Here is a 55604-nt window from a genome sequence, read left to right on the forward strand (position 1 = left end):
GTCACCGCCAAACCTAGTAAAATCCACAAAACTCTCAAGACGATAACAAAAAAAATACCCCTCAAAAGCCCCGGCTCAAAAAAGGGGAAAACACCAAAACAGACAAATCTGTCGCGGTGAAAAAGATCAAAACCGTGCGACACCGGAACATGATCTCATGGCTTAAATAAGCCCATAAGGGCAAAAGCCCAAAAAAGCGTCGCGGGATGGAGCAGCCAGGTAGCTCGTCAGGCTCATAACCTGAAGGTCGTAGGTTCAAATCCTACTCCCGCAACCAATAATAGCATAATATATCATGTTGTTGATGTTAAAGATGCCAAACCGGCCGCATCGGGGGCTGTTTGCGTTTTAGCGCTAATCTCTTATTGCATAGGTTCAAGTTTGGAAAGCCCCGCTTCAACACGAGGACCACTTCAAAGCCTGCGACGAGGGGGAAGACCTGTAGCGTGTAAGCGTCGCATATGGGGCAAAAATAGCACGACATCCCGTCGAGCATTAAAACCTCAATGATACTGAATAGTTGTATATTGATGATCAAAACATAACCTATCCAAGACACAGGCTGTCATTTGGCACTAAGCGATTTCAAACGATCCCAAATATGAGCCGCCACATCATTGCGGGTGCCCGACCGCAGGCGGACGGCATGAATTTGTGAGATAACTTGATAAAGCTCAGAGGCAACAGGGATGAGTTTTCCGGCGCTCACCCAGTGTTCGGCATAGTGGTTTGGAATAAGGCCCACATGCGTGCCAGCAAGCGTCAGGTAAGCTGTCGATTCGACGTTGCCTTGTGAAACTTCTGCGTTTTCCTCCAGAAGATGGATTTCGAGATGTTCGTCGATAGGGTTATTCAAGAAGCTATGGGCTGAAATTTTGCTGTCTTTCAGCCGGGCCTCTTGCGTCTTGGTGTCCATGGATTGACCGCATGGATGCTCTGGTGAGCAATATAACCCGCTTTTCTCGTCATAGAGGTGCAAGGTCTCCAAATCCCCGGGCGCCTGCGCTTCCCAGCTGGTACCCACTACAATGATATCAAGTCGCCCTGCACGAAGTTCCGTCAAATTATCGAGGTAGTCGTAGACGCCAACGCGTATACGCAACTGGTTAAAGGCTGCGTTGGCTTTCTCGATCGCCTTGCTCACCGGGTTGGAAACGTCGGTTGCCATACAATCGACCACCCCAATCCGAACAAGCTGCGTTGCCCGCCCGCCGATTTCATTCAGTTTAGACGCATAAGAATCGAGATGGCTCAGAAGCTTGTTGGTTTCGGTCAAAACTTCATGCCCAGCTGGCGTCAATGAAAACCCCTGTCGACCACGATTACAAAGCCGCACATTCAGCCGTTGTTCAAGATTGGCGATATGAGCACTGATCGCAGGTTGACTGATTCCAAGCTGGCCTTGCGCTTTTACAAAGCCTCCCATTTCGGCGACGGCTTTGAAAACGCGTAACAAACGTAAGTCGATATCGGATAAACGCACCTTGCTCCTCCGATCAGAAGTGATTGAAAATTAAGCCGAATTCGGCAAGCATGTGGTATGGATTATGCATACATCACCTGATTGATATGGTTTTCAACTATGCATGCAGCTTAGCTTTGATGAAACGTAAAAATTACCAAGGCAGGCTGTCTTCTCGCTCGCCAACTAAACACAGGGGGTTCAATTCATGCAACCGGTCAAAACACTTGCTGTAACGGTAGGCTTGGTAGCGGCCTTGGCGACCAGCACAACTGCGGAGGAAATCACCGTAAGCTCTTGGGGTGGTTTTTTTGAAGAGACCCTGAAAACCGCGATTTATCCGGGATTTACCGAAGAAACCGGGATTGAGGTGCGCTCCATTGCGCAACCCGCTGATCAAGCTTGGTTGACCCAACTCACAAACGCTGCGCGCGCAAAAAAGGCCCCCGCCGATCTTTCACTTGTCGCTGACGAAGTGTTCATTCGTGGACAATCAATTGGTCTTTGGGCCAACCTGAATGCGGAGGATATCCCGAACACCGCAACCCTGATGGATGGCTTCACCAAGCAAAACGAAAGTGGCGATCTGAATGCCGTTGGCGCACTGACCTGGTTCACCACCTTTGTCACAAATACAGACGCGTCGCCTGATGCGCCGACCTCTTGGTCAGACCTCTGGACCCGTGATTGGAGCGGCAAACTCGGGCTGACCTCAAACTCGAACAGCGGCCTGATCGAAGCTACGGCGCTTACGTTCTTTGATGGATATGAAACCATGGAGACCCGCGAAGGTCTTGAAAAGATCATCGCCAAAATCGCGGAACTGAAGCCTCAGGTGCAGCTCTGGTATCGTGACGAAGGCCAATTCCAGCAAAGCCTGGAAGCAGGAGAACTGGCTGGCGGCCTGTATTATCACGATGTGACCATACTCTCGGCAGCCGATGGACGCCCAGTCGCGTCCACATTTCCACAGGAGGGCGGCATCCTTGGCGATGCATATTGGATCGTGCCGCGCGATTCCAAGAACGTGGACGCGGCTGAAAAGTTTATCAACTATATGATCCGACCTGACATACAGGCGAAACTTGCGCGTAACCTTGGCGTGGCGCCTGTTGCGAAACGCGATACAATGGATCTGTCAGATGAAGAATTTGCAGCCGTCAGCACAACTGGTACAGCAATTCGGACTCAAACAGAAATTCACCTGCGCGAAGGCGATTGGCTGTCGGACAAGTACCTCGAGATGATTTCACGCTAAGGCGGAGAGAAACAAGCCTAATTTTGGTTTTACCGGCTTCCAGATCTTGGTGCGGAAGCCGGTGTAGTCGTCAGAAAGAAATACGCATGGCCTCCCTATCGCTCTCCAATATCCAAAAAACATTTGGCACTTTCAAAGCGCTGCAAGATGTGAACCTTGAAATTGAATCCGGTGAATTCATTTGCTTGCTTGGGGGATCTGGCTGCGGCAAGACGACCCTTTTACGAATAATTGCAGGACTGGAAACCAAGACATCTGGTAACCTGATGTTGGACAGTTCAAACCTATCAGAGGTTGATTGCCACAAACGCAACGTCGGAATGGTTTTCCAGAGTCTTGCTTTGTTCCCTCATCTGAATGTGGGAGACAATATTGCATATGGTCTGGAAGTACGTGGCGTGGAAAAGTCCAAACGTGCTGCCAAAGCCGTAGAATTGCTCGAAGTGGTTGGTCTTGGTGGGTTATATGAACGCAAGGTGTCGGCCCTGTCAGGCGGGCAAAGACAGCGTGTCGCTATCGCCCGGGCGCTCGCTATCGAGCCAAAGCTCTTTTTGATGGACGAGCCATTCAGCGCGCTGGATGCTGGCCTGCGCGAGCATTTGCAGATCGAAGTCAAGAAGCTGCAACGCAAACTTGGTGTGACCACGATTTTTGTAACCCATGATCAGCATGAAGCGATGTCGATCGCGGATCGCATCGTCATTTTGAACGAAGGGCGCATTGAACAGGCTGGCACCCCCACCGAGGTGTACGCCAAACCGCAGACCCGATTTGTCGCCGACTTCATGGGAACGAACAACATTTTCAGTCCGGTTTTTTCGGCCGGCCAGGATGCGATGCTGGAAAACGCCAACCTAGGCATGCCAACCGGCGATCTGGCGAATGTCAACGGCAAATACACAATTGCTGTCCGCCCAGAATATCTGCGTTTGAAACCTGCTTCAGAATACAGCAAAGGCCTTGTGGGTACTGTTGATTTTGTCCGTTTGCTTGGCGCATCAATTGAAACAGAGCTTAGTGTAGGGGATCGCAGTTTCATCCATACTATGGTCTCTGATCGCGCACCTGAATTTGCGGTTGGAGATCGTGCAGAAATCGATTTCGATTTTGACCATGCTTGGGTGATCCCGTCATGAAGAACAGAGCCATTCCCCATATGATCGGGCTGTTCCCTCTTGGAATGATGAGCCTGTTTTTCCTAGCTCCACTCGCCTTTATGATGATCGTAAGCTTTTATGAGCGCGACCCGCTGGGTTTCTATAATGTCGCCTTTGTCTGGGACAACTACAGTAAGTTTTTCTCAAGCTTCTACTATTTGATCTCGCTGAGGTCTCTTTGGTCGGCTTCACTTGGCGCGGTGATTGTTGTGCTGCTGGCCTTCCCAGCGATGTACATCATCGTTGACATGTCCCGCCGCTGGCAGCTGTTCTGGGTCATTCTACTATTGTCACTGATGTGCCTGAGCGAAGTGATCATCGGTTTTGCTTGGTTGATCCTGTTCTCTGAAAACTCGGGCATTCCAAAATTTCTGGGCTGGACAGGTCTCTGGCGTGATCCACGTTCGTTGTCGCCAAGTTTCGGGGCGATGATGGTGGGCTATGTCACGCTTGGGTTTTCACTGGTTGCTTTGATGTTCCTACCGCAGCTAGCGCGCCGGGACCGCAGCATCGAAGAGGCAGCGCTGACACTGGGCACCCCTCCGATACGGGTTTTTGCCAAGGTTATCCTGCCAAACTTTAAGGCGGGGTTGATCTCGGCTCTGGTTACAATGTTCGTCTATTTTCTAGGCGTCTTTGTGATGCCGACAATGCTTGGCCGCCCGCAAGACTGGAATATGACTGTGATCATCACCGACAAAGCTGTTGGTGACGCGAACATGCCGCTTGGCGCCGCGCTTTCCGTCATCATGTTGATCTTTACGCTGATGATTATTGGTACGTTGGCTTACGCCTCGCGCAGCAAGGATCAAGGAGCGCAACCATGACCCTGTTCCTGAAACGCGTGTTCGTTTGCTCTATCGGAGCGGGATTAATCCTGCCCTTCTTGATTGTTGCAGGAGTATCGGTCAATTCCGCGAGCAATATTTCCTTCCCCCCGCAAGAGTTGTCACTGCAATGGTACACACAGCTATTGACCGAGCCCGACTGGTTACGGCCTATCCGTAACTCACTGGTTATCGCATTCTTTGCGGGTTTGATCGCCGTTTCGATCGCACTGGCCGCGAACTATGTACTTTGGCGGTTGAAGTCTGGTTTTGGTAAACTGGTATTCGGCCTTGGCCTTGGCCCGTTCATGCTGCCACCGATCATTATTGCCATGGGCGCGAGCGTGTTCTGGGCCGAAATGGGCTGGTACGGGCGCGCTGAAGCAACCGTGATCTCGCATGGCGTCTTTTTTGTGACCTTGCCGTTGGTGATTATCGCACGCGGCTTTGCAGCCTTGTCTGATGATGTAATCGAAGCGTCTCGCACCATGGGAGCGACGCCTTGGCAAACCTTCGCCAAAGTGATCTTTCCTTTGGTTCTGCCCTATGCGATCACGGGCTACGCTCTGGTCGCCATTATCTCGGTGAACGAATATCTGATTTCCTACATGGTTTCAGGTTTTGCGGTGGAAACCCTCCCGATTCGCATCTTCAATAATGTGCGCTATGGCTACACGCCTGTCGTTGCCTCCGCCGCAATGGGGTTCGCGCTACTGACGATCGGCACACTGCTCGTACTGTCGATGTTCACGGACCTTTTGAAACTTCTTGGCGCGTCTCGCGACTGATCCCCATACATTCTAGGAATGAAACAATGAAACAACTGTCTCGGCAGAATCTGGAAGATATTCTTATTGGTGCAACCATCCTAGGTACAGGAGGTGGCGGTGAAATGTCACTGGGTCTAGAGATGATCGATGACGCGTTGGCGCAGGGCAAAAGCTTTAACATGGTTAGTTTGGATGAAGCGCCCGAGGACGCACTTGTCTGTACACCGTATATGTTAGGGGCGATCTCACCTCTGCCAGCCGAGGAAGAAAAGAAATACGAGCGCCTTCCGAGGATTTCAGAACCTGCAATCTTGGCCGCTTTCAAACGATTTGAAGATTACCTCGGGCGTAAATTCTATGGCACAATTTCTTGCGAATTGGGTGGCTCCAACACGGCGACTGCGTTTTATGCCGCGGCCATGGCAGATGCTTATATCATCGACGCCGACCCAGCTGGGCGTGCGGTGCCTGAAATCACCCATTCAACCTACTATATCAACGGTCTTCCTGCTGCGCCGATTGTGACTGCGAATGCTTTTGGCGAAACGGTCATCTGCGAAAACGTGATGGATGATGAGCGCGCCGAACACATCGTGCGGGCGCTGTCAGTGGTGAGCAGAAATGACATCGCAGCGATTGATCATGCGCTTGAAGTGCGCGAGATCCGCCATGCCGTTATACCGGGTGCCATTTCGATGGCCATGCGTATGGGAGAAGTCTGGCGTAAGGCCAAAGATGTTGGTTCCGACGTGCCTGACGCCATTGCGACCGAGGGTCAGGGCGCTGTTGTGTTCCGAGGCACCGTTGATGAAAACAACTGGAAGACCGAAAATGGGTTCACGATCGGTGATATTGCAATCGAAGGAATTGAGGAAAATTCCGGGGATACCTATCATATCTGGCTCAAGAATGAGAACATGATTGGTCGTTTGAACGGTCAGGTTCACGCAACCATTCCGGATCTCATTTGTCTGATCGACACCGAAACAGGCTATGCTGTGACCAATCCCAATTACTATCAGGGCCAAAGGGTTGCGGTGGTGGTTCTGCCGGCGCCCGCGCCGTTCCTTACCCCCAAAGGACTTTCGGCCTTTGGCCCTGCCTACCTTGGGCTGAAGCAGGAATATCGACCTGCGACTTAAAATTTGCGGTTGCTGTGATGAGCTGAACGGTCAATTTTGACCGCAACTTTCGAGCTGTTTCTGGCGAGGGGCGCAGAGGGCAAATGAGGAGGCAGATGCAACGCTTACATTGCCACAAGCATCAAGACTTCCCTGACGAATAGAAGGGTAAGAGTTCACAGTTTTGCGTAGGTCACGGTTTTGAGTTTAATAGGCTGGCTTTAGCTTCCAAACCGGGAAGATAATTCATTTTCATACGCCTCATAGGCTGATGAAAATCCTTCCAATGACCAGTTACGCTCAAAAGAACGCCCATGGCGATCGATAAAACGGAGCTCCAAAACTTCACCTGACAAAAGGGCGGACAAAATCTCGTCAGAGGTTGATGATGTGAAATCACATTCTCCAAATCGAAGGCATCGAAAGTCTGTTAAACGCCAGATAACCTCACCTCCTTGGGTGATCTGAAAGCCATCTCGTACAAAGACTGTGCCTCTCTCGACACCGAACATCACGTCGTGACCGGCGATCGTCCCTTCACCACGCGGTGTGATAAACGTAAATATTCCACCGAATTGTGGGCGAGGCGCATATACATCCACCCAGCGAATATAGCAGCGCTCTTTCAATATGCCATTTTCTTCGCGTTCGTCACAGATAGTGTTCCAGATCCCGTGAAAGCTGTGGTGTGTACCACGCCAGTTTGAGGCAGTATCGCGGCCATCAATGTCTTGGGCAAACGCTCTGGTTACGCCTAAGCAGATGATTGTAAATAAGGGAAAAAGAGTTTGCAAAATATAGCTGCGGGCTGAATTTTGTCTGCTAGGTGACATGGCTGGCTCCGTGCTGTGTTCGCAGAAAAGGGGGGGGGGACCATATGGTCATTCACATGAGTAGAGACAGATTTATGTCTCGCCTGCTTGGAATATCACTATACGATTGAACGATAGAGCAATAGCTGCGTGCGTTCACTTTGGAGCGAGATAACAATCGTCGTACCAGAGCGACACTCTGCTATATTACAAATTATCAAATTTATGCCTATAATGGCAGGGGCACCAGGGCTCGAACCCGGGACCTACGGTTTTGGAGACCGTCGCTCTACCAACTGAGCTATACCCCTACAGTGACGGTGTTCCTAAGCCACATAGTCGGGCGTGGCAAGAGGTATTTCGCCATAACGACTATGCTTTGAACAAGAACTCTGGTCGATGTCGTGGTGTTCATTTATGAGCACCTCAAAAAGGTGTATGTTTTGAGTATTCGTAAGAAAATTGCGGACAGCCCTAGGTTTAATCGTGCGATCGAAGGGCTTTTGGCTGCCTATGTGCGATTCGCGTTTTATACGTCACGGTGGCAGCGTGATGGCTTTGAGGACATGGATGGCTGCGTGCGTCGGGGTGAAGCCGTTATCTTTGTGTTGTGGCATCAGCGGCTAATCATGGCACCCTTTTTGTTTGATACGTCGCTTGGCCGCATTTGTGCGTTGACATCAGGTGCGCGTGCGGGACGGTTGGCCGGACAGATTCTGGTGCGGCTTGGGTTTGAAACCATTCCGATGCATAGCCATACACGCCATGTTGCACTGTCACGTGAAGTGTTGCGACGCACCAAGGAAGGGTGCTCTATTGGGCTTGCGGCTGACGGGCCGCGCGGGCCAGCACGGGTCAGTTCTGAAGTGCCTATCATGTGGGCGCGAACGACAGGCTGCCGGGTGTTTACGGTGTCTTTTGCAGAACGGCGGGTTATCAAACTCCCGACTTGGGATAAGCAGATGTTGCCGGTTCCCTTTTCTCGTGGCGTCCTCATGTGCAAAGAATGGCACTGTGAAGTGCCTCGCAAGCCATCCCCAGAACAGGTTGAGGCATTGCAGAAAAACCTATCAGCCGCCTTGGATGAGATTACCGATGCAGCGGATACCGCGGTCTCGAAACTCTAATACACCTGATTTACTAAGCGTTTGATCAAATTATTCCTACGCCTTGCCCTGCAGCCAGCAGCGGTTAACTGATTTTTGTTGGTTTCTTCTTAGTTCAAGAAGCAAGATAAGCTCATTGTGATTGGTGAGTCTTGCGTGTTGATAACAAGGCGAGGTTTCATGTTTTTTCTAGATACTAATAGCGCTCGTGTATTTTTCCTGTCGGGTTTTTTGCTGTCCACGACTGCAGGTTTTGCGCAGACCGTAAAGCCGGATCACGTGCTTCAGGTTACGGAGACTGTGATTCAAGAGCTGCAGGCACTGAACGAGGAAAACTTTACCCAGGCTTCCTCAGTTGCACGTCCTACTACGCCAGCAATGCCGCGTCATGTTCTTTTTCTCGCGCGTGATCGCTGGCGCAAGGTGCAGCTGTTAAGGTTTATGAATGGTCTGGAAACCCACGGCCTAGATGATGTGGTGGTTCACCAGATTACGCCGGGTGAAGTGAAGGCGCTTGTTGATCAACTTTTGCGCGAGACCCGAGAACTGCGGCCTGCATATGGGCTTGCGAAAAGCGACCTGGACGCTGCGATGACATCTGGCAAGAAGCCGGTGGACGTTTATGGGAGCCTCATCCAGGTTTCCGCTGAATTGCAATCTTTGGGGGTGCCTGCCACCGTTCCCAATGATGTTTATCGCGTTGCATTGACCGTTTCCCATTCCCTCGAGCAGATCGCAGAGAAGCAGGGGGTTAAAGTTGATTTGAGTGGCCTTAAACCTGAGCAGGGGCGCACTCCCGTTGATGCCTATCGCGGTGCTCTGGGTTTGTTACAGGATTTGCAAACATTAACAACTGATCACAACACGTATACAGTGCCGGGCGGTGTCGCTATTCCTGATGAGAAATCTAAAGGCATATCGCCTGATGATGTCATTCTCGTGCTGTCGCGCGCGTTGGCTGATGTGATGGCGATTATGCATGTCACTCAAACGGCGTCAGCGCTAACTTACGCGCCCTATGTCGGCGGTAAAACGCCCTCTGATGTTTATTATGAGATCAAGCGGGCTCAGCACATTATTTCATCTCTGAACGACAAAGCCGCATGAGCGATTTTTGCATTAACTCTTTGAGGGTTAGATATGTCACATGATAATCCAACCAAGCCTCGGCTTGGGATTCAAATCCGTCTGGCGACTCGCATTCTTGCATGGGTTGTTTTCCCAATGTTGATTTTGTCTTGTATTGCCTTGGCGACAATCTGGTTTGCTGATCGGCAATCACAGCAGCTATTACAACAACAAGCCAAATTGGTTAGCAACAATCAGCTTTTAACGCAAAATAGTAATGCGTTGACTCGTGCGTTATCGGAAATCAATCGCACATTGGTTCAGATAGAAAGCGAACGTCGCGCTAACCTGACGGCTGAACGGTTCGATCCGTCATCTGAAGTCGCGTTGCGTTCACAATTCCAAGCGTCAATTCGCTCTTATCTGAAGGGAATGATCGGCTTCTCTTCGGCGATTGAAAAGACACAGTTGCCGCGCGAAGATTTGGAAAAGCATGTTGTGTATCTCACCCGTGCTGCGGGGCAAATTGATCGCCTTGCTTCTCTTTATATGGTTGCCAATAGCCGTACTTTGCGACTGGCCTCAGACGGCGATTTTGTCGGTGCGCGCAATAACTTCCGTTTTGAAGAGCTTTTGCAAACCAAAACCCTGCGTAAAAACATGGATCTGGCAAGCATCCGTTTTTCTGAACTGTCAGAGCTCCTGATGGAGGTTCAAAGTCGTATAACAACAGAACAAATCGTGGCCTCTGAGACCCGCCAAGCGGAACTTAAACAAAGTGCCTACATTGCGCTTGCGGTGATTGTAGTGTTGGTGGCAAGTGCTGCGCTCTTTTCCGTCAGGCGCGGTATCATCCGTCCCATTCGGTCCATTCCAGAACGGGTTAAGAGTATTGGACAGAACGAGCAGGGCAAGGCTGAGGTCGCTGAAACAGCCCGTAAGGATGAGATCGGTGATATCTTGCAAGCGGTTGCCGCCTTTGGGGCCAGGATCGAAGCCGAGCAACGTGCGCAGAAAGAAGAAGCCGATCGCAAATATGCAGAACAAACAAGTGCTGTCACGATGATTGGGGCCGGGCTTGCCCAATTGTCCAAAGGGGACCTTTCAGTCCGCATTTCTCACAATTTGCCCTCAGAGTATGAGAAGCTGAAACATGATTTTAATCATGCGCTGAGCAAGCTGGATGAAACCGTATCACAGGTTGTAACCTCCACACGATCGATTTCCAATGGGGCATCGGAGCTGGATCAAGCGGCGAGTGAATTGTCGCGTCGCACAGAGAGTCAGGCGGCCACATTGGAAGAGACTGCGGCTGCATTGGAACAAATGACGGCAAGCGTCAAATCAACGGCTGGGCGTGCGCGGGATGTTGAAAACAACATGAAGGGCGCGCGTACGGAAGCGGAATCCAGCAGCGTTGTTGTACGCAATGCGGTAGATGCGATGGAGCAACTGGAGCGCGGTTCGGAAAAAATCTCGCAAATTATCGGTGTGATTGATGATATTGCCTTTCAGACCAATTTGCTTGCGCTGAATGCAGGGGTAGAGGCAGCACGGGCTGGGGAAGCTGGGCGCGGGTTTGCTGTGGTTGCCTCCGAGGTGCGATCCTTGGCGCAACGGTCCTCGGATGCTGCGCTTGAGATTAAGTCGCTGATTGGCGAGAGCTCTCAGCAGGTCTCAAACGGGGTGCGTCTTGTGGGGCAGGCAGGAGATGCGATTACTGCGATTTCGTCTCAGGTGAGCGAGATCTCAGATCTCATCTCTGGAATCGCAAGCGGTGCTGCAGAGCAATCGACTGGCCTTGATGAAATCAATGTAGGGGTCACACAGTTGGATGGGGTGACACAGCAAAACGCAGCTATGGTCGAGGAAGCCACTGCTGCGGTTCATATGATGTCCACAGATACATCCAAATTAAACCATTTGATTGCGTTCTTTGATGTGGATCCCCCTAATGATCTGCTTGGACGCAGCGAGGGGCGTACACTGGCTGCAAACATGTAGTTTTTTAGTGGCGCGCGCTGTTTTTGCGCGCCGTTATTTTATCGGTTCAGAAAGACTGGATAGAGCGAACAAACCAAAAGTGCAGCCATAGACCAATTGAAGGCGCGTAATCGTTGCGGATTGGTCAAGATACGGCGCAGTTGTTGCCCTAATACCGTCCAGGTGGTGGTGGAGATACATCCCATCATGACATAGGTGCCTGACACCCAAAGCACGGCCTGTAGATCACGACTGGCTGCATATAACGTAACGGCGCCAAGTGCCATTGCCCAGGCTTTGGGGTTAACCCATTGAAAAGCGCAGGCTTGTAAAAAGGTCAGTGGTTTTCCGTTGGCTTCACCTTGTTTGGGCGCGGCGGCATGAGCAATCTTCCATGCAAGCCATAACATGTAGACAACTGACAAGATTGTTAAGATCCAATTCAGCGCTGGGAACAGATCAAACAGCTGCATCACGCCAAGGCCAACTGGTAGGATCATGAGCGGAAAGCCCAGCCCGACACCCAGAATGTGGGGTAAGGAGCGCTTGAACCCAAAATTTGCACCGGAGGTCATGAGCATTAGGTTGTTTGGCCCAGGTGTAATAACCGTGCCAAAGGCGAATCCTGCAAGAGCGATAAATAGTTCATAAGTCATGACAGTATTTTGGCGCGTTATTACCCAAATGAAATTGTGTTTTAATATGATTTTTGTAATATATCACAATTAATGACGAAATTTGACCGGATAAACCAACATATATTGCAAGAGCTTTCGCGTGATGGGCGGATCTCAAATCTTGAGCTTGCAGAACGCGTTGGTTTGTCGCCTTCAGCCTGTTTGCGCCGGGTTCAGGATCTGGAACGCGCTGGCGTCATCTCTGGATATCGCGCGGTTTTAAACAGGCAAGCACTGGGGCATGGTTTTGTGACGTACATCGGCGTTGGTCTGGGTGAGCATACAAAAGATGCGCAGCAAGCCTTTGAAACTGCGATGCTGGGGGCGCCTGAAGTGGTCGAATGCCATAATATAACCGGTACAATTGAATACTTGTTGCGGGTCGAATGCGCTGATTTGCAAAGTTATAAACGGTTTCACACAGAAATTCTTGGGACATCGCCTTATGTTACGGCGATCACCACCTATGTTGTGATGGATTCGACGAAAGATCTTCGCGGATAATGCGGACCCAAAGCGAAAAAAAGGCGCCCTGTATCCGGCGCCTTTTTACGTGTGTTGGGATGTCTGAAGGCTTAGCTGTTTGCGATCAATTCAGCCTGTGCGACAATGACTTCGGCTTGTTTGATTGAGGCGATATCAACCAGACGCCCTTTATAGACCGTGGCGCCTGCGCCTGAGGCTTTGGCGTCTTCCATAGCTGCAAGGATTTCGCGGGCTTCGGTGACTGCTGCTTCGGATGGGGTGAAGACCTGATTGGCCAAGGCGATTTGCTTGGGGTGGATTGCCCATTTGCCAACCATGCCCAGTGTCGCGGAGCGTTTGGCCTGTGCGATATAGCCTTCATCGTCAGAAAAGTCCCCAAACGGGCCGTCTACGGGCAGAACGCCATGGGTTCGGCAGGCCGCGACGATTTTGGCCTGAGCCCAGTGCCACGGGTCCGACCAATGCTGGACGCCTTCGCGGAGCATATAGTAGTTTTCCTGCGTGCCCCCGATGCCCGTGGTTTGCATTCCCATGGACGCGGCAAAATCTGCAGCGCCCAGTGACATCGCTTGCAGGCGCGGGGAGGCGGCGGCAATTTCTTCGGCATGAGCGATACCCGCCGCAGATTCGATGATCACTTCAAAGGATATGCGCTTTGTACGGCCTTTTGCAGCCTCAATTGCGGTCACCAAGGCATCCACAGCATAGATATCCGCAGCACAGCCGACCTTTGGAATCATAATTTGATCTAACCGCTCACCGGCCTGTTCCAGCACGTCGACGACGTCTTTGTACCAGTAGGGCGTGTCGAGGCCATTGATGCGGACAGAGAGGTATTTATTCCCCCAATCGACTGTGTTGATTGCTTCGATGACATTGGCGCGCGCCATATCTTTGTCGCTTGGTGCGACGGAATCTTCTAGGTCGAGGTTGATGACATCTGCCGCTGATGCCGCCATTTTGGCAAACAGTTTGGTATTTGAGCCGGGGCCAAATAGCTGACAGCGGTTCGGCCGGGCGGGCGCGGCGGGTTGGATGCGAAAGCTCATGTAGCCTCCTTCTTGCGGTAAGAAAGTTTCACTTTTTTCTTATCTATTGGTATTTTATTTCAACACTGTCTGCAATGAGTATTTTGCACATGCAGCATTCCGATCCAGTCACGCTTAAGTCACACTTGCGGTGGAAAATTCTACGGATATTAGATCTTCAATGAAAGATTTTACCGCTTGATGATGTCTTATTCGAAGAAAGTTGCGCTCTAGGTGAAGTGGAGCGTAGATTCAGGGAACCTCTCGCGTTCGGTCTCAATTAAACAGAGTTAAAATTAACTCTTTCAATGGAGCGCTCTGACATGATCGAGACCCCTTATCTGCTGTTTCTGGGCGACGCGCCTGATATGCTTGCTGCGAAAGTTGCAATTGGTATTCGCGACTGGCGTCCTGATAATGCGCTTGGCCAGATTCGTTTGCCCGGGTGTGGCGCGGATCTCGGTTTGACCGAAATGACTCTGGAGCAAGGCCTAGAAGCAGGTGCGAAAACTCTGGTGATCGGTGTGGCAAACCGCGGTGGTGTGATTTCCGATGCCTGGAAAGAGGTTTTGGTTAAAGCACTTGAGCTGGGCTATGATATTGCATCGGGCCTTCACAACCTGTTGCGCGATGAGGGTGAACTGGTTGCCGCTGCACAAATGCACGGTCGCACCCTGCATGATGTGCGCGTACCAACAGTTGCTTATCCGATTGCAACTGGTGTGCCACGTTCGGGCAAGCGCTGTCTGGCCGTGGGGACGGACTGTTCTGTTGGCAAGATGTACACTGCAATGGCGATGGATGCCGAAATGCAGAAGCGCGGCATGAAGTCTACTTTCCGCGCGACGGGCCAGACCGGTATTCTGATCACCGGATCCGGTGTGCCTTTGGACGCCGTTATTGCTGACTTCATGGCGGGTGCGGTTGAATATCTGACACCTGACAATGACGACGATCATTGGGACTTTATCGAAGGTCAAGGATCACTGTTCCACGTATCGTATTCCGGTGTGACGATGGCGCTGGTACACGGTGGTCAGCCTGATGCATTGATCCTGTGTCATGAACCGACACGCGATCACATGCGCGGTTTGCCAGGCTTTAAACTGCCGACTCTGGAAGCGCTGCGCGATGTCGCACTGCAATTGGCCAAAGTGTCGAACCCTGATGTTGTTGTGTCTGGTATCTCGATCAACACACAGCATATGAATGATGAAGACGCGGCCGCATATTGTGCGAAAGTTGAAGAAGAAATGGGCCTGCCCACTGTTGACCCATATCGCCATGGCGCTGAGCGTCTGGTCGACGCGCTGGCTGCGATCTGATCTAAGACAATGGCTGAGAGGCTCTTGCAGTGTTTGCAGAGCCTCTTGTGCTTAAGAGTAGACGCTTTGCTGGTGTTTACTCTCAAAAGAACAGAAAAAAGAGGGCAAAGCGATGCAAATCACCGTAACATGGGACGTCTTTAAACTGGCGCAGGTCTTTACGATTGCGCGGGGCTCTCGGACAGAAGCAAAGGTGCTGACTGTCAAGATCGAGCAGGATGGTTTTACCGGTTGGGGAGAATGTGTGCCCTATGCGAGATATAATGAAACGCTGGAAAGCGTAACGGCCGAGATTGAAGCGCTGCCCGAAACATTTACGCGGGAAGAGCTGCAATCCTTGTTGCCTGCGGGGGCTGCCCGAAATGCAGTGGACTGCGCAATGTGGGATCTGGAAGCGAAAATTGCTGGGAAACCCGTTTGGGAGTTGGCTGGACTGCCAGAGCCAAGCCCAGAAATCACAGCTTACACATTGTCGTTGGCAAGTCCTGAAGAGATGCAAAAGCAGGCTGCTGAAAATGCGCACCGCCCATTGCTGAAAATCAAACTTGGTACGCCGGATGATATGCCTCGCTTGGAAGCAGTGCGTGCTGGTGCGCCTGACGCGCGTATTATTATTGATGCAAATGAAGGCTGGTCGGCTGAAGACTATGCCGCCCTTGCGCCGAATTTGGTGCGTCTGGGCGTAGAATTGGTGGAGCAGCCTTTGCCATCTGGCGAGGATGCGGCCCTTGTTGGCATGGAACGTCCCGTTCCTGTCTGCGCGGATGAGAGCTGTCATGACCGCACAAGCCTCCCCAAACTGAAGGGCAAATACGATGTTGTGAACATCAAATTGGATAAGACGGGTGGCTTGACCGAAGCGCTGAAACTCCGTGAAGCAGCCTTGGCAGAAGGTTATCAAGTGATGGTTGGATGTATGGTGGGGTCCTCTTTGGCGATGGCGCCGGCGACATTGATTGCACAAGGCATGTTGGTCACGGATTTGGATGGACCGCTTTTGCTTGCAGAAGATCGGGATGTTCCTTTGACATTTGACACAGATGGCGTACACCCGCCAAAAGCCGAACTTTGGGGTTAAGGAGACACATATGACCCGTACCGTTTACGTAAATGGCGAATATCTACCGGAAACCGAAGCAAAGGTTTCGATCTTTGACCGTGGGTTCCTGTTTGCCGATGCGGTCTATGAGGTAACCTCGATTCTGGACGGCAAACTGATCGATTTTGAAGGCCACGCGGTGCGTCTGGAGCGGTCGTTGAAGGAACTGGATATGGCCAGCCCTTGCTCAAAAGATGAGTTGTTGGAAATTCACCAGAAGCTGGTTGAGTTGAACGATATCAACGAAGGCCTGATTTACCTGCAAGTTAGCCGGGGGTCTGATGGGGACCGTGATTTTGTATTCCCTTCTGCAGACACCAAGCCGACACTGGTTTTGTTCACGCAGAACAAGCCGGGTCTTGCGGACAGTGATGCGTCTCGAAAGGGTGCCAAGGTTATCTCGATTGAGGATATCCGTTGGGGCCGTCGTGATATTAAGACTGTGCAGCTCTTGTACCCTTCAATGGGTAAGATGATGGCAAAAGCGGCTGGTGCGGATGACGCGTGGATGATCGAAGATGGTCATGTCACCGAAGGCACATCAAACAATGCTTATTTCGTCAAAGATGGCACCATCGTAACGCGCCCTCTGTCCAACGATATTTTGCACGGTATTACCCGCAAAGCAGTGCTACGTATGGCCGAAGAAGCGCAGATGAAAATCGAAGAGCGCCTTTTCACCATTGATGAAGCAAAAGAAGCTGATGAGGCGTTCACAACCTCTGCGTCAGCCTTTGTGATGCCGGTTGTTGAAATTGACGGCCAGCAGCTTGGTGATGGCACTCCAGGGCCAATCGCAAAACGCTTGCGCGAGATCTATCTAGAAGAGAGCCGCGCGGCAGCTATCTAAGAGGATGATCTTAGGTCGGAAATTTAAAGCAGCGGGTCATCCGCTGCTTTTTTGTTTGAGTTTTTCAAAAGGAAGACTCAGGATTTATCTGCAACGTTTTCCTGAAATGCTGTTTCAAAAGCCGTCTGTTGAGATGCGCTTGCATCGGTCTGATAATTGGCTTTCCACTCATCCATTGTCATGCCGTAAAACAGTTCGCGTGCTTCAGATTTTCCCATTTCAATTCCGCGCTCAGCCGCGGCCTCTTGGTACCAGCGGCTCAAACAGTTGCGGCAAAAACCGGCAAGGTTCATCATATCGATGTTTTGCACATCCGTGCGGTCTTGCATGAGATGTTGCTGCAACCGGCGAAAGGCAGCTGCTTGTAGTTCGATTTCTGTTTGTTGGTCCATGTCAGATCCCCCTCTTTCAGTCTGTGGATATGTAGGAGCGATGCGACGCGCTGTCACCTCGACGGCCTTTGCATTTGCTCATAGATCTGCCGCTTTTCGCGCTTTTTTCAACAAAGGTGCAAGTCGCGTAGCCCAGGCCTGCTGTTGTGCAGCGGTTTCTATTAGGTCGTTGCGCAGTTCAATCAGCGTGTTGGGGCGGTTCTGTTTGGTGGCATGCGTGTCGATCGCATCACCCGGAAGATAACCCACGTAGGGTTCGTTTTCTCCCACACAAAGATCGCCCTCCTGTTTGAGGGTGGTCACGAAATGAGGTGAAAAGCGCTCTTGGTCGGGGAAAAGGATACCGATTTCCCAAGGCCGTGGCGGGCGGCCGCGCAGTTGGCGTGTGAATGAATGAACAGAGACGATGATAACATCCGAATCGCGCGCTGCGAGTTCCGCCAGTTTGGCATGGTAGGGTCGATAGCAGGCTGTCAGGCGGTTCTCTAAATCTGCTGTGTCTGCGTGACGATTCGCAGGAATGAGGGTGCCATCATAGAGCTTCATTAAAAGTGTCGGATCATCATCACCCCGATTTGGATCTATGACGAGGCGTGAAAAGTTAGAGGCGATTACAGGTGCATTGAGCAATTCACCTAAAATCCGTGCAGTTCCATAGGCACCGGGATCATAAGCGATGTGGCGTGCCATATCTTCTGCAGGCAGGCCAAGATCGCCATCATTTACAAAAGAAGGGACATGATTGGTCGCGTGGTCACAAGTGATCAACCATTTACCGCGGCGTGTCTCACCATGTGTGAAAAAGGGTGTATATGTCATAGAGCCTGCCATCTTTGTCTGTAGCAGCTTTACGGGAGTTGCCACAAAATTGGAATTAGGCGATAAGCATGCCGAAAACATGTTTGCGGTAACATTTCCGCTCCGACATATGGTCCTATACCCAGAGGAGAGACCTCATGAGACGTCAGCGCAATGTAAAGATCGTGGCGACACTTGGCCCCGCTTCCAGCGACTATGAAACCATTCGCGCGTTGCATGAGGCTGGTGCTGATGTGTTCCGCCTGAATATGTCGCACGGAAGTCACGAAGAGATTGCCGAGCGTCATCGCATCATTCGCAAAGTAGAAACAGATTTGGATAGCGCAATTGCGATTCTGGCGGACTTGCAAGGCCCCAAGCTGCGTGTTGGGACTTTTGCAAATGGATCAGAAGAACTGGTTGAAGGTGCCGCTTTCCGTATGGATCTGGACGAAACTCCCGGGGATGTGAACCGTGTAAACCTACCACATCCTGAGATTTTCCAAGCACTTGAGCCGGGTGCGAGCCTGCTTGTCAACGATGGTAAAATCCGTTTGAAAGTTGAGAGCTGTGGTGTGGATTTTGCAGATTGCTCTGTCGTGATTGGTGGGACAATTTCCAATCGTAAAGGGGTCAACGTTCCTGATGTGATGCTGCCACTCGCCGCGCTGTCTGAAAAAGACCGCAAAGATCTAGAGTTTGTCTGCGAACTTGGCGTGGATTGGCTGGCATTATCCTTTGTGCAGCGCGCAAAAGATGTTTTTGAGGCCAAAGGTCTTGCAGATGGGCGTGCAGCAGTACTGGCGAAAATTGAAAAGCCAAAGGCCGTTGAGTTCTTTGAAGAGATTTTGGATGCCTCAGACGGTATCATGGTCGCACGTGGAGATCTGGGTGTTGAGCTGCCCGTTTCTGCGGTGCCTCCTATCCAAAAGCGCCTGATCCGGAAATGTCGTTCTGCGGCGAAACCGGTGATCGTGGCGACTCAGATGCTGGAAAGCATGATTGAAAGCCCAATGCCAACACGCGCAGAGGTTTCGGATGTTGCCACAGCGATCTATGAAGGATCGGACGCGATCATGTTGAGCGCGGAATCCGCAGCGGGCCAATATCCGATCGAAGCCGTACAAACCATGGATCAGGTCGCAAAAGAAGTGGAGGCAGATGGCACCTATCGTGAGGTGATTAATGCATCTCGTAAGGCGGTTGGAACAACTGTTGCTGATGGTATCGTTGCTGCGGCACGTGAAATCGCTGAGAAAACAGACATCAAGGCAATCGCTTGCTTTACTCAAAGCGGGACAACCGCGCTTTTGACAGCGCGCGAACGTCCATCTGTGCCGATCCTTGCGATGACACCTATTGAAGGAACAGCACGTCGTCTCGCGCTTAGCTGGGGGTGTAACTGCGTGGTGACACCAACCGTGGAACGCTTTAAGGGCGCTGTGGTTGCCGCGGTTCGCGGCGCGCGTGCGGGTGGTTTTGCAAGTGAAGGTGATCAGATCGTTGTAACGGCGGGCGTCCCCTTTAATGTTTCGGGCACAACCAATATTCTGCGGGTTGCGCCCTGTGATGAACGTTTGATTTACAGCACTGACCCAGAGTAACCTGTCCCAAGGTTATCTGGGATGGGAGGGATGAATGGATCCCGATCTGAGTTTGATTGTAGGGCTGGGGCTGGGGGTATTGTCCGTCCCGGCCCTTTTATCTTCTATCAGTGATGCGCGTGCCCCCCGTGGCGGCGGTGTGGCTCTTATGTTGGCAGTTGCTTTGATTGTTTATGCCATGCTGGAGAAGCCGGGCGGGTACACATTGGATGACCTACCCAATGTGCTATCCACGGTGACGAACCGCTATCTATAGATGCAACTTATGCGCTCTATGTGTGTTCAGTGAGCGTGCCAATTTTTGCGCACAGGTTGTCGCGTTTTGGAATGCACGTTCGACAGAGTGATCGTGCCTCTGGTCTCCAAATTCCTGATATTCAATTCGAATGATTTCTACTGTTTCTGCACCAAGGTATTTTGCAACAGTCTGAATATGCGGCACAAGATGATCGTCTGCATGTCGTATCCCGCTTGGTTCAAAACCAAATTCACCACTGGACGTCAGAATAACAAGTGTTTTCCCCGATAGGGTTGGTTCAATGGGCACGTCGCCGCGGGAGAGATCAAAGCTGAATGTTTGCCCTATGCGCACCACCTTATCGAACCAAGCTTTTAACGACGCGGGCATGCCGTAGTTGTAGAGAGGCGTCGCAATCAAGATCAGATCGGCAGCTTTGACCTCTGCAATCAACTGATCGGACTCTGCCAAAACCCTACGATCCTGTTCTGTCCGTTGCTTTTCAGGCGTGAAGGCTGCCGCAATCCAGGCCTCGGTCAGAAAGTCAGGTGGTGTGACGCCGACATCTCGTTTGGCGACTTCACTGTCGGGTGTGCCAGCCAGCAAAGTCTCAAGGAAGTGCGTGGCTAATTTTCGTGTTAACGAGCGTTCTAGGCGTGCGCTTGCATCAATTCGGAGTATGTTCATTTGTATGAGCCTTGTTCATGTGTTCGCACAAATTCACCTGAACAATTCATTTTTACAAAAGCGAAAACTTCATCAAGGATTGAGAAATATTCATGCGACGCGTTTCACTCACTAGTTTGCGGGCATTTGAACGCGTTGCCGCTACGGCGTCGCAGAAAATGGCGGCTGAAGAGCTTGGCGTTACGCAGACCGCGGTGTCTCATGCCATTCGTACATTGGAAGGCCAGCTGGGTACGGATCTGTTTAGTCGAAGAAATGGCGGTTCTACCTTGACGCAGGCGGGCAGGGATCTGGCCTTTGAGCTCACGCCATCTTTCGCGCGCATTGATGCAGCGGTTGCGTCTGTATTTGAACGGTCAACGACACTTACCCTTTCAGTGACCCCCGCGTTCGCAGCCTGTTGGCTTGCCCCCCGCTTGGCTCAAACGGCAGCTGAGGGACATATGATTCCTGTGCAAATTCTTGCGACAACAGAAACAGTATCGCTGTCTGCAAAAGGGGCTGATCTTGCTGTCCGCTATGCTGCACGATCAGAGGGAGAGCTTCTGGCGACAGAAATGTTTCGTGCGGTCACGGGCCGGTCTGTGACGTGTTGCAGCACGGGGCTACCAGATCTTCCGCTGATCGAAACGCGCTGGGCTAGGGGGCGCGGTTTCGCGCCTAACTGGCAGGACTGGTTTGCGCTACAAGGGAAAGCTATGCCCGATGCTGTCCAAGTGCTTCAGCTTCCGGATGAAAATCTAGCTCTACAAGCTGCGTTGTCCGGAGCTGGCGTTGCCTTGGCCAGTGATGTTCTGGCGGCTCCTCTGTTGCAGCAGGGCCTGTTGCGTATAGTGCAATCTGATGTCGCCATTACAGGGCTTTCTTATTGGCTTTTGCAGGATCAGGCCCGTTCTAGATCTCGGGATATTGTTAAACTTTGCAATTGGATTCGCGACGGCTTTTGTGGTGAGTTCTAAGTAAGGGAGACGCGTTTAGCCTGTTTTCGGATTCTACGGGATTTGTTTGGTGTGATTAAAGTGCGTGCCCGCCATTAGGCCTTGCATCTGACGGTGAATTTTCATAAACGGCAGCACTCATCGCGCGTCCGGCCAGTTGGCATGCCGAGTCGCGTGAATAGCGAACCCGCATTGAAGGAGACGGAAATGCCTAAGATGAAGACCAAGTCGAGCGCAAAAAAGCGCTTTAAAATGACCGCCTCTGGCAAGGTCAAAGCAGGTCAGGCTGGCAAACGCCACGGCATGATCAAGCGTACCAACAAATTCCTGCGTGATGCACGCGGAACCACCACCCTGTCCGCGCCGGACGCCAAGATCGTTAAGGGCTTTATGCCCTACGCCCGCTAAGAGGAGATCTGAGATATGTCACGCGTTAAAGGTGGTACCGTCACTCACGCCCGTCACAAGAAGGTTATCAAGGCAGCGAAAGGCTACTACGGTCGTCGCAAGAATACCTTCAAGGTCGCCCGTCAGGCGGTCGATAAAGCAAACCAATATGCAACCCGCGACCGTAAGAACCGCAAGCGGAATTTCCGCGCGCTGTGGATCCAGCGTATCAATGCGGCTGTTCGCAGCCATGACGAGGCACTGACATATTCACGCTTCATCAATGGCCTGAATCTGGCTGGTATCGAAGTGGACCGTAAGGTTCTGGCGGATCTTGCTGTACATGAGCCCGAAGCGTTTGGTGCAATTGTAAAGCAAGCACAATCTGCACTGGCAGCATAAGCTTCGCATATTTAAACAAAAACCCCGCAGTGAAAACTGCGGGGTTTTTGCTTTGATGTCGCCACAGGTGATCAGGTCAAAACAACGCTTATATCAGCACCTTCTAAATCTTGGGGACTCACGCCAAGAAGAATAACAACAGCGTCGTTCAATGTGTTTTCTAAGATTTCTGCTGAAGCACTATCGTGGGCTGTAGGTTCAACAAGCGTTGCAGGACCTTGCGGCGTGTCGATCTCGCTGAGGGTATAACTGAAATCCTGTGACACATCGGGTAAATTCGCATCGGGTGCCACCTCCAGTTCGATCTGAAGCGCGTCCTCTGCCGGAGCAAAGTCTGTGATTGCCACGATCGTTTCGACGACAGCCGCCTCATTCTCTTCGACATGATTTGTTTGAACGACGACAGCATCTTCGCCCTCACCGAGATGTACGATATGTGCTCCGCCAAGCAATGTGACAGAATCATCGCCATCACCGCCTGAGATTAGGCGCAGCGATCCTGTTTCCAAGGCACCGCTCGCAAATATCACGTCATTCCCATCGCCGCCAAATAACGTATCTTGGCTTCCGTCGTCGAAGGTTTCGATCACATCATCATCGCCATCGCCGCCGGAAAGATAATCGCTGCCGTCACCGCCAAAAATTTGGTCGTTTCCGCCCTGACCAAACACCGAGTCATTGCCTTCATCCCCAAATAAAACATCGTCTAATTCGCTGCCAATTAAAGTATCATCACCTTCAAGAGCAAAGACCACGGCGGATGGGGAGAAATCTGGATGAGTTTCAGGATCTGCTTCGGGCAGAACCAAAAGATCATCTCCATCAGTAATAGAGAAGTCTAAGTCGTAGGAGGCTTCTTCGCCAAGGGCAAGGTAAGGATCCAGCGCGACCGGCTCGACGCCCTCTTCTTCGAGCTCCTCAATGAGCTGACCAAGATCCGTAATATCACCCTCTTCAAGGGCAGCGAGGTCTTCTTCATCGGAAGATTGAAAAAAATCTGTAGCCGCCATGGTGCCGGCGGCTACGGTGAGGAGAAGCAATGGCCACATGAAAATCACCAGAACATATAAATTTCAATTCAATTTATGCGTGTTTTTCAATTTTGTAAACTTGCTTTTTGTGAGCCGAACGCGACTAAAGATCTGACTGTTCTACGATTGGGATATCAGGTAGCTCGTAATACCCGCCTTTGGTTGCCGTATGAATTTGCTGTACCAGTTTTAAGCCTTCACTGCTGTCGAGTGTCCCGGAAAAAATAGAGGTTTTTGACCATCTCCGGGTTGCCAGAACAAATTACTGCCGCAAACACCGCAGAATCCGCGACGGGCTGTTTGTGATGATGGATATCAGGTGACTTCACCAGTGATTTCAAGTACGATGTTTCATCGCAGCCTGCCGACTGAATGATCCGCAGATGCGTTTTCGCCTGTTGCTGCAAAAGCTATGCGCGTTGCTGTGATGCTACAGGCCCTCTTGCTTTCGTGGACGCGTGTGATAGCAGGTTCCCAACAGAATTCGGGGAACCGTTATGGACGATCTTAAGGCAAAATATCTGGGTCAGATTGCTGAGGCCGCTGATGAAGCCACGCTGGAAGGCATTCGTGTTTCTGCGGTCGGCAAAAAAGGCGAAGTGGCGCTCAAGATGCGCGAGCTGGGCAAGATGACGCCAGAAGAGCGCCAGATTGCAGGTCCTGCATTGAATGCGCTCAAGGATGAGATCAATTCAGCTCTTGTCGCAAAGAAGGCCGCGTTGGCTGATGCAGCCTTGGATGAACGCCTAAGATCGGAATGGCTGGATGTCACCTTGCCCACGCGCCCACAGCGCCGCACGGGCACGCTGCATCCGATCGGTCAGGTGCAGGAAGAGATCACAGCGATTTTTGCGGAGCTGGGTTTTTCCGTGCAGGAGGGTCCGCGCATTGATACCGATTGGTATAACTTTGACGCGTTGAACATTCCTGGCCACCACCCAGCGCGCGCAGAAATGGACACGTTTTATCTGCACCGCGCAGAAGGGGATGATCGCCCACCGCATGTGCTGCGGACCCACACCAGCCCTGTGCAGATCCGATCTATGGAAAAAATGGGCGCGCCCTTGCGTATTATCTGTCCCGGCGGCGTTTATCGCGCAGATTATGACCAGACCCACACACCGATGTTCCATCAGGTCGAAGGGCTTGCGCTCGACAAAGATATCTCGATGGCGAACCTGAAATGGGTTCTGGAAGAGTTTGTAAAAGCGTTTTTTGAAGTGGACGACGTGGAACTGCGCTTCCGCGCTTCGCACTTCCCCTTCACCGAGCCGTCTGCCGAAGTGGATATTCGCTGTTCTTGGGAAGGTGGCACGCTGAAAGTGGGCGAAGGTGATGACTGGCTAGAGGTTCTGGGATCCGGCATGGTGCACCCCAAGGTAATTGCTGCCGGTGGCATTGATCCCGAGATCTATCAGGGCTTTGCTTTTGGTATTGGCATCGACCGGTTGGCGATGCTGAAATACGGCATCCCCGATCTGCGCGCCTTCTTTGACAGCGACCTGCGCTGGCTGCGTCATTATGGCTTCCAATGTCTGGATACGCCGACGTTGCATGGTGGCCTGTCGCGTTGACTGTAGCCAATTGGATAGTAATCATTGTGCCGATTATTGGTGTGGTCGGTGCAGCTATTCTATATATTGTCCAAAAGCATATTGATCGCGAAACAGAGGTTCGACGAGAACGTCGACAACTTTATCGTAGCGCAGCGGTGGCGTTGGAAAGGTCCTTTCAAGAAATTAAGAAAGACAAGGCCGACGCAGAAATGCTGCAAAGAGCACTTTTTGAGTTTGAGCAAGTGGTGGCTGAAATTCAAGTCTCTGCGCCTGACAGTGTGGCCGAAGCATGGATGAAAATTCCTAGTCTATTACTTCTTCTGAGTTGGGGGAGTGGCAATGATCCAGAAAATTACGATTTTCAGAGCTTTGAAATGCACTTGAAAGCGTTCAACAGCGCTAGAGCAGAAGCACTGAACCAGATGCGCCGTGATACATTCGGAGACACACGAATTACCTTGAACATTATTATGGAGGCGTTCGCGGCACTGGGAAAGGTTCAGCAACATTTGCTCAGGCTTTGAATTCTTGACGGTCGGGCGCAGGTTTGCTTTCGCAAACGGGGAGGGCGCTTTCTCAACCACTCCGGCTTGGAGGCTGCCCTATGTGTGGTACCGAGGAGCTGTTAACATCTGAGGGATCGCTTTGTTCCCACAGATTTGTGACGTGACAGGTGCGTCTTATCCGCTAGGGTCGCCGCCATGATCAAAACACTGACATTTTGCTTTTTCGCCTTTGCGTCTGCCGCTCATGCCATGGGGCCGTGGAACTCGGATTGCCATGGAACCACGCCTTGTGAGATCGGGGAGCGGTCTTATCACGTGTTAGAGCCTGAAGGCTGGGACGGAGAAACGCCTCTGCCGGTGTTGATGCATTTTCATGGGTGGTCCCGCACCGGGAAACATGCGCAAAATAGTGAACGCATTGGGGCCTCAACTGTGCGGCGGGGCGTGTTGCTGGTGACACCAAATGGCGCGAACAAAACATGGGATTTCTGGCAGGCTGATACGGATGATGTGGCCTTTGGGGACGCGGTGCTTGCTGATGTGGCTAAACGCTATCCGGTGGCATCGGATAAGATTTATGTGTCTGGCTATTCCTACGGATCTGCGATGGCATGGCGGTATGTTTGCCACAGCGGCAATGATGTGAGTGCCTTGTTGGGGATCGCCGGGAGCATTTCACAATCTGAAACTTGCGACGAAGCGCCAGCGGCGGTGCGGCATGTGCATGGGCTGAATGATACGGTGGCGCGTGTGCCACTTGGACAGGGCGATGCGGCCCCTTTGCGCTTGTGGCGCGCGCGGCTGGGATGTGAGGATAGCACACCCGGTGGCAGCTGGCAGGCACGCGAGTTTTTGACGCTGGAGCGTACCAATTGGGATTGTGCCGATGGTAGCGTGACAGTTGATTTACATCCGGGGGGGCATTTTGTGCCCCATGGTTGGATTGGGCGGCAGCTGGACGAGCTTTTGGGTCTCACTCCCAGTTATCCTTAGGCTCTGCGCCGGCCTAGGCTTGCACATGGGGCAATTCTTTGCCATTGCCTCAGGTCAATGACACATGGCTTGCCATAGGGATTCCTGACGATGAAATTCACGCTGTCCTGGCTGAAAGAACATCTTGATACCACTGCAACAGTGGACGAGATCACCGAAGCGCTTACTGATCTTGGATTAGAGGTCGAAGAGGTGGTGAACCCCGCCGATCGTCTTAAGGATTTCAAACTAGGCTATGTGAAACATGCCGAAAAGCATCCAGATGCGGATAAGCTTCGCGTGTGTAAGGTGGATACCGACGAAGGCGAGATGCAGATCATCTGCGGCGCGCCCAATGCACGTGAAGGTATCACGGTCGTTGTCTGTAAGCCCGGCATGTATATTCCCGGTCTTGATATCACAATTGGTGTTGGCAAAATCCGCGGCGTGGACAGCTTTGGCATGATGGCCTCTGAGCGTGAGCTGGAGCTATCAGATGAACACAACGGAATTATCGAACTGCCTTCAGGGGCTGTGGGCGACACATTCGTGGATTGGCTTGCGGCCAATGATCCGGCCAAAGTTGATCCGATGATAGAGATCGCGATCACGCCCAATCGTCAGGATGCGCTGGGCGTCTATGGTATTGCGCGTGATCTGGCTGCACGTGGTTTAGGTACGCTCAAGACCACTGAATATACCGCCACTGAGGGGCAGTTTACGAGCCCGATTAAAGTGTCAATTGATGAAGACACACGAGATGGCTGCCCGCTCTTTTCTGGCCGTCTGATCCGAGGTGTTAAGAATGGTCCGAGCCCCCAATGGCTCCAAGACCGTTTGACCGCTATCGGCCTCCGCCCGATTTCAACCTTGGTTGATATCACAAACTTCTTCACCTTTGATCAGAACCGCCCATTGCATGTATTTGATGCGGCAAAGGTTTCGGGGGACCTGCGTGTTCATCGTGCCGCTGGTGGTGAAACGCTGAAAGCTTTGGATGAGAAAGAATACACTTTCTCGGCTGGGCAGATCGTGATTTCTGATGACAACGGTGTGGAAAGCGTCGCGGGCATCATGGGGGGCGAAGAAACCGGCTGCACAGATGAGACCGTTGATGTGTTTCTGGAAAGCGCTTTTTGGGATCATATCCAGATCGCCACAACAGGCCGTGCACTTAAGATCAACTCAGATGCACGCTACCGGTTTGAGCGTGGTGTGGATCCTGAATACACTATCGAAGGTTTGGAACGTGCGACCCAGATGATACTGGAGCTCTGCGGAGGTGAACCCTCTGAAATGGTCATCGCAGGGGATGTGCCTAATCACGCCCGTGCTTACAAATTGGATCCTGAGCGGGTGCAATCTTTGGTTGGCATGGAGATCCCTGAGTCAGATCAACGTCAAACGCTGACACGGCTGGGATTCCGATTGGAAGGCAATATGGCTCATGTGCCGACATGGCGTCCCGATGTGCAGGGTGAGGCGGATCTGGTGGAAGAGGTTGCCCGGATTGCTTCATTGACCAAGCTGAAAGGTGTTCCGCTGCCACGGTTGGGTGATGGTATTCCTAAACCTGTTATGACAGCGCAACAGCGCCGTTTGCAGATGGCGCGCCGGACGTCAGCGGCTTTGGGCTATAATGAATTGGTCAGCTATACCTTTATTGATCAAGCTGCAGCTGCGCTTTTTGGCGGCGGGGATGACGCCACGAAACTCGCCAATCCTATCTCATCTGAGATGAGTCACATGCGTCCTGATCTGTTACCGGGCCTCTTGCAGGCTGCTGCGCGCAATCAGGCGCGTGGCTATATGGATTTGGCTTTGTTTGAAGTTGGACCAGTTTTCCAGGGTGGGGAACCGGGTGAGCAATGCGAGCAGATTGCAGGTATTCTTATCGGTCGTACCGGACCTAAAGATGTGCATGGGGCATCGCGCGCCGTTGATCTTTATGATGCAAAAGCTGACATTGAGGCTGTTCTTGCAGCAATTGGTGCGCCCGCAAAGGTTCAGATTCTGCGCGGCGGTGAAGGATGGTGGCACCCCGGTCGCCATGGTCGGATTTGTCTGGGGCCGAAAAAGACGCTGGGCGTTTTTGGTGAAATCCATCCCAAAGTACTACAAGAGCTGGGCATCAAGGGAGCCGCTGTTGCATTCAGCATCTGGCCCGAGGAAATTCCACTGCCACGCAAATCGGCAACCACGCGAGCAGCGCTGGATATCAGCGATTTACAGGCCGTAGAACGCGATTTCGCCTTTGTGGTTGATGACAGTGTGGAAGCGCTGACTTTGGTGAATGCTGCAGCTGGGGCAGATAAGGCGCTTGTTGAAAATGTGCGCGTCTTTGATGAATTTATCGGTGGAAGTCTGGGTGAGGGGAAGAAGTCCCTTGCTATTACGGTACGCTTGCAACCCACAGATAAGACGTTGAAAGAAAAAGACATCGAAGCTGTAAGCGAAAAGATTATCGCCAAGGTTACAAAAGCGACTGGCGGGACATTGCGTGGTTAAACGCTTTGTCAGGTTTTAAATGAGAAACGCGCGCTTCTTTTGAAGGGCGCGTTTTCTTTTGGAGAGAACTGATGACACAGGCACTTGTTCCCGAGCTTTCTGTGAGGAGTTGGAAAAGATCACGACAGTTTTATTGTGATGTCCTGGGGTTTTCGGTGGCTTATGAACGGCCCGAGGAGGGGTTTTCGTATCTCAAACTTGGAATGGCTGAAATGATGATCGATCAGATTGGCCTAGGACGTGATTTTGACGATTTAACACCAGATACCCCTTTGGGGCGTGGGGTGAATTTTCAAATTGAAGTCGCAGAGATTGCAGGGCTTTACGTCACGGTGAAGGGTGTGGCAGCGGAAATTATCCTTCCACTCGAAGACAAATGGTACAGGACTTCTGATTGTGAAGCGGGCAACCGGCAGTTTGTCGTTGCTGATCCTGACGGGTATCTTTTGCGGTTTTTGCAGGATCTGGGAACAAGAACCTAAACGGGTTGGCCTGTCTGGGCTGCTACGCTAGGACTTTGGCAACTGAAAATAGACAAAGGATTGTATCAGATGTTGAGTGTTTATCTTTCCGGTGAAATTCACACTGATTGGCGTGAACAGATCACCGAAGGTGCTGATGGTATGGGGATCTTGTTCAATGCACCTGTGACGGATCATGCAGCAAGCGATGATTGTGGTGTTGCGATTCTGGGCGGCGAAGAGAGCAAATTCTGGCACGATCACAAAGGCGCCAAATTAAATGCGATCCGCACCCGCAAAGGCATTGAAGAAGCAGACGTTGTGGTTGTTCGTTTTGGTGACAAATACAAACAATGGAACGCGGCTTTTGATGCAGGTTATGCAGCGGCTTTAGGGAAATCCATTATTGTGCTGAGCCCGCCTGAACATCAGCATGCTTTGAAAGAAGTTCATGCAGCAGCGCTTGCAGTGGCTGAGACACCTCAACAAGTGGTAGAATTACTGACTTATGTGGTTGAGGGTACGCTGCCTAAATGACCACCCTGCGCAGCCCACGTGTGATGATGCGTCCGCATGGCTTACAAGACCTGCGTGACCTCAGCGAGATGTGGGTGATACCGCAGGTCGTTGAACATATTTCTGGCGCGCCATTGTCGAGCGACGAGGTCTGGGCCAAGCTGATGTTTCATATCGGTCATTGGCAGGCGCTAGGCTTTGGATATTGGGCTGTTCTAGATGCCACCACTGGTCACTATCTTGGAATGGTCGGTTTTGCAGTACGCCCTCGCAATACTGAGCCGACATTGCCAGATAGTGTTGAGGCAGGGTGGGTTCTGCATCCAAAGGTTCAGTCTAAGGGCATTGCATTTGAAGCAATGCAGCTTGCCTATGCATGGGCTGATGAACATCAGAATTGGGATAAAACCCATTGCCTGATTTCACCAGAAAACCTTGCATCATTGAAACTTGCTGCCAGACTTGGATTTCAACCTTTTCAGGAGGTCCGCTATCGCGGCGGACCTTCGATGGTTTTAGAGCGTGTGTGCGCCCCTTAGCTGGATTTATTTAGCGCGTCGCGGATTTCGAGTAAGACATCCAGCTCACTTGGACCTTTGGGAGTCTCTTCAACGGTTTCTTCCTGTTTTTCCATCCGGTCTTTGATTTTGTTGACGTTACGGACCAGTTGAAACACAACAAATGCAATGATCAGAAAGTTGATAATTGCCATGAAAAATGCGCCGTAAGCAAAGACCGCAGCGCCAGCTTCACGCGCGGCTTCGAGTGAAGCATATGTGTTCTCGCCAGAAAGAACCCAGAAATTATTAGTGAAATCAATGCCACCTAAGAACAAACCAATTATGGGGTTAATCAAGTCATCGACCATTGATTTTACAATTGCTGTAAAAGCTGCACCGATGATGATCCCGACGGCCATGTCCATAACATTGCCGCGCGCGATAAAGGATTTGAATTCGTTCAACATTGTGCAGGCCCTCTCTGCAGGATTTGTTTTGTTAAGCGTAACATTGTTTTGATTTTACGCAAAAGAGAGCAATTCATTAGATGATTTAAGGGGAAACCGGGGCGGCGAGGCACCCCGGTTTGGATTTAATCGCTTATTTGATCGCAATGTTTGGGGAAATCACGTCAATGCCGAGGGCTTTTCCGACGGCAAAGTAGGTCAGTTGACCTGCATGAACGTTCAAGCCATTCAACAGATGGGGATCGTCTGCACAGGCTTGTTTCCAGCCTTTATTCGCCAAGTTTAGCAAGAAAGGCAGGGTTGCATTGCCAAGTGCCTGCGTTGAAGTGCGCGCGACAGCGCCCGGCATATTGGCGACGCAATAGTGCATAACACCATCAACCTCATAGATTGGGTCGGCATGTGTGGTCGCTCGTGAGGTTTCAAAACATCCGCCTTGGTCAATCGCGACGTCTACAAGTACTGCACCGGGTTTCATCTCTGATAGTTGAGATTTTGAAACTAGTTTGGGGGCAGCAGCACCGGGAATAAGGACTGCGCCAATGACCATATCTGCCTCACGGACAAGTTCTGCAGTTGCGCCTGCAGTCGAATATTGGTTTTTGAAGTCCCGCCCAAAGACATCATCAAGGTATTTCAATCGATTTAGCGAGCGGTCCAAGACTGTCACGTCTGCACCCATGCCTGCAGCAATACGCGCAGCATGCGTGCCCACGACACCTCCTCCGATCACGACGACTTTGGCGGGGGCAACCCCTGGGACGCCGCCCATCAAAACGCCGCGTCCGCCATTGGCTTTTTGGAGAGTGTATGAACCCACCTGCGGGGCCAAGCGGCCAGCAACTTCTGACATAGGCGCTAGCAATGGAAGGCCGCCGCTGGCATCTGTGACGGTTTCATATGCAATTGCTGTACAGCCAGACGCCAGCAGATCATGCGTTTGTTCAGGATCCGGAGCCAAATGCAGGTAGGTGAACAGCAACTGCCCCTCGCGCAGCATCTTGCGCTCAACAGCTTGTGGTTCTTTGACTTTGACGATCATATCGGCGGTTGCAAAGATCTCTTCTGCGGTATCAATCACGACAGCCCCGGCAGCTGTGTAATCTGCATCTGTAAAACCAGCGCCAAGCCCCGCGCCTTTTTGGATCAGGACGTCATGGCCATGCTGCACGGTCTCACGTGCTGCATCTGGCGTCATGCCGACACGAAACTCTTGGGGTTTGATTTCTGTTGGGCATCCAATTTTCATGGTTTCCTCCTGAGTGTTCTTTGCGCTGAGAGTGAACGTGATCGGGGAAAATATGCTTCTTTTTTAGGCACATTAAAAACATGACATTCGAAGATTATTCGACAATATTGCAAGTTGTTGAAAGGATCATCGCATAATGTCTATAGATGAAACGGATCGTCGTATTCTAAAGGTTTTGCAAAGGCAGGGTCGTATTTCGAATTCTGACCTGTCTGAACAAGTTAACCTGTCAGCATCAGCCTGTCACAGACGGGTGCAGCGACTCGAAAGTGAAGGATATATTCGCGACTATGTGGCGTTGTTGGATGCCCGTAAGATGAATGTCCCAACGACGGTGTTTGTTGAAATCACCTTATCTGGTCAAGCGGATGAAGTGTTGGATGCTTTTGAACGGGCTGTTGCGTTGATTCCAGACGTGCTCGAATGTCATTTGATGGCAGGAACAGCGGATTACATTCTCAAAGTTGTTGCAGAGAATACAGACGATTTCGCTCGTATTCACCGTCGGTTCCTTGCGCGTCTCCCAGGCGTTGCGCAGATGCAAAGTTCGTTTGCGTTACGCACTGTTTTTAAAACCACTGCACTGCCCGTTGCTTAATCAGGCTATACGCTTTGAAATAATTTACATTTTTCATTTAAGTTTATGAGATCATGTTTGCGATCCTTTCATGACCTGTGTCTTGTACCCTTAGGTCCCAACTGACATGAAAGGATCACATGGCGGCGCTATAGCCTCACATCATGTAATACGCCGAACCTGAAGGAGAGACCTGTGCACAGCGACGAGACCCAAGATCCCTTTGATTGGCTGGAAGCTGAATTGCAGGACACATTTGACGAAGACTTGGAAATCGAGTTTTCAGAGCCGATGCTCTCGATGGAATTGCGTAAAATTTACAAAGCGCAACATCCCGAGATGCTGGACCGCAAGGTTTACTTTAAGAACTTGCTCCGCTTGCAAGCTGAATTGATCAAACTTCAGGATTGGGTGCAACATACCGGGGCAAAGGTTTGCGTCATTATGGAAGGGCGCGATTCAGCTGGGAAAGGGGGCGTGATCAAACGGATTACGCAGCGCTTAAACCCTCGTGTCGCGCGGGTCGTCGCATTGCCTGCTCCGTCAAAGCGAGAGCAAAGCCAATGGTATTTCCAGCGCTATGTGCCCCATTTGCCTGCGGGCGGTGAAATCGTGTTGTTTGACCGTTCATGGTATAACCGCGCCGGGGTTGAGCGTGTTATGGGCTTCGCGACAGACACCCAAGTGGAACAGTTTTTTCAAGACGTTCCAGAATTTGAACGTATGCTCGTGCGATCAGGTGTTATCCTCCTGAAATACTGGTTTTCAATTACCGATGAAGAGCAACAACTGCGCTTTATGATGCGTATTCATGATCCGATGAAGCAGTGGAAGCTGTCCCCGATGGACCTTCAAAGTCGGATTCGCTGGGAGCAATACACAAAGGCTAAGGAGGAGATGTTTGCACGAACAAACATCCCCGAAGCGCCTTGGTTTATTGTGGAAGGGAATGACAAAAAGCGGGAGCGGCTAAATTGCATCGAACACCTTTTGTCACAGATCCCCTATGCAGAGAGTCAGCACGAAAAGGTGACGCTCCCAGATCGTGAGTACAATCCAGACTACGAGCGCCGCATCCTTCCGGATGAGCTCTATGTACCTAAGATCTATTGATCCTTTGTGGCTCAGGCGGTTCGTGATTGCCTTAGAATATAAAGTCTGAGCTGCTCAAACTTGCTAGGTCAGTATTTAGCAGACGCAGACTATGGCCATCCTCACTGGTTATGAGCAGATCAGCTCCGTCCTGTGTGATATGGTTGGCAATCAGGTCTGCAAAAGAGGAAACGCCATTTGCGCTGCCCAGATTGATCAGATCGCCTTCGCTTTGGTCGAAATCTGTGACTTGATCTTGGCCGGGGCTAAAATAGAAAGTGTCTGCACCGATGCCGCCTTCAAGCGTATCGGCGCCTTGCCCGCCACGCAGCTGGTCGTTGTCATCTCCTCCAGACAGTGAATCGCTGCCTTTCCCGCCAAAGAGGCGATCGTTGCCGCTGCCGCCTTGTAGTAGGTCACGTCCTGCGTCTCCAAAAAGCAGATCAGCCCCTGCGTCCCCTTCCAGAGAGTCGTCTCCACGGCCACCACGCAATCGGTCGCTGCCATTGCCACCGTCAAGTATATCCGCAGATGCGCCGCCCTTGAGCAGGTCCTGACCTGCACCGCCCTCTAATGTGTCAGCCCCTCCGCCGCCAAACAGCCGATCATGTCCCGCATCACCCGCTAATGAGTCATCTCCGCCGCGGCCAAATAAACGGTCAGCACCAGTTCCACCATTGAGTTGATCGTCTTCCATACTGCCTCGCAAGACGTCGTTGCCGCCACGGCCATTCACTTGTCCGGCTGCTGTCAGCTCGATCTGATCTGTACGATCGGTTGTTTCAGGTGGTGTATCGGCAGACGCGCTTTCTGTATCTTCTGCGAGGGTCTCGGTTTGTTGTGGTGACGTTGGAGCAGTCTCAGGTTGCGCAGCCGTGCCCGTGTCAGGACTTTCTCCAGTATCCAACATAACTTCTGCTGCCGTGCGTGCGAAGTTCTGAGTCACTATGATCGCGTCGTGCCCGTTGAATTCGCCCAGTTCGATTCCGATGCCAATATATGTAACGTTCGGATCAAGAATATTTGCGCGGTGACCAGGGCTGTTCATCAGTGCATTGTGCAGGTCGATGACATCATCTGAAAGTCCGGGGTCGCCTCGTAGGCTTTGCCAAGCAAGATTTTCTGCCCAAGACCAGCGCCCTGTGAAATCAAATCCAGCCTGTTCGATGCGGTCTCCGGCGGATGATCCACCTGCACCGGTATGTGAGAAAACATTCTGTTCAAGTTGCCAGATACTGTGATCTGCCGCAGCGGCATTTAACTGAACTTCGAGTTGCAGTTCATTTAAGCCGTTCGCACGACGCTCGGCATTTATTAGGTCAAGCATTTGACGTTCATATGTGTCGGCGATGCCCATGCGTATTAATCCTTATGGTCACGTTCCGCGTGAAGCGGATGTAGGTCTTTCACGCTGTTTTAACTCAATGGGTGAGCTGCGTGGTTGTTGTTAAGGATTGGGTAAGAAAAGGGCGAGAATGTGCTCGAATACGCGTGATTTGTCGGCGGTGTTTCGCAATTTGAAACGAAACGTAAAGAAATGCCTAACTGGATTTTAAATCCCTAATAATGACAAACCCCCGCAGCCAAGCTACGGGGGTCATCAATTCGTGGTATCCAGAAAAGCTGGAAGAAGACCTTAGAGAAGACCTTCACGCTGTGCTTTCTTACGTGCCAATTTACGGGCACGGCGAATCGCTTCAGCTTTCTCGCGCGCTTTTTTCTCGGACGGCTTTTCGAAATGTTGCTTGAGCTTCATTTCGCGGAAGACGCCTTCACGCTGCAGCTTTTTCTTCAGGGCACGAAGCGCCTGATCGACGTTGTTGTCGCGAACACTAACCTGCATGTGGTTTTCACCACCTTTCTAAGTTTGAGTTGCAAGGAAATTGCAGGAAGCTGGCATATAGCAAGGAGCCATGTTTTTGTCTAGTACTGAGGAAGATTGGATTTGCAGCATGAGAGAGGCAGGACACATGACAGAGCAGGTGACAGACACACACAATCGGGCTCTGGCAGAGTTGTTGGATGCTGCGTTGATGCATGTCGCTTTTGATGGCTGGAGTGATGCAACGTTTCAGGCTGCGCTGCGTGATTGTGATATAGATGGCAGTTTAGCCAAGGCCATATGCCCGCGTGGCGCTTTGGATCTGGCGATCGCATATCACAAAGCAGGAGACCAAAAGATGTTGGCAGCCCTTGCTGAGGCGAACAAAGATGATTTGCGCTTTCGTGACAAAGTCGCGTTGGCAGTCCGTCTTAGATTAGAAGCGGCTGACGACAAAGAAGCAGTTCGGCGTGGGACCACGCTATTTGCTTTGCCTCATCACGCAAGCGAAGGGGCTGCGTTGATTTGGGGCACCTGTGACGCGATTTGGAATGCGCTCGGAGATACATCAGAGGACGCCAATTGGTACAGTAAACGCGCGACGCTTTCTGCAGTATATTCGACGACCGTTCTGTTTTGGTTGGGGGATGACAGTTCGGATCATCATGCCACATGGGAATTTTTGGACCGACGCATTGATAACGTCATGGGGTTTGAAAAGGTCAAAGCCCAGCTGCAGAAGAATCCTTTGCTGAAACCTCTTATGGCTGCTCCAAACTGGTTGGCCGCGCAGATCCGTAAGCCGGAAACACGCGATGATTTGCCCGGCCGCACGCAGGGATAAAAAGGGAAGAGGAATGGTTCAAGTGATGCGAGCAGTTGAGATATCGGAGCCGGGTGGCCCTGACGTTCTAAAAATGGTGGAGCGCCCACGCCCCAGCCCTGACGTTGGTGAGGTTGTTCTTAAAGTGGCTTATGCAGGGGTGAATCGCCCAGATGCATTGCAACGTGCTGGGTCTTACGCCCCCCCGAAGGGAGCAAGTGATCTTCCCGGTTTGGAAGCTTCTGGCGAAGTGGTCGCTGTTGGAGCTGGGGTAGAAGGTCTGAAACCGGGGGATCAGGTCTGTGCCCTATTGCCTGGCGGCGGCTATGCCGAATATGTGGCGACACCAGCTGCGCACTGTCTACCGGTTCCTGCTGGATTGAATTTGCAGCAGGCGGCCTGTCTCCCTGAGACGTTTTTTACGGTTTGGTCCAATGTTTTTGGGCGGGGGCGTCTGAAAGCAGGCGAGCGCTTTCTGGTGCATGGCGGATCTTCTGGCATTGGAACAACGGCGATCCAATTGGCGCATGCACGGGGCGCACGGGTCTTTGCAACGGCTGGATCGGATGACAAATGCGCGGCATGCACCACATTGGGCGCCGAGCGTGCTATCAATTACCGCACACAAGATTTTGTGGCTGAGTTAAAGGCTGAAGGGGGCGCTGATGTCATTTTGGATATGGTCGGTGGCGATTATATCCCGCGCAATCTGAAATGTTTGGCTGATGATGGCAGATTGGTGCAGATCGCTTTTCTTGCGGGTCCCAAAGTTGAGCTTAACTTTGTTCATGTGATGACCCGCAGATTGACCCTCACAGGATCCACGCTGCGGCCTCAAAGTGATCTCGCAAAAGCTGAGATCGCACAGGATTTGCTAAGAGAGGTCTGGCCTTTGTTGGAAAGTGGGCGCATTGCACCTGTTATGGATCAATGCTTTGATCTTGCTGATGCGGCTGCTGCACACGCCCGCATGGAAAGTTCACAGCATATCGGCAAAATCGTTCTGAAAATCTGAGTGTGTTGAAGGATCGTATGTGAGAAAGCCGGAGGCATCAAAAACCTCCGGCTTTTTCTTGTTACGTGTTCTGGTCAGACAACTGCGCGGCGGTACAGGTGCCATGTAGCATGGCCTAGAACAGGCACCACGATGATCATGCCCACAAAGAAGGGGATCGCAGCCAGAGCGAGGCTGGCTCCAATGATGACTCCCCAGATCATTGTGATTTTGAAATTTAGCCTGACAGCCCGTAGTGATGTTACGACTGCGACTGGCAACCCGGCTCGACGATCCAGTAACATTGGGAATGAGATAAAGCTGACCGCAAAAGCTGTGACCGCAAAAAGAGCACCAACAAACATCCCGCTGAGCGCCATGATGTGGCCGGAACGGGAGGTAAAGACCTCTGTCAGGAAGCTACGCATATTCTCTGGTTGATCAGGTCCCAATGTGTGGATGTATATTAAATTAGCAGCGACCAGCCATGTGATAAAGAGAGCGGCAAGAAACAGGCTTAAGATCAGGATTGGGAGAAAGGCAGTTGAGCGCAAGACGCTGAAGGCGTCGCTCCACCGTGGTTTAAACCCTGCCTCGCGCCGTGCGGACATTTCATAAAGGCCCAAGGCGGCGACGGGGCCGATTATGGCAAACCCGAGTATCATAGGCACCATTAACGGAAATAGTTGCTCGGCCATGGCTGACATGATCAGCGCAATACCAATCAATGGATAGAAAAAGACCAGAAACATTGCATCACTGCGGCAGGATGCAAAATCTTGCAGACCCAGTTTCAATACTTGAACAAGATCCTGCATCGCCAGACGCCTGATTTGCGGAATGTCATTGGTAGGCGATTTTACCTGTTCGATCGATTCACCCAAGTGTGTGCCTGCACCGCCAACATTCTGCGCCAGCCAGGAAAGCGGATTGCCAATTGTTTGTCCCATCAATATCTCCTTGTGCTGTCCAACATGTGGACCGCGTCAGAGGCTAGTGAGAGCTGGCCTCAGGCGGCCCTAAGGAAATTTACCATAAAACGGGCGATCTTGGGCGTAGAAGCCTGCAAATTTCGCCGGTTTGATGGAAACGTGATGTCTCGTGGGGTCCCTTGGGTGGTTTGCGACGCAGATTGTCAACTTTAAGTTGTTTTTAGCGCAAAGGTTCAAATAACGCGTCATCTAAGGTGCAGTCTTTAATGACGTCGCGCCCACAAGGAACCGGGTCAAGGCTGCGTGACAGGCAGACACGTGCTTCTTGTATGTATCCTTGACGGCAGGTGATCGTCAGGCTGTCTTTTGACAGCAAAGGATTGTCTTTCAGAAAGGCTTCTTCAACCAGACTTGCGGGAAGCTTTACAGCTTTGTCAAGTTTCCGGAAGATTGCGGGCTTTTGCACGGCGTCGAAAGCCTGTCGCGATAGATCGAAATAGGCTGCAGAAGACAAGCCGGAACAGGTTCCATGTTTCTTCCACTGATGCCAAGCAAGGCCGGAGGTTCCCATAATATCGCGCATGGCGGCTGTTTGTTCACGGCGGGGCGGGGTCTCGACAGTGCGGCAATAGCTGGGCCAACCCCGGTGGAACTGGGGCCAGAGGCCATGCAAGATCCAGCCATAGTCGTGCTGTGGTTCGCACTGTTCCGAGTCGCGCGCATCACCTTCGACCGCACACCAGTTTGGCGACCAACTGAGAGCAAGAACATAATAGTCAAACTCCCCGGCGCGTTCACCCTCTGCCAGAAGAGGCTGGGTGAGCAGGGAAATACTGGTGATCAGGGAAACAATTAAGCTGCGCATTGGCCTCTTTCCTTATGGGTCAGGGGGGACTATATAGAAACCAAGTTCCCCGACAACGGAAACCAACCCCAAATGCGGGGCAGCCTTTTTCCAGGCGACAAGGAAGTTGTATTTGGGGTTTGGATATATGTTTAAGGAGATGAGCGCATGGCGAAACCGTTGATGGCCAAAGCGACAGCCGTGTGGCTGGTGGACAATACCACCATCAGCTTCAAACAGATCGCCGATTTTGTCGGTATGCATGAGCTGGAAATTCAAGGTATCGCGGATGGCGATGTGGCTGCGGGCGTAAAGGGTTACGATCCGATTGCGAACAATCAGTTGACCCATGACGAGATCGAAAAGGCGCAAAACAGCCCTTTGCATAAGCTGCGGTTGAAGTTCAATCCAGCTGCTGCAGGCGAAGAAAAGCGTCGTGGACCGCGCTATACGCCACTGTCAAAACGTCAGGACCGTCCGAACTCGATCCTGTGGCTGGTGAAATTCCACCCAGAACTGTCAGATGCGCAAATCGCAAAGCTGGTCGGTACCACTAAACCAACCATCCAGTCGATTCGCGAGCGGACGCACTGGAACATCGCAAACATGCAGCCTATCGATCCGGTGGCGCTGGGCCTGTGTAAACAGTCAGAACTGGACGCGATCGTGCAAAAAGCTGCGGCTGCAAAAGCAGCAGAAGGCGGCGTCATGAGCGATGACGAGCGTCGTAAACTGGTTTCAACCGAACAATCTCTTGAGATGGAAGCAGAGCCTAAGATCCCAACGGGTATCGAAGGTCTGGAGACTTTCACTTTGGGTGATGCACCTGAAAAACCTGAGGCTGAAGAGGAGATTATCGATGCAGATAGCTTCTTTAACTTGCCATCGGGTGGTGGTGACGATGATGACGAAGAGTCCAAATACTAATTTGGATATATAAGTCTGGACTGTTCAGGCTCCACCGTAAAAACGGTGGAGCCTTTGTTTTGACAGCTAGATCGATACGCTGTTCAGCAGCGCATCGCGGCTGATCTTACCTGCTGCCGCATTTACGATGACCTTCCCTTGATTGAGCGCGACGAAAGAATCGCCCAGATCATGTGCGAAATCAAAAAACTGCTCGACCAGAACAATGGCCATATCACCACGATCCCGCAGGTAGCGAATGACGTCACCAATGTGTTTGATAATATTGGGCTGAATGCCCTCAGTGGGTTCATCCAGCAGCAACAGTTTTGGTCGTGTAACCAAAGCACGCGCAATCGCAAGCTGCTGTTGCTGCCCGCCTGACAGGTCTCCACCCCTGCGGTTGCGCATGTCGTGGAGCACTGGGAACAATTCGTAAATTTCATCGGGGACGTTGCGTTCTGTGCGGGGCAAGCAGGCGTAACCGGTTTCCAGATTTTCACGCACTGTCATCAAAGGAAATACATCACGCCCTTGCGGCACATAACCGACGCCAAGGCGCGCCAAAGCATGGGCCGAGGTGGTTTTGGCAATCTCTTTATTGCCCAGAAGCATTGAACCGCCAGAGCGCGGATGCGTGCCAGAAATTGCTTTTAAGAGGCTGGTTTTCCCAACGCCGTTGGTGCCCATCAGGCAAGTCACCTTTCCAAGCTCTGCTTTGAGTGAGACATCATAAAGGATCTGAGAATGCCCATAGTGAAGGGTCAGGTTTTCAATCGTCAGCATAGATTACCGCCCTAGATAAACATCAATGACTTCAGGGTTTTGTGTGACATGATCGAGTGACCCTTCGGCCAGAACCGATCCTTCATGCAGCACGGTGACCTTACAATTCAGGCGCCGTACAAATTCCATATCATGTTCCACAACGACAACCGCACGGGTCTTTGCAGCCTCAACCAGAATCTCGGTTGTTTTCTCTCGCTCAAATGGAGACATGCCCGCCGCTGGTTCATCGACCAGCAATAGGCGCGGATCTTGTGCCAGAAGCATCCCGATCTCTAGCCATTGTTTCTGCCCGTGGCTCAACTCACCTGCGATCCGGGGTAGCTGTTCTGTGAGATTGATCTGCTCAGCCAGTGCTTCAATCCGGGCCGCACCATTTGCGGATTTCTTGTAAAATAATACGTCAAAAGGTCCGCGTGGATTCTTGAGTGCCATTGCGAGGTTTTCACGCACGGTTTGGGCTTCAAATACCGTGGGTTTTTGAAATTTACGCCCAATCCCTTCGCGTGCGATATGGCTTTCGGATTTGCCGATCAGGTTGATGTTTTTCTCACCCCAGATCACGCGGCCTTCGTCGGGTTTTGTTTTGCCGGTGATGATGTCCATGAATGTGGTTTTGCCCGCGCCATTGGGGCCGATAATGGCGCGCATTTCTGGTTCTCCAATTTGAAAGGCGAGATTGTTGATTGCCTTAAATCCGTCAAAGGAGACCGATACACCTGAAAGCTCTAGTAGAGTGCTCATGATCTTTCCTTTTTGAAACGGTCAAAGAGTGCCCCTATGCCGCCGGGGAAGAACAATGTTACGGCGACAAATGAGACGCCTAGCAAAACCAGCCACCACTCTGTCCATTGGATGGTGTAAAAGCTAAGGTTTACATTGGGTGCGCCGCCGCCGGTGAACCAGCTCGAGAGCAGCGACACAAAAGCGGTGCCAATGACCGCACCATAAAGGCGCCCGCGCCCCCCAATGGCGACCCAGACAGCGAGATAGATTGATGCAATCGGCGCGATTTCGGCCGGGTTGATGATCCCAGCCTGTGGATAGTAAAGCGCGCCAGCAATGCCAGAGACGACTGCTGTAAGTGTAAAGACAAACAGCTTATAGCTTTCGACGTGATAGCCAAGAAACCGGACACGGGCTTCATCATCGCGGATTGCCCGGATGACGCTTCCCATTTTCCCGGTCAGGACGCGTGCAAAAAGAACATATCCCAGTGCGAGGGCCATGGCAGAGGCCCAAAAGAACGCGATAGAGATAACGGATTGTGGAACGGCTTCATAGCCGGGAATGTTTTGTAGTCCTGAAAGGCCATTGTTGCCACGCAATCCACTGGCGTTTTGGAACAGGTACAAGGACAGTGCCAATGTCATAGCCTGTGTCAGTATAGACAGATAAACCCCTGCGACCCGTGAGCGGAACGCAAGCCAGCCAAAAACGAGTGCTAAGATGCCGGGAACCAGTATAACCATGAACAATTGTAGTGTTAAGCTGTGAGAAAACGCCCAGATCGCAGGAAACTCAGAAGAGCCGACCACGCCAAAAATCTGTGTTGCAATGGCTTCGGTGACTTCATCTGGAGTGGGAGGAATGCTGCGTTCGGCCAAGCTTTGCAGAACGATGTTTTCGGTGCGTTCATACATCAACCACATGCCGACCGCATAGCCACCGATGCCGAAAAAGGCGAAGTGTCCCAAGGATAGTATACCACAATAGCCCCAGATCACATCCATCGCGATGGCAATTAGGCAAAGGCACAGCACTTTGCCCAGTGTTTTCACAAAAGAGGTTGAGATCAGTCCAACACCTGTCGCCTCAGACAGGATCGTGACGATTAATGTGAACAGTCCAAGACTGGCGAGGAACCAGAGCACGGATGGGTTTTGTGCAATAAAGCTTTTTTGCATGTCTTAATCCCCCGCTGCGCGCCCTTTGAGGGCGATGATGCCCTTGGGCCGAAACTGGATGAATAGAATGATGAAGAGGATCATGTAGGTTTGGGCCGCCAGCGTGTTGGAAGGGTTGAGCCATTCGACACCTTTTTGGAAGGTGCCGATCATCACGGCTCCGGCCAACGTTCCCCAGACATTGCCGACACCGCCGACCACAACTGTCATGAAACTTTGTACGATATAATCAGATCCCATTTCTGAAGTAACTTTGGCGAAGAGACCTATCGCCACACCTGCAATGCCAGCGATGCCTGAACCAAGGCCAAAGGTCATCATCTTAATCCGATCCGGGTTGATCCCCATGGAAGCCGCCATACGTGGATTTTGTGTGACTGCGCGTACCTCTAACCCTAGGCGCGTTTTATTGAGGATGAAGAGCAAAAGCCCAAGGAACAGGAGCGCAAGCACGAAAATTGCAATACGGATATAGCTGATCTGGACCACATCGTTGATAATCCACGCCCCATCCAGCCAGGCGGGAGAGGTCAGCGGACGCGCTTGGGTGCCAAAGATGTTTTTGGCCAACTGTTGCAGGGCGATCGAGACACCAAAGGTGGCTAGCAAGGTCTCTAAGGGGCGATTGTACAACCAACGGATCACCAGCCGTTCCATCGCGACGCCAGCACCAAAGGTTACGAAAAACGCGAGTGGGAAGGCAATCATAAGGGCAATCGTGTAGTCGGGCACGATTTGCTGAACCACATAGCCTGTATATGCGCCCATCATGATAAATTCGCCATGGGCCATGTTAATTACGCCCATCACGCCAAAGGTGATCGCAAGCCCCACAGCTGCAAGAAAGTAAATGGAGGCGAGCGAGATTGCATCAAGGCTCAGATCAAAAAACTGGTTCACGCCAACACGTGTCTGTACTGAAGTTTGTGCGGCTTTTGCAGCCTCAGTAATCTCAGCGTTGGGTTCTATGTAGACTTGATACAGGCCGTAGGTTTGAAGCGCTGTTGTAATGTCTGTGTCGGTGATACGGGGGGGAACCAGATTATTCTCAGCAAGGCGGTCATAAGCGTTGAGACGTTTTTCGGTTTCATTCAGGTTGTGTATTGGAACACCACCGACTTGGGCGTTTTCGATATGCGCCTCAAGCGCCAAGCGTATGTCGTTTGGGCGAAGTTGTGCCGGAAGACCTTGATGGGTGACAAGGAGGGCATACGCCTCTTCAGAAGAAAGGTCCGTACCGACCGCAAGGCGTTTGGCGACGTTTGTGCTTGGCAGTGTCTCTGACACGACAAGCTCGGTTTCCAGAATTTGCGACAAAACCGCGCGACCCTCGACACTGAGATCGCGCGCCATTGCGTTGATTGCAGCAATGCGATCTAGTGGATTTTGGTCAAAACGCGCAGCCAGATAGTTTGACAGTTGGACTTTGCGTGCTCTTAACGCGGGGTCGGTCTCTCCATCAATTGAAGCGCGTAGCTGGGGCAGCTGTGCGGCAGTCATATTTTGCGCGATCGCCTGTACCGCGTCACGCCGACGGTTCAGATTAGGATCGCTGAGCCCAAAAGGCACGAGGGCTGCTGCGATGGCTTTACGCACGCCGCCGTTTGGTTTGATTTGTTTAAATGCCTTCTCATCTACGTTGGTCAGCGCAGCGCCCGTGTCGATATCAATGAATTGGATGGCGCCATCTGATTTTGAACCGTAAAAGAAAAACCCATCAGATTTGCGGGTATAAACGCCTTTGTCCTGCCAAGTTTGCAGAAACTCGGGGATTGAAGGCAGACCAGATGCCACAAGGGCTTCAAGGGCAGGTGCCACCGTCTTCCGTGAAGGTTTTGCAATCACCTTCTGATGGTCTTGCAATATCGGCTGTAAGCTATCTGCGTGCGCAAGGAATGGCAGGCAAAGGCTTGCCAGCACCAAAAGTAGTATCCGCATCATGAGGGAGATCGTCCAAAAAGGGAGCGCCAAGGCGCGCGATGCGCCTTAGCAGGAGGATGTATTATAGATCAGTAGTTAGATTTGATCTGAACACAGCTGTTTGTTTCGGTGTTGAACATGCCACAACCAAGATCTTTCCAGTCTGATTTCAAAACCGCAGAAGCAGGCAGGAAATCAGTCCATGCGTCACCCGCAACTTCGGAAGTTTGCGAGATGATATCAAACTGGCCGTCGTCCTGAATTTCACCAATCAGAACTGGCTTGGCGAGGTGGTGGTTTGGCAGCATAACTGCTGTACCGCCAGTCAGGTTGGGGAATTCTTGACCATACATCGCAGTGCGTACCGCGTCCACATCGGTGCTGCCTGCGGCTTCGGCGGCGTTCACCCACATGTTGAAACCGATATAATGTGCTTCCATTGGGTCGTTGGTCACACGCTCTGTACCGGCGTATTCTTTCCAGGCATCAATGAAATCAGCATTCACGTCGGTTTCAGCTGATTGGAAATAGTTCCAGGCTGCCAGATGGCCGACAAGGTTGGTGGTGTCCAGACCAGAGAGTTCTTCTTCACCAACTGAGAAGGCAACCACGGGAATATCATCCGCAGAAATACCAGCTGCAGCCAGCTCTTTGTAGAAGCCGATGTTTGCATCTCCATTGATGGTAGAGATCACACCAACGGATTTACCATCTTCGCCCAAAGCTACAACATCTGCCACGATGGTCGCCCAGTCAGAGTGACCAAATGGCGTGTAGTTCACAAAGATGTCGTCTTTTGCGATACCATTGTCTTGCAGGTATTGCTCAAGAATATTGTTGGTGGTGCGAGGGTATACATAGTCGGTCCCCAGCAGCGCGAATTTCTCGACACCCAATTCTTCTAGGAAATAGTCAACCGCAGGAATGGCTTGCTGGTTGGGGGCAGCGCCTGTGTAGAAGACGTTTTTGGAGCTTTCTTCGCCCTCATATTGCACAGGGTAGAACAGCAGGCCGTTCAGCTCTTCGATCACTGGCAAAACAGATTTGCGCGAAACGGATGTCCAGTTTCCAAAGATCACGTCAACTTCGTGCGTCGTCAAAAGCTCGCGTGCTTTTTCCGCAAACAATGGCCAGTCAGATGCGGGATCTACAACAACGGGCTCGATCTGGCATCCCAGAACACCGCCCTTTGCGTTTTGTTGATCAACCAGCATCAGCATGGTGTCTTTTAATGTGGTTTCAGAAATTGCCATCGTGCCTGACAATGAGTGGAGAACGCCAACCTTAACTGGGCAATCTGCCGCTGCGGCAGCAGAAGCAACCACTGCAAGTGCGGCTGCGCTGGTCATGGTTTTTGCAAATTTCATCATTTTCACTCCCCACGGAGTCGCCCTGGGATTGCGTGAGAGGTCGCAAGCACATAGCTATGACTCCGCAACGTTTGTTGCATTTCGTGTGGCGGTCACTTCGAGGTCCAATTCGTTAGACCGTCACACACCCGTGATCCTCTGACCAAGCCGTAGCTGATCAGACGGCTTCATGAAGGTCGTGCCAGCGTAACCTTTCAACTGTTGCAATTGTAACTTCGTAGTTTTTCGGTTGTCTGGTTGATTTACAGGCAGCTGAAAGGCGATTTGCCTATTTTTTGTGCGAAGCTATGTGGGAATACATCATTTTTGCTGTTCTGGGGTCACTTCTAGCCAAGTTTGGTCAAAGATGTGGCAGTGCGTGATTGGGAGATTTACGATATCTTTACACTGGCCGAAAAGACCGAAGCCTCTGTTTCTGAGGAGATTCCTCGCACGAAGGGCACGCTTTTCCTTTCAACAAAGCAGGTTGCCCAACGCAGTGGGTTGGATGGGTTTCGCACTTCGGGTGCGATGAAAGCGCTGTTCCCACGCACAGAGGAGGTTCAAGCGATTCTGATCAACACGTCTGGTGGGCTGACCGGCGGAGATCAGCTTGATATTGAAGCCTGCGCCGGAACCAACAGCGCCTTGTCATTGACGACACAGGCAGCAGAACGCGCTTATCGCGCCCAGTCGGGTGTTGCGCGCGTCACAACCAATCTTCGGGTGCAGTCCGGTGCGGAGCTGAATTGGTTGCCGCAGGAACTCATTCTGTTTCAGGGTGCAGCGCTTCAACGCAGCTTGGCGATCCGGTTGGAAGAGGATGCACGCGTTCTTATGATTGAACCTGTTGTGTTTGGCCGAACTGCGATGGGCGAGACAATAACTGAACTTTCTTTTCGCGATCGGGTTTCTATCACACGAGCGGGCCGCCCGGTTTATCGCGATGGTTTGGATATGACTGGGGACGCTACAGCACAGTTGGCAAGACGAGCTGTTGCGCAGGGGGCAAAAGCCATGGCCAGTCTTGTCTATATCGCGCCTGATGCCGAAGCGCATCTGCCGGTTCTGCGGCAGATGTTAAATGATACCAGCGGGGTCAGTTTGAAATCTGCTGACCTTCTTGTGGGACGCCTTTTGGCGTCTGATAGTTTTGAATTGCGGAAGATGTTGCTGCCTATTTTGGATCGCCTCAGCAGTGATCGTCTTCCAACGTCCTGGAGACTTTGAATATGAACCTGACCCCAAGAGAGAAAGACAAGCTGCTTGTTGCAATGGCGGCAGAGGTGGCGCGGAAGCGTTTGGCGCGTGGTGTAAAGCTGAATCATCCAGAAGCAATTGCTTTGATCACTGATGCTGTCGTTGAAGGTGCACGTGATGGTCGATCCGTTGCGGATATGATGGAAGCTGGTGCACAGGTCGTGACACGGGCGCAATGTATGGAAGGGGTTCCTGAGATGATCCACGACGTTCAGGTTGAGGCCACGTTTCCTGATGGAACCAAATTGGTCACTGTCCACAATCCAATTCGTTAAAGGAGCGATACGATGAAATATCTTTTCCCGCTTTTGGTTGTACTTGGTTCTCCTCTTTATGCGCATCCTGCTGCACATGGTCACACGCATGGGGACGCCACATGGGGCATCGTGGTCTGTGGTCTCGCAGTTCTGGCCGGTGCTGTCTGGTTCAGACGTAAATCTCTTTCGGATAAGGAGGAGCGCGCATGATACCGGGAGAGATTATGCCAGCTGCTGGAACACTGACGCTGAATGCAGACAGCACAGCGATGACGTTAATGGTTGCCAATACCGGAGATCGTCCGGTGCAGGTGGGCAGTCATTATCATTTCGCAGAAACCAATCCTGCGCTCGATTTTGATCGTGAGGCAGCCTATGGGTTGCGGCTTGATATCGCTGCCGGGACAGCGGTGCGGTTCGAACCTGGACAACGTCGCGAGGTGCAGTTGATCCCGATTTCAGGCGCCCGGCGTGTTTTTGGGTTTAATCAATCTGTGATGGGGGATCTTTGATCATGGCAGTGGATATAAAGCGTTCTGACTATGCAGCGATGTTTGGCCCCACTGTGGGCGATAAAGTGCGTCTTGCAGACACAGATCTGATCGTCGAAGTCGAAAAGGACCTGACCGGACCATACGGCGAAGAGGTAAAGTTTGGTGGCGGCAAAGTAATCCGCGATGGGATGGGGCAGGCTCAGACCACGCGTGCAGATGGCGCTGTCGATACGGTGATCACTAATGCATTGATTGTGGATTATACTGGTATTGTTAAGGCTGACGTAGGCTTGAAAGACGGGCGTATTCACAAAATTGGCAAGGCGGGGAATCCAGATACGCAACCAAATGTAGATATTATCGTTGGTCCCGGCACCGAAGTAATTGCAGGGGAAGGGCGGATCTTAACCGCAGGGGGATTTGACAGCCATATCCATTTTATCTGCCCGCAACAGATTGAGGATGCGCTTCATTCTGGCCTGACCACAATGCTGGGTGGAGGCACCGGGCCAGCCCATGGGACCTTGGCCACCACCTGTACTCCCGGTGCCTGGCACCTTGGCCGTATGATGCAGGCCGCAGATGCTTTCCCTATGAACCTCGCCTTTGCAGGTAAGGGCAACGCGAGCCTGCCTGGCGCGCTGGAAGAGCAGATCAAGGGGGGGGCTTGTGCGCTGAAGCTGCATGAAGATTGGGGAACTACTCCAGCTGCAATTGATTGCTGTCTGGGGGTTGCCGATGCCATGGATGTTCAAGTCATGATCCACACTGATACGCTGAACGAAAGTGGGTTTGTTGAGCATACAGTGGGAGCGATGAAGGGACGCACGATCCATGCGTTTCATACCGAAGGTGCAGGCGGGGGGCATGCGCCGGATATCATCAAGATTTGTGGTGAAGACTATGTTCTGCCCTCATCTACCAATCCAACCCGCCCGTTCACGGTGAATACCATCGAAGAACATCTGGATATGTTGATGGTGTGTCACCATCTGGATAAATCCATCCCCGAGGATGTGGCCTTTGCCGAAAGCCGCATTCGGCGCGAGACGATTGCGGCAGAAGACATTCTGCACGATATGGGCGCTTTCAGTATTATTGCATCTGACAGCCAGGCGATGGGCCGCGTTGGGGAAGTGTTGATCCGGACCTGGCAGACCGCGGATAAGATGAAAAAACAGCGCGGTCGCCTCGCTGAAGAGACCGGCGACAATGACAATTTTCGCGTCCGTCGCTATGTCGCCAAATATACGATTAACCCGGCAATTGCGCATGGCATTTCACATGAAATTGGCTCGATTGAGGAAGGCAAGCGCGCCGACCTTGTGCTGTGGAATCCTGCTTTCTTTGGGATCAAGCCCGAGATGGTCTTGCTGGGTGGAACCATTGCAATGGCGCAAATGGGGGATCCCAATGCCTCTATTCCGACGCCGCAACCGGTTTACTCCCGCCCCATGTGGGGGGCTTATGGGCGGTCGGTTGAACATTCTGCTGTGACCTTTGTGTCTGCAGCAGCCCAGGCAGAGGGAATTGCCAATCAACTGGGGCTGGCCAAACAAACGCTTGCAGTACGTCACACCCGCGATATTGGCAAAAAGGATCTCAAGCTGAACACGGCAACTCCTAAGGTTGAGGTTGATCCAGAAACCTATGAAGTGCGTGCCGATGGCGAATTATTGACCTGCCAGCCCGCTGCAGAATTGCCAATGGCACAGCGTTATTTCCTATTCTAGAGATCTGATATGACTGACCTACCTTTAGCACAGCATTTGTATCAAGGCGATACAGCAACGGTACAGGATACCGTAACGCTCTCGTATGAGGGGCGGTTTCTCCGACGTAAAAGGCTGCAAACGGATACGGGTACCGCGTTTGTTATTGATCTAGAAAAGGCAACCTCGCTCAATCATGATGATGTGCTTGAATTGTCAGATGGTAGACTTGTGCAGATTAAAGCCGCGCGTGAAAATGTTCTGGTGATTACGGGAGCGAATTTACCGCAGCTGGCCTGGCATATCGGAAACCGTCATACGCCTTGTCAGATCGAAGTCACACGATTGGTGATACAGAATGATCCGGTCATTCGTCATATGTTGGAGCATTTAGAGGCCGAGATCGCAGAAGCCCATGAGCCTTTTGTGCCAGAAGGGGGGGCTTATGGTCATGGGCGGACTCATTCACACGAACATGGCCATTCTGCCCATGCGCCTCATGCCCATTGATGCGCGTCTGCTTATCGTGACGCAGTGGCTGTCGCCAGCCTTCCCGGTTGGCGCATTCGCGTATTCACATGGATTAGAGCAGGCGATCTATTCCGGTTGGGTGTCTGATCAAGAGAGTCTGCGCGACTGGCTAAAAGATGTCTTGTGGTCAGGAACGGGTCGCAATGATGCCATCTGGATCCGTTTGGCCTATGCATGTGACAACATAGACGCTTTACTTGATTTAGAGAGCGAGGCACGGGCCTTTGCACCTTCGGCAGAACGGCTAAAGGAAAGCACGCGGCAGGGGCATGCCTTTGCGCAAATTGTCTCGTCAGTGTGGAATCTAGAGATACCGCAATCGCAGCTACCCGTGGCGCTGGGCTATGCGGCGCGTGCGGTCGATCTGTGCGTGGAAAGTGTCTGTGCGCTCTATTTGCAAGCGATGCTCAGCAATTTGGTATCTGCAGCACAGCGCCTGATGCCGATTGGCCAGACCGCAGCGCAGGCTGTTCTGGCAGAACTGACAGCAGATTGTCCAAACGTTGCACAAGCAACCTCAGAGATTGGGATTGACGATCTGTCCTCCATTGCGTTTTTATCTGATATCGCAGCGATGCGTCATGAAATGCTGCAACCAAGGATTTTCCAAACATGACAAAATTGAATGGCCCCTTGCGGGTTGGTATCGGCGGGCCGGTTGGGGCAGGAAAAACCACCCTGACAGCGCGGCTCTCAGAGCTGTTGAAAGATCGCTATTCGATCGGGGTCATTACAAATGACATCTACACACAGGAAGATGCAGAAGCGTTGATGCGTATGCAAATCTTGCCGCAGGACCGTGTCATTGGTGTGGAAACTGGGGGCTGCCCGCATACTGCTATCCGTGAAGATGCCTCAATCAATCTTGCGGCGATTGCAGAGTTGCAGAACCGTCATGCGGATCTTGAGATTGTTTTGATTGAAAGCGGGGGGGACAATCTCTCGGCCACGTTTAGCCCAGAGCTTGCTGATTTGACTGTATATGTCATTGATGTTGCTGCGGGCGAAGAAATCCCGCGCAAGGGTGGCCCTGCCCTGACGCGTTCGGATATATTGGTCATCAATAAAATCGACCTTGCTCCACACGTGGGTGCCTCGCTTGATGTGATGCAGCGGGACGCGACTCAAGGCCGACAGGGGCGTCCATTCTATTTCACCAATCTAAAAGCACGAGAGGGTGTGAAGGATGTGGCCACTTGTCTGTTAGAGATGGCAGGCCTGTCAGGTGTTGCCGCGCAATAGGGTGGTCTATTAACCGATAAGACACTGTTAGCGCCTTAGGTTAGACAGGGGCGGTATTGGCCCCATTGTATCCTGCTGATGCTCTGTTTAACCTAGGGATATGCAGCAATTAAAAGGCGCACCACCTGTGACATCTGACAGCCATCGACCGCTTACCCTTCGTGATGTTTCAGAAGCCACTGGGGTTTCAGAGATGACCGTCAGCCGCGTGTTACGCAATCGGGGCGATGTGTCTGAAAAGACACGGCAAAAGGTGTTGATCGCTGCCAAAGAACTGGGGTACGTGCCAAACAAGATTGCTGGTGCACTGGCCTCTAGCCGCGTCAATCTAGTTGCTGTGATTATTCCATCATTATCCAATATGGTGTTTCCAGAGGTTATGACCGGCATCAATCGGGTGTTGGAAAATACAGAGCTGCAGCCTGTTGTCGGGGTCACGGATTACCAACCTGAAAAGGAAGAAAAAGTCCTTTATGAGATGCTCTCATGGCGCCCATCTGGTGTCATCATCGCGGGGCTTGAACATACAGATGCAGCACGTGCGATGCTGAATGCATCTGGTATTCCTGTCGTGGAGATCATGGATACGGATGGTAAGCCTGTAGATGCGATGGTCGGTATTTCACATCGACGCGCTGGGCGGGAAATGGCCAAAGCCATTTTGAAGGCAGGCTATCGCCATATTGGCTTCATGGGCACAAAAATGCCACTCGATCACCGGGCGCGTAAGCGCTTTGAAGGGCTGACAGAAGGTCTTGCAAAAGAAGGTGTAGAGATCGAGGATCGTGCATTTTATTCCGGCGGGTCTGCCCTGGCAAAAGGGCGCGAGATGACCAAAGACATGCTGGAGAGATCGCCTGATCTTGATTTTCTGTATTATTCCAATGATATGATCGGTGCCGGTGGATTGCTCTATCTGATGGAGCAAGGGGTCGATATTCCTGGCCAGATCGGTTTGGCGGGATTTAACGGCGTTGAGTTGCTTGATGGATTGCCAAGGCGCCTTGCAACCATGGATGCGTGTCGACAGGAAATTGGCCGGAAAGCGGCGGAGCTTATCGCCAGCCAATTGAATGACAATCAAGACACTATTGAAAAGCATATCACGTTGACGCCGACTATCGACTTTGGTGACACTCTAAAGCGCCGTTAGGCGCTTCAAGTATGAATTAGAGAGTTGAGTTTGTTGATGTGATTCCCATTAAACGTAGTGGAATTGGCATGGTCATCGGTTCGCTTGTACTTTCTGCAACGCGTCGATGCCCCATACTTCCTGCATATAAGCCATTTATATCGTGAGATAAATGGGCTGCCCGGGGGGGGAGATGATTTGAAACACGACTAAATTACGCTGTTTCAACGATGACAATTTGCATGGAAAGAATTTGGGAAGGTTTTTCGTTTAGCTCTATTCTTGCGTCGCTTTGTGCGGCTGTTTGAACCGGGATTCGAAACGATCGGCAGCTTTGCCGGCAAAGACCACAGGTGTTTCCTTGCCATCATCTTCTGTACTTATTATCACAACCGATCGTAATTTTGCGCGCTCACTTCAGAGCCATATGCAGTCCGCTCGTCCTGGAATGCAGGTTATGTTGGCGAACAATCTTATGATGGCTTATAATCAAGCTGAAGCCGGGCAACCAACATTTGCGTTTGTTGAGGATGGTTTCACGAAACTGCCCGAGTTTGAAATGATGTTGGCTTTGTTCTCGGCGCTAGATGTGCGTTGGGTCTCTGTAATGGATTCAGTGAACTCAGCGCCGGGGCAAAGTGTATCCCCCTTGCTGAACGTTGGGGCAGGTATTTTTGAATTGACCAAAGCGGATCCGCCGCGGGACTTTCTGCAATACTTCGACATGATGGTTAAAGCGCCGCGTAGAAATGCGCTGGCACAACGTGCTGCTGCTCCAGCACGTGCGGCTCCTGCTCCACGGGCATCGGCTGGCTATTCAGGTAAAATTATTTTGATCGGTTCATCGACAGGTGGCGTTGAAGCTCTCCGCACCGTGTTAGGAGGTTTCCCCGCGCAGTGCCCACCCACGCTGATCGTTCAGCACACCGGCAGCAGTTTTGGGCCAGGGCTTGTGTCTCTTTTGGACCGTATCTGCCCGGCAAAAGTGGTCGCTGCAGATGATAACCTGTCGCTTGAACCCGGGCGTATTGTGATTGCTGCGGGTCAAAAGCGGCATATGGGTGTGTCGCCTCGTAAACCTTTGCGTACGCGTATGAAGGACGGACCACCAATTTCTGGGCATCTGCCGTCTGTGGATGCGTTGTTCTCGGCTTGCTTGCCGGTTGCAAAAGATGTCGTCGCGGCGATTTTGACTGGGATGGGCCAAGATGGTGCACGCGGACTTTTGGACCTGCGCAAAGCCGGCGCGACAACTTTCGCGCAAGATGAGCAAAGCTCAGTCGTTTATGGCATGCCGCGCGTTGCGTGGGAAACAGGTGCTGCACAAAAGCAAGTATCACTTACAAGAATGTCAAAGGCACTACTTCAGGCCAGCCAATCTTAACCAGTCACAGGGAGTCCGAGATGAGTTCTGCTTTTACGAATAAGAAAAACGTGACGGTCCTTCAGGGAGATTATCGCGTATCGAAAAATACCGGTGAGTATTTTTCGACAGTTCTAGGGTCTTGTATTGCAGCCTGTATCTATGATGAAAAAAATGGTGTGGGCGGAATGAATCATTTTCTTTTGGCTCATGGCGGCAATGGTGGCGGTGCGAATGCCAGATATGGTGTTCATGCGATGGAATTGCTGATCAACGGTGTGATGAAGCAGGGTGCTGAGCGACGCAATCTAAAGGCCAAAGTATTTGGTGGTGCAAAGATGTCAGTGAACCTGGCTGATATCGGTGCGAAAAACACGGCGTTTATTCAAAGCTTTTTACGTGACGAGGGCATTCCCTGCATTTCATCAAGCGTTGGAGGAACGTCAGCGCGCCGGGTTCGTTTTGATCCGACTTCTGGCAGTGCGCAACAAACGCGTGTGCAAAATGATCAGAGTTTGGCAGATATGGAGCAAGCAGCGGCGGTTCGCCCGGCCCCAGCACCAAAACCCGCAGAACCTGCAGGCGATGTTATGCTCTTTTAGGGCCTTTAAAATGGCCGCGTAGTATGCGGATTAGCGGCTTTTGCGTCTTGAACCTCTCTCGTGAGACAGTCACTGTTATAGCTGGACAGTAGACAGGTGGCAGGCGTGCGGTCAGATTCAAAAGATCAGTTCTGGTTGAAGCATACGTTATGTTCTGTGCTGATCTCAGCTCTACTGATACTTGGCACATCAGCACGCGCGCAAACATCCACAGTTTTTGCGGCGGCCAGTCTGAAAGGTGCTTTGGATGAGATTGTGGCCACCTATGAAGAGGCAACAGATCACCGAATAATACTGTCCTTTGCAGGGTCTTCTGTACTCGCGCGGCAAATTCTATTTGGTGCTCCGGCAGATGTGTTTATCTCGGCCAATGCTAAATGGATGGATTACCTCGAAATTGAGGGCCTTGTAGCTCGCTCGTCTCGAGTAGAGATTGCTGCGAACAGGCTCGCCTTGGTGACTTCCGATCTGACCCTTCGCGGGGACATTGATCTTGGAGTTGGGCATTTTGACCTAATCGAAAAAGCAGATAAAATTGCGGTTGGCTTGGTCGAAGCTGTGCCTGCTGGACAATATGCTAAACAGGCGTTGAATGCCTTTGGTCTTTGGGCTGCGTTGGAAACACAGCTTGTACAGTTGGACAATGTACGCAGCGCATTAGCGCTTGTATCATTGGGAGAGGCGCGATTTGGAATAGTCTATTCCAGTGATCTGCGTGCCAGTGATCATGTTGCTTTGGTCGGTCTTTTTCCAGAAAATAGTCATACGGCGATCCGTTACCCTGCAGCTGCGTTGGGCGTGCATCCATCCGAGGCGGC

Annotated in this window: 60 protein-coding genes and 2 tRNA genes (1 of these 62 running past the window's edge); 42 read left to right on the forward strand and 20 right to left on the reverse strand. The window is 51.7% G+C overall.

Features of this window, described 5'->3' with window-relative positions; genetic code table 11:
* The first annotated feature begins 200 nt into the window (after positions 1-200).
* A tRNA-Met gene (locus BLP79_RS00005) sits at positions 201-277 on the forward strand.
* A 288-nt stretch (positions 278-565) separates the two neighbouring features.
* On the opposite strand, the gene BLP79_RS00010 is transcribed toward BLP79_RS00005, so the two are convergent.
* Positions 566-1483: a LysR family transcriptional regulator gene (locus tag BLP79_RS00010; RefSeq protein ID WP_090214422.1), complete on the reverse strand. Its 918-nt coding sequence runs from the start codon at positions 1481-1483 to the stop codon at positions 566-568.
* Between the two features lie 187 nt (positions 1484-1670).
* Here BLP79_RS00010 and BLP79_RS00015 point away from each other — a divergent pair, with 187 nt between their 5' ends.
* The 5 genes from BLP79_RS00015 (at position 1671) to BLP79_RS00035 (ending at position 6616) form a co-directional block, all read left to right on the forward strand.
* Complete coding sequence (locus BLP79_RS00015) at positions 1671-2720, forward strand: ABC transporter substrate-binding protein (protein WP_090214427.1); 1050 nt, start codon at positions 1671-1673, stop codon at positions 2718-2720.
* An 86-nt stretch (positions 2721-2806) separates the two neighbouring features.
* The gene (locus tag BLP79_RS00020) at positions 2807-3856 is read left to right on the forward strand and encodes an ABC transporter ATP-binding protein (protein WP_090214429.1); all 1050 of its coding nucleotides are present in this window, start codon (positions 2807-2809) and stop codon (positions 3854-3856) included.
* Complete coding sequence (locus BLP79_RS00025; protein ID WP_100269070.1) at positions 3853-4704, forward strand: ABC transporter permease; 852 nt, start codon at positions 3853-3855, stop codon at positions 4702-4704. The genes BLP79_RS00020 and BLP79_RS00025 overlap by 4 nt, the downstream gene beginning before the upstream one ends.
* A complete protein-coding gene (locus BLP79_RS00030) occupies positions 4701-5492 on the forward strand; it encodes an ABC transporter permease (protein WP_090214434.1) in 792 nt (263 codons plus the stop codon). The genes BLP79_RS00025 and BLP79_RS00030 overlap by 4 nt, the downstream gene beginning before the upstream one ends.
* Before the next feature lie 26 nt (positions 5493-5518).
* Complete coding sequence (locus tag BLP79_RS00035; protein ID WP_090214437.1) at positions 5519-6616, forward strand: S-methyl thiohydantoin desulfurase family protein; 1098 nt, start codon at positions 5519-5521, stop codon at positions 6614-6616.
* A gap of 200 nt (positions 6617-6816) precedes the next feature.
* Here the strand turns inward: BLP79_RS00035 and BLP79_RS00040 are convergent, their stop codons facing one another.
* On the reverse strand, positions 6817-7428 hold the full coding sequence (locus BLP79_RS00040) for an invasion associated locus B family protein (RefSeq protein WP_232716359.1): 612 nt from the start codon (positions 7426-7428) through the stop codon (positions 6817-6819).
* Between the two features lie 214 nt (positions 7429-7642).
* A tRNA-Trp gene (locus BLP79_RS00045) sits at positions 7643-7718 on the reverse strand.
* A 132-nt stretch (positions 7719-7850) separates the two neighbouring features.
* On the opposite strand from BLP79_RS00045, the gene BLP79_RS00050 reads away from it, so the two are divergent.
* The 3 genes from BLP79_RS00050 to BLP79_RS00060 all read left to right on the forward strand — a co-directional run bounded on the left by BLP79_RS00050 (position 7851) and on the right by BLP79_RS00060 (position 11585).
* Positions 7851-8534: a lysophospholipid acyltransferase family protein gene (locus BLP79_RS00050; protein ID WP_090215586.1), complete on the forward strand. Its 684-nt coding sequence runs from the start codon at positions 7851-7853 to the stop codon at positions 8532-8534.
* A gap of 159 nt (positions 8535-8693) precedes the next feature.
* Positions 8694-9620: a hypothetical protein gene (locus BLP79_RS00055; RefSeq protein WP_090214439.1), complete on the forward strand. Its 927-nt coding sequence runs from the start codon at positions 8694-8696 to the stop codon at positions 9618-9620.
* A 33-nt stretch (positions 9621-9653) separates the two neighbouring features.
* Positions 9654-11585: a methyl-accepting chemotaxis protein gene (locus BLP79_RS00060; protein ID WP_090214443.1), complete on the forward strand. Its 1932-nt coding sequence runs from the start codon at positions 9654-9656 to the stop codon at positions 11583-11585.
* 38 nt (positions 11586-11623) lie between these two features.
* On the opposite strand, the gene BLP79_RS00065 is transcribed toward BLP79_RS00060, so the two are convergent.
* Positions 11624-12220: a LysE family translocator gene (locus BLP79_RS00065; RefSeq protein WP_090214446.1), complete on the reverse strand. Its 597-nt coding sequence runs from the start codon at positions 12218-12220 to the stop codon at positions 11624-11626.
* Positions 12221-12292: 72 nt separating this feature from the next.
* Between BLP79_RS00065 and BLP79_RS00070 the strand changes: the two genes are divergently transcribed.
* Positions 12293-12745 (forward strand): Lrp/AsnC family transcriptional regulator, encoded by a 453-nt coding sequence (locus BLP79_RS00070; protein WP_090214448.1) that lies wholly within the window; start codon positions 12293-12295, stop codon positions 12743-12745.
* A 71-nt stretch (positions 12746-12816) separates the two neighbouring features.
* Here BLP79_RS00070 and BLP79_RS00075 read toward each other — a convergent pair whose 3' ends face one another.
* Positions 12817-13776, reverse strand: coding sequence for an L-malyl-CoA/beta-methylmalyl-CoA lyase (locus tag BLP79_RS00075; RefSeq protein ID WP_090214451.1), 960 nt, complete (start codon positions 13774-13776; stop codon positions 12817-12819).
* Positions 13777-14078: 302 nt separating this feature from the next.
* On the opposite strand from BLP79_RS00075, the gene dgcN reads away from it, so the two are divergent.
* The 3 genes from dgcN (at position 14079) to BLP79_RS00090 (ending at position 17029) form a co-directional block, all read left to right on the forward strand.
* Positions 14079-15080 (forward strand): N-acetyltransferase DgcN, encoded by a 1002-nt coding sequence (gene dgcN, locus BLP79_RS00080; protein WP_090215589.1) that lies wholly within the window; start codon positions 14079-14081, stop codon positions 15078-15080.
* A 112-nt stretch (positions 15081-15192) separates the two neighbouring features.
* The gene (gene dgcA, locus BLP79_RS00085) at positions 15193-16158 is read left to right on the forward strand and encodes an N-acetyl-D-Glu racemase DgcA (protein ID WP_090214454.1); all 966 of its coding nucleotides are present in this window, start codon (positions 15193-15195) and stop codon (positions 16156-16158) included.
* 10 nt (positions 16159-16168) lie between these two features.
* Positions 16169-17029, forward strand: a complete 861-nt coding sequence (locus BLP79_RS00090) for a D-amino-acid transaminase (protein WP_090214457.1) — start codon at positions 16169-16171, stop codon at positions 17027-17029.
* A gap of 77 nt (positions 17030-17106) precedes the next feature.
* Here the strand turns inward: BLP79_RS00090 and BLP79_RS00095 are convergent, their stop codons facing one another.
* Both BLP79_RS00095 and BLP79_RS00100 read right to left on the reverse strand, forming a co-directional pair.
* Positions 17107-17421, reverse strand: a complete 315-nt coding sequence (locus BLP79_RS00095; RefSeq protein ID WP_090214460.1) for a DUF1244 domain-containing protein — start codon at positions 17419-17421, stop codon at positions 17107-17109.
* A gap of 78 nt (positions 17422-17499) precedes the next feature.
* The gene (locus tag BLP79_RS00100; RefSeq protein WP_090215591.1) at positions 17500-18240 is read right to left on the reverse strand and encodes an N-formylglutamate amidohydrolase; all 741 of its coding nucleotides are present in this window, start codon (positions 18238-18240) and stop codon (positions 17500-17502) included.
* 137 nt (positions 18241-18377) lie between these two features.
* On the opposite strand from BLP79_RS00100, the gene pyk reads away from it, so the two are divergent.
* Positions 18378-19823: a pyruvate kinase gene (pyk, locus tag BLP79_RS00105; RefSeq protein WP_090214462.1), complete on the forward strand. Its 1446-nt coding sequence runs from the start codon at positions 18378-18380 to the stop codon at positions 19821-19823.
* Between the two features lie 34 nt (positions 19824-19857).
* A complete protein-coding gene (locus BLP79_RS00110) occupies positions 19858-20079 on the forward strand; it encodes a hypothetical protein (protein WP_090214465.1) in 222 nt (73 codons plus the stop codon).
* Here the strand turns inward: BLP79_RS00110 and BLP79_RS00115 are convergent.
* Positions 20074-20748 (reverse strand): FMN-dependent NADH-azoreductase, encoded by a 675-nt coding sequence (locus tag BLP79_RS00115; protein WP_090214468.1) that lies wholly within the window; start codon positions 20746-20748, stop codon positions 20074-20076. The genes BLP79_RS00110 and BLP79_RS00115 overlap by 6 nt on opposite strands.
* Before the next feature lie 92 nt (positions 20749-20840).
* Between BLP79_RS00115 and BLP79_RS00120 the strand changes: the two genes are divergently transcribed.
* The 3 genes from BLP79_RS00120 to rplT all read left to right on the forward strand — a co-directional run bounded on the left by BLP79_RS00120 (position 20841) and on the right by rplT (position 22475).
* Positions 20841-21707: a LysR family transcriptional regulator gene (locus BLP79_RS00120; protein WP_090214470.1), complete on the forward strand. Its 867-nt coding sequence runs from the start codon at positions 20841-20843 to the stop codon at positions 21705-21707.
* Positions 21708-21893: 186 nt separating this feature from the next.
* On the forward strand, positions 21894-22094 hold the full coding sequence (rpmI, locus tag BLP79_RS00125; RefSeq protein ID WP_090214473.1) for a 50S ribosomal protein L35: 201 nt from the start codon (positions 21894-21896) through the stop codon (positions 22092-22094).
* Between the two features lie 15 nt (positions 22095-22109).
* Positions 22110-22475: a 50S ribosomal protein L20 gene (rplT, locus tag BLP79_RS00130; RefSeq protein ID WP_090214475.1), complete on the forward strand. Its 366-nt coding sequence runs from the start codon at positions 22110-22112 to the stop codon at positions 22473-22475.
* Between the two features lie 71 nt (positions 22476-22546).
* Here the strand turns inward: rplT and BLP79_RS00135 are convergent, their stop codons facing one another.
* Positions 22547-23524, reverse strand: a complete 978-nt coding sequence (locus BLP79_RS00135; protein ID WP_090214478.1) for a calcium-binding protein — start codon at positions 23522-23524, stop codon at positions 22547-22549.
* Positions 23525-24003: 479 nt separating this feature from the next.
* On the opposite strand from BLP79_RS00135, the gene pheS reads away from it, so the two are divergent.
* From pheS to BLP79_RS00175, 7 genes are all read left to right on the forward strand, one after another.
* On the forward strand, positions 24004-25080 hold the full coding sequence (pheS, locus tag BLP79_RS00145; RefSeq protein ID WP_090214482.1) for a phenylalanine--tRNA ligase subunit alpha: 1077 nt from the start codon (positions 24004-24006) through the stop codon (positions 25078-25080).
* Positions 25077-25586 carry a hypothetical protein gene (locus tag BLP79_RS00150; RefSeq protein WP_090214484.1) on the forward strand — a complete coding sequence of 170 codons (510 nt, stop codon included), beginning with the start codon at positions 25077-25079 and terminating at the stop codon, positions 25584-25586. Before pheS ends, BLP79_RS00150 begins: the two co-directional genes overlap by 4 nt.
* Positions 25587-25763: 177 nt before the next feature.
* Positions 25764-26561: a CE1 family esterase gene (locus tag BLP79_RS00155; protein WP_090214487.1), complete on the forward strand. Its 798-nt coding sequence runs from the start codon at positions 25764-25766 to the stop codon at positions 26559-26561.
* Between the two features lie 90 nt (positions 26562-26651).
* Entirely contained in the window at positions 26652-29048 is a 2397-nt protein-coding gene (gene pheT / locus BLP79_RS00160; protein WP_090214490.1) for a phenylalanine--tRNA ligase subunit beta, read from the forward strand.
* A gap of 71 nt (positions 29049-29119) precedes the next feature.
* On the forward strand, positions 29120-29530 hold the full coding sequence (locus tag BLP79_RS00165; RefSeq protein WP_090214492.1) for a bleomycin resistance protein: 411 nt from the start codon (positions 29120-29122) through the stop codon (positions 29528-29530).
* Between the two features lie 69 nt (positions 29531-29599).
* Entirely contained in the window at positions 29600-30046 is a 447-nt protein-coding gene (locus tag BLP79_RS00170; RefSeq protein WP_090214495.1) for a YtoQ family protein, read from the forward strand.
* The gene (locus tag BLP79_RS00175; RefSeq protein WP_090214497.1) at positions 30043-30564 is read left to right on the forward strand and encodes a GNAT family N-acetyltransferase; all 522 of its coding nucleotides are present in this window, start codon (positions 30043-30045) and stop codon (positions 30562-30564) included. Before BLP79_RS00170 ends, BLP79_RS00175 begins: the two co-directional genes overlap by 4 nt.
* Here BLP79_RS00175 and mscL read toward each other — a convergent pair.
* Positions 30561-30992: a large conductance mechanosensitive channel protein MscL gene (mscL, locus tag BLP79_RS00180; protein ID WP_090214501.1), complete on the reverse strand. Its 432-nt coding sequence runs from the start codon at positions 30990-30992 to the stop codon at positions 30561-30563. The genes BLP79_RS00175 and mscL overlap by 4 nt on opposite strands.
* A 133-nt stretch (positions 30993-31125) precedes the next feature.
* Entirely contained in the window at positions 31126-32241 is a 1116-nt protein-coding gene (gene ald / locus BLP79_RS00185; RefSeq protein WP_090214503.1) for an alanine dehydrogenase, read from the reverse strand.
* A 136-nt stretch (positions 32242-32377) separates the two neighbouring features.
* On the opposite strand from ald, the gene BLP79_RS00190 reads away from it, so the two are divergent.
* Positions 32378-32839, forward strand: a complete 462-nt coding sequence (locus tag BLP79_RS00190; RefSeq protein ID WP_090214506.1) for an Lrp/AsnC family transcriptional regulator — start codon at positions 32378-32380, stop codon at positions 32837-32839.
* A gap of 174 nt (positions 32840-33013) precedes the next feature.
* Positions 33014-33931: a polyphosphate kinase 2 gene (gene ppk2 / locus BLP79_RS00195; RefSeq protein ID WP_090214509.1), complete on the forward strand. Its 918-nt coding sequence runs from the start codon at positions 33014-33016 to the stop codon at positions 33929-33931.
* Positions 33932-33962: 31 nt separating this feature from the next.
* Here the strand turns inward: ppk2 and BLP79_RS00200 are convergent, their stop codons facing one another.
* Complete coding sequence (locus BLP79_RS00200; RefSeq protein ID WP_090214511.1) at positions 33963-35267, reverse strand: CAP domain-containing protein; 1305 nt, start codon at positions 35265-35267, stop codon at positions 33963-33965.
* A 279-nt stretch (positions 35268-35546) separates the two neighbouring features.
* Complete coding sequence (gene rpsU / locus BLP79_RS00205) at positions 35547-35753, reverse strand: 30S ribosomal protein S21 (RefSeq protein ID WP_005614280.1); 207 nt, start codon at positions 35751-35753, stop codon at positions 35547-35549.
* Positions 35754-35880: 127 nt separating this feature from the next.
* On the opposite strand from rpsU, the gene BLP79_RS00210 reads away from it, so the two are divergent.
* The gene (locus BLP79_RS00210; RefSeq protein ID WP_170830431.1) at positions 35881-36576 is read left to right on the forward strand and encodes a COQ9 family protein; all 696 of its coding nucleotides are present in this window, start codon (positions 35881-35883) and stop codon (positions 36574-36576) included.
* 13 nt (positions 36577-36589) lie between these two features.
* On the forward strand, positions 36590-37570 hold the full coding sequence (locus tag BLP79_RS00215; RefSeq protein WP_090214514.1) for an NAD(P)H-quinone oxidoreductase: 981 nt from the start codon (positions 36590-36592) through the stop codon (positions 37568-37570).
* Positions 37571-37644: 74 nt separating this feature from the next.
* Here BLP79_RS00215 and BLP79_RS00220 read toward each other — a convergent pair whose 3' ends face one another.
* Positions 37645-38499, reverse strand: coding sequence for a DUF2189 domain-containing protein (locus tag BLP79_RS00220; RefSeq protein ID WP_090214516.1), 855 nt, complete (start codon positions 38497-38499; stop codon positions 37645-37647).
* Positions 38500-38701: 202 nt separating this feature from the next.
* The gene (locus BLP79_RS00225) at positions 38702-39346 is read right to left on the reverse strand and encodes a ribonuclease T2 family protein (RefSeq protein ID WP_090214519.1); all 645 of its coding nucleotides are present in this window, start codon (positions 39344-39346) and stop codon (positions 38702-38704) included.
* A gap of 147 nt (positions 39347-39493) precedes the next feature.
* On the opposite strand from BLP79_RS00225, the gene BLP79_RS00230 reads away from it, so the two are divergent.
* Complete coding sequence (locus tag BLP79_RS00230; protein WP_090214522.1) at positions 39494-40252, forward strand: DUF1013 domain-containing protein; 759 nt, start codon at positions 39494-39496, stop codon at positions 40250-40252.
* 66 nt (positions 40253-40318) lie between these two features.
* Here the strand turns inward: BLP79_RS00230 and urtE are convergent, their stop codons facing one another.
* The 5 genes from urtE to urtA form a co-directional block, all read right to left on the reverse strand.
* Complete coding sequence (urtE, locus tag BLP79_RS00235; protein ID WP_090214525.1) at positions 40319-41017, reverse strand: urea ABC transporter ATP-binding subunit UrtE; 699 nt, start codon at positions 41015-41017, stop codon at positions 40319-40321.
* 3 nt (positions 41018-41020) lie between these two features.
* The gene (gene urtD, locus BLP79_RS00240; protein WP_090214527.1) at positions 41021-41761 is read right to left on the reverse strand and encodes an urea ABC transporter ATP-binding protein UrtD; all 741 of its coding nucleotides are present in this window, start codon (positions 41759-41761) and stop codon (positions 41021-41023) included.
* On the reverse strand, positions 41758-42924 hold the full coding sequence (gene urtC, locus BLP79_RS00245) for an urea ABC transporter permease subunit UrtC (protein ID WP_090214530.1): 1167 nt from the start codon (positions 42922-42924) through the stop codon (positions 41758-41760). Before urtC ends, urtD begins: the two co-directional genes overlap by 4 nt.
* 3 nt (positions 42925-42927) lie before the next feature.
* A complete protein-coding gene (gene urtB / locus BLP79_RS00250; protein WP_090214532.1) occupies positions 42928-44865 on the reverse strand; it encodes an urea ABC transporter permease subunit UrtB in 1938 nt (645 codons plus the stop codon).
* Positions 44866-44933: 68 nt separating this feature from the next.
* A complete protein-coding gene (urtA, locus tag BLP79_RS00255) occupies positions 44934-46211 on the reverse strand; it encodes an urea ABC transporter substrate-binding protein (protein WP_090215596.1) in 1278 nt (425 codons plus the stop codon).
* Positions 46212-46568: 357 nt separating this feature from the next.
* Here urtA and BLP79_RS00260 point away from each other — a divergent pair, with 357 nt between their 5' ends.
* The 12 genes from BLP79_RS00260 to modA all read left to right on the forward strand — a co-directional run.
* Positions 46569-47423: an urease accessory protein UreD gene (locus BLP79_RS00260; protein WP_232716357.1), complete on the forward strand. Its 855-nt coding sequence runs from the start codon at positions 46569-46571 to the stop codon at positions 47421-47423.
* A 2-nt stretch (positions 47424-47425) separates the two neighbouring features.
* Positions 47426-47728: an urease subunit gamma gene (locus BLP79_RS00265; protein ID WP_090214537.1), complete on the forward strand. Its 303-nt coding sequence runs from the start codon at positions 47426-47428 to the stop codon at positions 47726-47728.
* A gap of 12 nt (positions 47729-47740) precedes the next feature.
* On the forward strand, positions 47741-47920 hold the full coding sequence (locus BLP79_RS00270) for a hypothetical protein (RefSeq protein ID WP_090214539.1): 180 nt from the start codon (positions 47741-47743) through the stop codon (positions 47918-47920).
* Positions 47917-48222, forward strand: coding sequence for an urease subunit beta (locus BLP79_RS00275; RefSeq protein ID WP_090214542.1), 306 nt, complete (start codon positions 47917-47919; stop codon positions 48220-48222). The genes BLP79_RS00270 and BLP79_RS00275 overlap by 4 nt, the downstream gene beginning before the upstream one ends.
* 2 nt (positions 48223-48224) lie before the next feature.
* The gene (gene ureC / locus BLP79_RS00280; protein WP_090214544.1) at positions 48225-49937 is read left to right on the forward strand and encodes an urease subunit alpha; all 1713 of its coding nucleotides are present in this window, start codon (positions 48225-48227) and stop codon (positions 49935-49937) included.
* 9 nt (positions 49938-49946) lie between these two features.
* Positions 49947-50426, forward strand: coding sequence for an urease accessory protein UreE (locus BLP79_RS00285; protein WP_090214547.1), 480 nt, complete (start codon positions 49947-49949; stop codon positions 50424-50426).
* A complete protein-coding gene (locus BLP79_RS00290; RefSeq protein ID WP_232716355.1) occupies positions 50368-51063 on the forward strand; it encodes an urease accessory protein UreF in 696 nt (231 codons plus the stop codon). Before BLP79_RS00285 ends, BLP79_RS00290 begins: the two co-directional genes overlap by 59 nt.
* Positions 51060-51689: an urease accessory protein UreG gene (gene ureG, locus BLP79_RS00295; RefSeq protein ID WP_090214552.1), complete on the forward strand. Its 630-nt coding sequence runs from the start codon at positions 51060-51062 to the stop codon at positions 51687-51689. The genes BLP79_RS00290 and ureG overlap by 4 nt, the downstream gene beginning before the upstream one ends.
* Before the next feature lie 127 nt (positions 51690-51816).
* Entirely contained in the window at positions 51817-52842 is a 1026-nt protein-coding gene (locus BLP79_RS00300; RefSeq protein ID WP_090215601.1) for a LacI family DNA-binding transcriptional regulator, read from the forward strand.
* 406 nt (positions 52843-53248) lie between these two features.
* The gene (locus tag BLP79_RS00305) at positions 53249-54205 is read left to right on the forward strand and encodes a CheB methylesterase domain-containing protein (RefSeq protein ID WP_090214556.1); all 957 of its coding nucleotides are present in this window, start codon (positions 53249-53251) and stop codon (positions 54203-54205) included.
* 20 nt (positions 54206-54225) lie between these two features.
* The gene (locus tag BLP79_RS00310) at positions 54226-54786 is read left to right on the forward strand and encodes a chemotaxis protein CheD (RefSeq protein WP_090214557.1); all 561 of its coding nucleotides are present in this window, start codon (positions 54226-54228) and stop codon (positions 54784-54786) included.
* Between the two features lie 105 nt (positions 54787-54891).
* Positions 54892-55604: the 5' portion of a molybdate ABC transporter substrate-binding protein gene (gene modA / locus BLP79_RS00315; RefSeq protein ID WP_232716351.1), read on the forward strand. The gene runs 94 nt beyond the window's last position; the window shows 713 of its 807 coding nt (coding positions 1-713); its start codon is at positions 54892-54894; its stop codon lies beyond the right edge, outside the window.

Source organism: Epibacterium ulvae (assembly GCF_900102795.1).
Classification (GTDB): domain Bacteria; phylum Pseudomonadota; class Alphaproteobacteria; order Rhodobacterales; family Rhodobacteraceae; genus Epibacterium; species Epibacterium ulvae.

Bases quoted from the DNA above. Each gene is read 5' to 3' on its own strand.
- BLP79_RS00015 (WP_090214427.1), top strand. From the start codon at position 1,671: ATGCAACCGGTCAAAACACTTGCTGTAACGGTAGGCTTGGTAGCGGCC.
- BLP79_RS00020 (WP_090214429.1), top strand. From the start codon at position 2,807: ATGGCCTCCCTATCGCTCTCCAATATCCAAAAAACATTTGGCACTTTC.
- BLP79_RS00025 (WP_100269070.1), top strand. From the start codon at position 3,853: ATGAAGAACAGAGCCATTCCCCATATGATCGGGCTGTTCCCTCTTGGA.
- BLP79_RS00030 (WP_090214434.1), top strand. From the start codon at position 4,701: ATGACCCTGTTCCTGAAACGCGTGTTCGTTTGCTCTATCGGAGCGGGA.
- BLP79_RS00035 (WP_090214437.1), top strand. From the start codon at position 5,519: ATGAAACAACTGTCTCGGCAGAATCTGGAAGATATTCTTATTGGTGCA.
- BLP79_RS00040 (WP_232716359.1), bottom strand. From the start codon at position 7,428: ATGTCACCTAGCAGACAAAATTCAGCCCGCAGCTATATTTTGCAAACT.
- BLP79_RS00055 (WP_090214439.1), top strand. From the start codon at position 8,694: ATGTTTTTTCTAGATACTAATAGCGCTCGTGTATTTTTCCTGTCGGGT.
- BLP79_RS00060 (WP_090214443.1), top strand. From the start codon at position 9,654: ATGTCACATGATAATCCAACCAAGCCTCGGCTTGGGATTCAAATCCGT.
- BLP79_RS00065 (WP_090214446.1), bottom strand. From the start codon at position 12,220: ATGACTTATGAACTATTTATCGCTCTTGCAGGATTCGCCTTTGGCACG.
- BLP79_RS00070 (WP_090214448.1), top strand. From the start codon at position 12,293: ATGACGAAATTTGACCGGATAAACCAACATATATTGCAAGAGCTTTCG.
- BLP79_RS00075 (WP_090214451.1), bottom strand. From the start codon at position 13,776: ATGAGCTTTCGCATCCAACCCGCCGCGCCCGCCCGGCCGAACCGCTGT.
- dgcN (WP_090215589.1), top strand. From the start codon at position 14,079: ATGATCGAGACCCCTTATCTGCTGTTTCTGGGCGACGCGCCTGATATG.
- dgcA (WP_090214454.1), top strand. From the start codon at position 15,193: ATGCAAATCACCGTAACATGGGACGTCTTTAAACTGGCGCAGGTCTTT.
- BLP79_RS00090 (WP_090214457.1), top strand. From the start codon at position 16,169: ATGACCCGTACCGTTTACGTAAATGGCGAATATCTACCGGAAACCGAA.
- BLP79_RS00095 (WP_090214460.1), bottom strand. From the start codon at position 17,421: ATGGACCAACAAACAGAAATCGAACTACAAGCAGCTGCCTTTCGCCGG.
- BLP79_RS00100 (WP_090215591.1), bottom strand. From the start codon at position 18,240: ATGACATATACACCCTTTTTCACACATGGTGAGACACGCCGCGGTAAA.
- pyk (WP_090214462.1), top strand. From the start codon at position 18,378: ATGAGACGTCAGCGCAATGTAAAGATCGTGGCGACACTTGGCCCCGCT.
- BLP79_RS00110 (WP_090214465.1), top strand. From the start codon at position 19,858: ATGGATCCCGATCTGAGTTTGATTGTAGGGCTGGGGCTGGGGGTATTG.
- BLP79_RS00115 (WP_090214468.1), bottom strand. From the start codon at position 20,748: ATGAACATACTCCGAATTGATGCAAGCGCACGCCTAGAACGCTCGTTA.
- BLP79_RS00120 (WP_090214470.1), top strand. From the start codon at position 20,841: ATGCGACGCGTTTCACTCACTAGTTTGCGGGCATTTGAACGCGTTGCC.
- rpmI (WP_090214473.1), top strand. From the start codon at position 21,894: ATGCCTAAGATGAAGACCAAGTCGAGCGCAAAAAAGCGCTTTAAAATG.
- rplT (WP_090214475.1), top strand. From the start codon at position 22,110: ATGTCACGCGTTAAAGGTGGTACCGTCACTCACGCCCGTCACAAGAAG.
- BLP79_RS00135 (WP_090214478.1), bottom strand. From the start codon at position 23,524: ATGTGGCCATTGCTTCTCCTCACCGTAGCCGCCGGCACCATGGCGGCT.
- pheS (WP_090214482.1), top strand. From the start codon at position 24,004: ATGGACGATCTTAAGGCAAAATATCTGGGTCAGATTGCTGAGGCCGCT.
- BLP79_RS00155 (WP_090214487.1), top strand. From the start codon at position 25,764: ATGATCAAAACACTGACATTTTGCTTTTTCGCCTTTGCGTCTGCCGCT.
- pheT (WP_090214490.1), top strand. From the start codon at position 26,652: ATGAAATTCACGCTGTCCTGGCTGAAAGAACATCTTGATACCACTGCA.
- BLP79_RS00165 (WP_090214492.1), top strand. From the start codon at position 29,120: ATGACACAGGCACTTGTTCCCGAGCTTTCTGTGAGGAGTTGGAAAAGA.
- BLP79_RS00170 (WP_090214495.1), top strand. From the start codon at position 29,600: ATGTTGAGTGTTTATCTTTCCGGTGAAATTCACACTGATTGGCGTGAA.
- BLP79_RS00175 (WP_090214497.1), top strand. From the start codon at position 30,043: ATGACCACCCTGCGCAGCCCACGTGTGATGATGCGTCCGCATGGCTTA.
- mscL (WP_090214501.1), bottom strand. From the start codon at position 30,992: ATGTTGAACGAATTCAAATCCTTTATCGCGCGCGGCAATGTTATGGAC.
- ald (WP_090214503.1), bottom strand. From the start codon at position 32,241: ATGAAAATTGGATGCCCAACAGAAATCAAACCCCAAGAGTTTCGTGTC.
- BLP79_RS00190 (WP_090214506.1), top strand. From the start codon at position 32,378: ATGTCTATAGATGAAACGGATCGTCGTATTCTAAAGGTTTTGCAAAGG.
- BLP79_RS00200 (WP_090214511.1), bottom strand. From the start codon at position 35,267: ATGGGCATCGCCGACACATATGAACGTCAAATGCTTGACCTAATAAAT.
- rpsU (WP_005614280.1), bottom strand. From the start codon at position 35,753: ATGCAGGTTAGTGTTCGCGACAACAACGTCGATCAGGCGCTTCGTGCC.
- BLP79_RS00210 (WP_170830431.1), top strand. From the start codon at position 35,881: ATGACAGAGCAGGTGACAGACACACACAATCGGGCTCTGGCAGAGTTG.
- BLP79_RS00215 (WP_090214514.1), top strand. From the start codon at position 36,590: ATGGTTCAAGTGATGCGAGCAGTTGAGATATCGGAGCCGGGTGGCCCT.
- BLP79_RS00220 (WP_090214516.1), bottom strand. From the start codon at position 38,499: ATGGGACAAACAATTGGCAATCCGCTTTCCTGGCTGGCGCAGAATGTT.
- BLP79_RS00225 (WP_090214519.1), bottom strand. From the start codon at position 39,346: ATGCGCAGCTTAATTGTTTCCCTGATCACCAGTATTTCCCTGCTCACC.
- BLP79_RS00230 (WP_090214522.1), top strand. From the start codon at position 39,494: ATGGCGAAACCGTTGATGGCCAAAGCGACAGCCGTGTGGCTGGTGGAC.
- urtE (WP_090214525.1), bottom strand. From the start codon at position 41,017: ATGCTGACGATTGAAAACCTGACCCTTCACTATGGGCATTCTCAGATC.
- urtD (WP_090214527.1), bottom strand. From the start codon at position 41,761: ATGAGCACTCTACTAGAGCTTTCAGGTGTATCGGTCTCCTTTGACGGA.
- urtC (WP_090214530.1), bottom strand. From the start codon at position 42,924: ATGCAAAAAAGCTTTATTGCACAAAACCCATCCGTGCTCTGGTTCCTC.
- urtB (WP_090214532.1), bottom strand. From the start codon at position 44,865: ATGATGCGGATACTACTTTTGGTGCTGGCAAGCCTTTGCCTGCCATTC.
- urtA (WP_090215596.1), bottom strand. From the start codon at position 46,211: ATGAAATTTGCAAAAACCATGACCAGCGCAGCCGCACTTGCAGTGGTT.
- BLP79_RS00265 (WP_090214537.1), top strand. From the start codon at position 47,426: ATGAACCTGACCCCAAGAGAGAAAGACAAGCTGCTTGTTGCAATGGCG.
- BLP79_RS00270 (WP_090214539.1), top strand. From the start codon at position 47,741: ATGAAATATCTTTTCCCGCTTTTGGTTGTACTTGGTTCTCCTCTTTAT.
- BLP79_RS00275 (WP_090214542.1), top strand. From the start codon at position 47,917: ATGATACCGGGAGAGATTATGCCAGCTGCTGGAACACTGACGCTGAAT.
- ureC (WP_090214544.1), top strand. From the start codon at position 48,225: ATGGCAGTGGATATAAAGCGTTCTGACTATGCAGCGATGTTTGGCCCC.
- BLP79_RS00285 (WP_090214547.1), top strand. From the start codon at position 49,947: ATGACTGACCTACCTTTAGCACAGCATTTGTATCAAGGCGATACAGCA.
- BLP79_RS00290 (WP_232716355.1), top strand. From the start codon at position 50,368: ATGGGCGGACTCATTCACACGAACATGGCCATTCTGCCCATGCGCCTC.
- ureG (WP_090214552.1), top strand. From the start codon at position 51,060: ATGACAAAATTGAATGGCCCCTTGCGGGTTGGTATCGGCGGGCCGGTT.
- BLP79_RS00305 (WP_090214556.1), top strand. From the start codon at position 53,249: ATGCAGTCCGCTCGTCCTGGAATGCAGGTTATGTTGGCGAACAATCTT.
- BLP79_RS00310 (WP_090214557.1), top strand. From the start codon at position 54,226: ATGAGTTCTGCTTTTACGAATAAGAAAAACGTGACGGTCCTTCAGGGA.